Origin of the sequence: Halorubrum sp. CSM-61 (genome assembly GCF_003781945.1) — an archaeon.
In the GTDB taxonomy this organism is placed as follows: domain Archaea; phylum Halobacteriota; class Halobacteria; order Halobacteriales; family Haloferacaceae; genus Halorubrum.
Genome location: NZ_RJJW01000002.1, coordinates 226,554 through 283,130 on the forward strand (window position 1 = coordinate 226,554; position 56,577 = coordinate 283,130).

Below are 56,577 nucleotides of genomic sequence, written 5' to 3' on the forward strand. Positions count from 1 at the left end.
CGCACTCCGAGCACTCGTGTGCGGGAGTGGAGTGTCGCGCGTCGATGACCTCGTACTCCTCGTGGCCGTTCGGGCATTCGTAGACGACCACGTCGGACCGGAGGTCCTCGGAGATGAGCAGGCGGTCGACCGAGCCCATGATCAGGTTCCGGCGGGTCTGGTCGAAGCCGTACGTGGCCTCGTCGCCGGTGTTGAGGTTCTCGAAGAACGTCTCCATGTGCCGTTTGTCCTCGACGATCTCCTGGTCGGCGAGCGCCTCGCTGGCGTTGTCGACGAGGTCCTTCAGCCCGGACTCGTCGGTGTACGCCACGTCGAACTTGCCGAGCACCTTGTCCTGGAGCTCGTGGTGGAGGTAGTCGCCGTCGAGGAACTCGTCTTTCGTCGGTGAGGGACCGCCCACGAGGATGCCGTCGAGCTCGTGGCGCTTGTCGACGAACAGGTCGTTGGCCATCCCCGCGACCTCCTGGTAGAAGTTGTCGATAGCCTCGAGGCGGAGACGGGCGAACCGCTGTGCGGACTGACCCCCTTTCCGCTGTTTGCCGGGGACGAGCGAGGAGGCGGACTTGACGGCCTCGACCCGCTTGCCCTTCAGCCAGCCGACGTTCGCTTCCCGCCTGTCGAGGACGATGAGCCCGAACAGCCCGGAGTCCTCGAGCATGTGCTCGAGCGGCTCGGTGAGGAACTCGGAGTCGCAGTGGTACCGGAACGACTCGATTGGCTGTGGCGGCGACTCCAAGGTCCGGGTGACCATGTCGGTCTGGCCCCCGCCGGCGTCGATCGCTCCCGAGAAGATCACGATCCCGTTTTCGGGCGGGAAGGTGTCGTAGTAGCGGAGGCGGTCCTTGATCGACGTGAGCGCGTCCTGAACCGCGGTCCGGGTCTGCTTGGACTTGATGTTGGACGCCTCGCTGTGCTCCTGCGTGACGTGGGCGACCACGTCGGAGATCTGCCGATCCTCGGGGATGTAGATGGTGACGAGCTGCGTGCCGGAGCCCTCGAAGTCGCGGAGCTCCTCGATGACCTTGCGGAACTCGTACTTCCGCCGGTCCTCGCTCGCCTCTTGGGCGTCGCTACTCATTACCCTAAATACGGCAGGTGCGTGTAAGTAAGCTTTGACCTCCCCGTCAGCGCGGCGATACCGGTTCACACGGGCCGTCGATCGGGGAGTTGTTTATAAAGCGAACTGTGGTGGCGTCGCCGGCGCTGCGCGCCGGCTGCCAGAGGGACCTTCGGTCCCTCGCTGGAGTCGGTGGTCCGGAGCGAAGCGGAGGACCACCGAGAGGTTGGGGAGGCGTGAGGTGCGGGGCGGTGCTGTGCGGGGTGGGACTCAAAGGGGCAGCCGGTGAGGACGAAACACGACGACGAAAGCACCGCAGCGAGTCGCGCGAGTCCTCACCGGCTGGGGCTTTGAAGGAGTTCACCGTCGATCAGTCAGGTCCGCCAGTAACCGTTTGTGAATGACTCGTCGAAGACGGAGCGACGCTCATCACACCGCTGCCGCCAAAATCCCGATCGAAGAAACCCGAACCGTGGCCCCAATCGCCCCGTTCCTACATCGACTCGGGCGCTTCGACCCCGAGCACGTCCAGCGCGTTCGCCATCGTGTGCTTCGCGGCCGCGACGAGCGCGACGCGGGCGGCCCGGAGCGCCTCGTCCTCCGCGGTCACCACCGGACACTCCCGGTAGAAGGCGTTGTACGCGTCGGCGAACTCGCGGGTGAACGTGGCGATCGTGTGCGGCTCCAAGTCCTCGGCCGCCGCCTCGATCGCGGCCGGGAAACGGGCGATCTCGCGGAGGAGGTCGCGGGCTTCCTCGGTCTCGAAGACCGCGGCGTCGACGTCGAGCGCGTCGGCGTCGACGACTCCCTCTGCGTCCGCCGTCACGCCCGGCACCTCGATCCCGGCGTCGGCCGCCTCGTCGAGGATGCCACAGCAGCGCGCGTGGACGTACTGGACGAACGGGGCGGACTGCCCCTCGAAGTCGAGCGCGTCTTCCCACTCGAAGGTGATCGCCTTCGCGGGCTGCTTCGAGATGATGTCGTACCGGACCGCGCCGATGCCGACCTGATGGGCGATGCGCTCGACGTCTTCCTCGGTGAGGTCGTCGTCGCGGATGCGGTCGTCCATCCGGCTCTCGACCGCCTCGCGGGCGCGGTCGATCGCCTCGTCGAGCAGGTCGTCGAGCATCACGCCGGTCCCCTTTCGGGTGGACATCTTCCCCTCGGGGAGGTTCACGTACGAGTAGATGACGTGGCCGAGCCGATCGGTGTCGTTGCCGAGCAGCTCCAGGGTCGCGTCGAGCTGGTCGGCCTGCAGCTTGTGGTCCTCGCCGAGCACGGTGACGGCGCGGTCGTAGTTCGCGAACTTCCACTCGTGATGGGCCAGGTCGCGGGTGGTGTAGAGGCTGGTGTCGTCGGAGCGTAAGAAGACGAGGTTCTTGTCGATCCCCCAGTCGTCGAGCTCTAACTGCCAGGCGTCCTCCTCGTAGACGGCGTGGTCCGTCTCCTTGAGCCGCGCGGCGATCTCGTCGGTGGAACCGTCGCGCATGAACCGCGTCTCCTTGACGAACTCGTCGAACTCCGCGGGCAGGCGAGCGAGACACTCCTTCATCCCGCCGAGCACCGCGTCGACGACCTCGCCGACGCGCTCATACGTCTCCTCGTCGCCGGCTTCGAGCCCCTGTAAGATCGCGGCGATCTCCTCTTCGGCCGCCTCGGCATCCTCGGGCTCCGCCTCCTCCAAATAGGCGTTCCCCTTGCGGTAGTAACGCACGAGGTCGTACTCGGCGCGGTCGCGGGCGGGCTCTTCCTCCAAGTCGGACTCGTCGAACCGTTCGTACGCCCACGTGAACACCGCCATCTGGCGGCCGGCGTCGTTGACGTAGTAGTGGCGGTCGACGTCGTAGCCCGCGTACTCCATGAGGTTCGCGACCGCGTCGCCGACGATCGGGTTGCGCGCGCGGCCGACGTGGACCGGGCCGGTCGGGTTCGCGCTGGTGTGCTCGACGACGACCGAGGTGTCGCGGTCGGGGAGCGCGCCGTAGCCCGCGTCGGGGGCGGCCGCGTCGAGCGTGTCGGCGAGGTAGCGCTCGCCGGCGTGGAAGTTGACGTACGGGCCCGCGGTGTCGACCGCGGCGAGGTAGTCGTACCCGTCGACGTCGACCGCGTCGGCGACCGTCTCTGCCACGTTCGGGGGCGCGTCGCCGACCTCGCCCGCGAGGCGGAAGGCGACGCTGGAGGCGAGCGTCGCGTCCATGTCGTCGGGCGGGCGTTCGATGCCGAGGTCGTCGGTCGGGAGGTCCAACGCGTCGAGCGCGTCGCCGAGCGCGTCGGCCACCTCCGACCGGAACTGCCGGAACATACCGTCCGTTCGTGGGTCGGCCTAAAAGGCCCTTCCGAAGCGCTCGCGGGAAGAAGATTTGCACGATGTGCGTGAGACCTCGGTGGCGCGCGCCTCCGAGCGGTCGTCTCTGACGACCGCGAGGAGCGCGTGCGAGGGACGCGGTGAGCGCTCGAAGAGCGCGAACCGCGAGGCTGGGGAGGCGTGAGGCGGTGCGGTTGCGGGGCGGGGTGGGACTCAAAGGGGCAGCCGGGAGGACGGCGCAGACGACGTAAGCACTGCAGGGAGCGAGCAACGCGAGCGACCGAAGCGCGTGGTTCGAGAGAGCGAAGCTCTCTCGTCATCACGAAAGGCGCTCCGCGCCTTTCGAACGACAGCGAGTGTGCGCCGTCCTCACGGCTGCCCCTTTGGAGGTGTTCACCGCGAAGGTATCGATCACGCGGTATCGAGCAACTGAAAACACGGAGCAGTTCACTCCGCAGTCATCAATGTCAACGACGTATACCCGCGAGTCTCAGACGATCTCGTCGATCAGCTCCCGCGCGCTCCGCCGGACCGCCTCGTCGCTCTCGATCGAGGGCTCCCAGCCGAGGCCGACGAGCCGCTCGATCGACAGCCGCATCTTCGGCACGTCGCCGGTCCAGCCGCGGTCGCCGCCGGTGTAGGCGTACTCGGGATCGACGCCCAGCTCCTCGCTCACGATGTCGGCGATGTCGGTGACGGAGGTGGTCGTCTTCGTCCCGAGGTTGTACACGTTCAGATCGTCGTCCGCGTGTTCGACGACGTGCTGGATGGCGTCGACGCACTCCGAGACGTGCATGTACGACTTCTCCTGTCGGCCGTCGCCGAGGATCTCGAGCTCGCTCGGGTCCGCGTCCAGCTTCTGGATGAAGTCGGGGATCACGTTTCCGCGCTGGTGCGGCCCGACGATGTTCGCGAACCGGAACACCCACGACTGAACCCCGTACGAGTGGGCGTGCGTCGAGATCAGCGCCTCGTCGGCGAGCTTCGAGGAGCCGTAGATGGAGATGGGTTCGAGGGGGCCGTACTCTTCGGGCGTCGGGCGGGGCGCCTCGCCGTACACCGTCGAGGAGGAGGTGAACGCGAGCCGGTCGACGCCGACCTCGTGCATGCGCTCTACGACGTTGTACGTCATCGCCGTGTTCGCCTCGAACAGCTCCCGGTCGTCGTCGTAGTTCGTGTCGGTGTACGCGGCGAAGTGGAAGACGATATCGAGGTCGCCGGTGACCGCCTCGGCGACGTCGTCGGGGTCGGTGAGGTCGGCCCGGACGAACTCGGCGCCGTCCGGGACGCGCTCGCGGTCGCCCTTCGAGAGGTCGTCGGCCACGCGGACGGTCGCGCCTCGATCGAGGAGCCGCGCCGCGAGGTGGCTCCCGACGAGCCCCGCGCCGCCGGTGACGAGTGCGGTCGAATCGGTGAGATCCATACCGGTTCTCTGGGACGGAGCGGAGTAAGTAGGTGGGGGATATAGGCGCGAACGGAGTCGGATCGATAATTGTTCGCTTATAAACGGTTGGTTGCTGACGGCTCTGCAGTGAAGTCCTCAAAAGTCCCAGCCGCTCGCTCATAAGTCGTTGCTGACGACGGATCGGCAGTGAACTCCGCCAAATCCCCAGCCGCGACGACTCGCGCGACTCGCTGCGCTCCTCAACCGCTCACTTCGTTCGCGGTCTGCGGTGCTTGCGTCGTCGAGCGTCGTCCTCGCGACTGCCCCTTTGAGTCCCACCCCGACCGCACCGCCCCGCACCTCACGCCTCCCCAGCCTCGTCACCGGACTACGTCCGGTTGCTAGCGAGAGCTTCGCTCTCGCCCTGTCGCTGGCGGCTGTCGCCGCCAGCGACTCCCTCGCACGCGCTCCTCGCACCCTTATCAGGGCGCTCGGAGGCGCGCGCCACCGCGCCGAGGATCGGTAATCACACGCCTGACTGACCGGAAATTGAGCCACCCGTAATACCGGAACCGCTACCGCTTCACAACCCGTCCTCGCCGCCCTCCTGTCCGAGCATGACGACCATCGAGAGCCCGGAGATGAGCAGGAGGAGGAGGGTGGGGACGACCGCGTACTGGTAGAGCCCGGACTCCTGTGCGCGCCAGATCTGCGTGACGATCGTCTCGAAGTTGGAGGGGCGGAGGATGAGCGTGACCGGGAGCTCCTTCATCGTCGTGAGGAACACGAGGGCGGCGCCGGCGACGATCCCGGACCGCACCAGGGGGAAGGTTACGCGCCGGAACGACCCCATCGACGACTCGCCGAGCGCCCGGCTCGCCTCCACCAGCCGGGGGTCGACGCCCAGGATCGAGGTCCGCGTCGACCCGACGACCTGCGGCAGGAACCGGATGACGTACGCGAACACCAGCAGGGGGAGCGTCTGGTAGAGCCACGGGAGGTAGCTCGATCCGAAGTAGACCAACGCGAGCGCCAGCACGATCCCCGGGACCGCGAACCCGACGTACGTCGCCCGCTCGAACAGCGTCGACAGGGGGGAGTCGTGGTTCGCGGCGAAGTACGCGACCGGGAGCGCCGCCAGCGCGGCGACGACCGCGGCCGCCGCGGCGACCGACACCGAGTTGAGCGCCTGTACCCACTCGAACGCCATCGAGGGGCGCCGGCCGGCGTCGGTGCGAACGAGCCACAGGAGCAGGATCCAGAGGGGGACGAGGAGCGCGACCGCGGACACCGACGCGGGAAGGAGGGTCGCCGGCCAGCGCCACCGCCCCAGCCCGACGAGCCGGTCGGTGTTGCCCGCGTCGTCGCCGTGGGCGGTGCGGTCGGACCGGACGAACCACTCCAGTGCGAGCACGACGAGCACCACGGCGAGCAGCTGCAGCGAGAGGAGGGCGGCGTAGTCCCGGCCGAAGGAGTTGTACTCCACGTAGATCTGGCGCGTGAACACGGGCAACCGCATGATCGTCGGCGTTCCGAAGTCGGACACCGCGTACAGCGCCGCGAGCAGCGACCCGGCGGCGATCGCCGGGCGGATCACGGGGAGCGTCACGCGGCGGAACGCCTCGACCCGCCCGTGGTTCAGCGTCCGCGCCGCCTCGATCAGCGTCGTGTCGAGCGAGAGGAGCGCGGCGCGCGTGGTCAGGTAGACGTACGGGTACGTGTAGAGGGTGATGACGAGAATCGTCCCCGGGAGCCCGTAGATCTCGGGAAGCCGCTCGATCCCGAGCGGGGAGAGCAGGTCGTGGAACTCGCCGCGGGGGCCGAACGCGGAGACGAAGGAGAACGCGCCGACGTAGCTCGGGACGACGAGCGGGAGCGCGACCGCGATCGACCAGAACCGGCGGAACGGGAGGTCGGTTCGGGCCGTCAGGTACGCCAGCGGGACGCCGAGCAGGATCGAAAACGCGGTGACGCCCGCCATCAGCAGCAGGCTGTTCACCAGGACCTCGGCGGTCCGGGCGCTGAACAGCAGCTCCGCCGCCCGCGACCGCTCGACGGTGACCGCCTCGATCACCAGCCACGCGAGCGGGAACACCAGCGTGCCGGCGATGGCGGCCGAGAGCAGGGTCAGCCCCACCGGTAGCCGATCGTCGCCGTCTGTCAGGATGTCGCGGATCCGACGTGTCCAGTTCATGGTCCGGAAGGGACGAGTTACCGATAGAAGACCGCACCGACCGTTAGCAGTTGCGATCCGGTCGTCGATCGGGTCCGACGGATATAATAGTTTAGGGAAGCCTAAATCACGTATGGAACTGACGCGGCGCGACGCGACGGCCGCGCTGGCCGCCGTCGGAGCGACCGGCGGGATCGCGCTCGCCGCCCGGAGAGAGGCGGACGGTCCCGGAGCGGAGAGCGGGGAGGCCGATCGCGATGGGGCAGATCCCGGTACGGAAGCTGGCGGCGCGCTCTCCGACGACGACACGGTTCGCGCGGCGATGATCGCGGTCGCGACCGTGGTCTACCCGGAGGAAGTCGAGGGCGTAGAGGGATTCGTCGACGAATTCCTCGACGGACGCCTCGACGGGTCGGCCCACGCGTCGGGCGTGCGCGCGGCGGTCGGCGAGCTCGACGGCGCGGCCCGGTCGTGGCACGGGGCGCCGGTCGCCGAACTCCCCGAGAGCGACCGGGACCGGCTCCTCCGCGAGGTCGGCGCCGACACCGCCGACGAGAACCCCGACGGGACCCTCGCCGAACGGGTGCGGTACTACGTGGTCAACGAGCTGCTCCTGGCGCTGTACGCCTCGCCGACCGGCGGCGAGCTGGTGGGCCTAGAGAACCCGCAGGGTCACCCCGGCGGGACCGAGAGCTACCGGCGGGGACCGCGATGAGCGCGGGGGACGCCCGAGGGGGGGAGACGGAGCGAGCTGCAGTCCGCGACGTCGACCGCTCGGCGGTCGAGAACGCGGACGTCTGCGTGGTCGGCGCGGGGCCGGCGGGCGCCTTGGTCGCGGACCGGCTGGCCGCCGACCGCGAGGTGGTCGTCCTCGACGCCGGTCCCCGGTTCGATCCCGAGGACCGGCTCGCGCGACAGGAGCGGGCGATCCGCCCGAGCCGCGACCGGCCCGACGTGTGGGACGTGGGGGGCGATCGCGACGCCCACGCCAACTCCGGCGAGTGGTTCTACCCGCTGAACCACGCCCGCGTCAAGGGGATCGGCGGGTCGACGCTCCACTGGCAGGGGATGGTGATGCGGCTCCACGAGGACGACTTCGCCTCGGGGACCGAGCGCGGCGTCGGCCCGGACTGGCCGATCGACTACGCCGACCTCCGGCCGTACTACGCCGAGGCGGAACGCGAGCTAGGCGTCGCCGGCGCGTCGGACAACCCCTACGCGCCGCCGCGAGAGGAGCCGCACCCGATGCCCGCGTTCGAGCCCTCCCACAGCGACTCGCTGTTCGCCGAGGCCTGCGAGGAGCTCGGGCTCGACATGCACTCGGTGCCGAACGCGCGCAACTCCGAGCCGTACGACGGTCGCTCCCCCTGCGTCGGCTACGGCACCTGCCAGCCCGTCTGTCCGGCCGGCGCGAAGTACGACGCGACGGTCCACGTCGAGCGCGCGGAGGAGAAGGGCGCGACCGTCATCGACCGCGCCCCCGTACAGCGGCTCGAACACGACGCTGACCGCGTCACCGCGGCGGTGTACGCGACCCCGGACGGCGAGGAGCGCCGGCAGACCGCCGACGCCTTCGTCGTCGCCTGCGGCGGGGTGGAGACGCCGCGGCTCCTGCTGCTCTCCGAATCGGAGGCGTACCCCGACGGGCTCGCCAACTCCAGCGGGGCGGTCGGGAAGTTCTTCATGGACCACCTGTTCGCGGGCGTCGGCGGCACCCTCGACGAGCCCACCCGGCAGAACCACGTCGGCTTCTACACCAGCGCGTGCGACCAGTTCTACGACGAGGCCGACGAGGAGGTCGGTCCGTTCAAGCTGGAGTTCCTCAACTACGCCGGCCCCTCGCCGGTCGAGGAGGCGCTCACCGGCGACGACTGGGGCGACGACCTCTTGGAACGGCTCCGCGACGGCTACGGGACCCACGTCGCGATGGGCGGACTGGTCGAACAGCTGCCCCGGTCGGACAGCTACATCGGGCTCGATCCCGACCGCACCGACGACCGCGGCAACCCGGTCCCGGAGGTCCACTGGAACGTCGGCGACCGCGCGCTCCGGACGATCGAGCGCGCCAACGAGATCCAGCGGGCGGTCCTCGAGGAGCTCGGCGCCGAGATCGAGTGGGTCGCGGGCCCCGACGCGACCGGCCCCGCCTACCACCACATGGGGACGACCCGGATGAGCGCGGACCCCGACGCCGGCGTCGTCGACGCCGACTGCCGGACTCACGACCTCGACAACTGCTGGATCGCCTCCAGCAGCGTCTTCCCCACGGGCGGCGCGATGAACCCCACCCTGACGATCGCCGCGCTCGCGCTGCGCGTCGCCGACGACGTCCGTGAGCGCCTCTAACAAACGCTTTAGGTAAACCTAAAAATTCAAGTGCGTGGGGCGGCACCTCGGAGTAATGAGTTCGATCACGACGCCCGACGACGAGGCGACCGACGGGGCCGACTCCGTCGACGTCGACGCGACTACGGGAACTGACGGCGACGCCGCGACGAGGACCGACGACGCATACACCTTCGACGACCTGAGCGTCGTCATGGGGACGTACAACGAGGAGGAGGCGATCGGGACCGTCCTCGACGACATCGAGCGCGTCACGGACGGGCGCGCCGAGGTCGTCTGCGTCGACGGTTCCTCGGACCGGACCCCCGAGATCGCCCGCGAACATGGCGCGACCGTGATCGAGCAGGAGCCGCAGGGATACGGAGTCGCCGTCCGGGAGGCCGTCCTGACGCCCGACCGCCCGGTCGTCGTCACGACCGACTGCGACGACACCTACCCGATGGACCGGCTGCCCGACTTCCTCGACGCGATCAACGACGGCGCCGACGTGGTCAGCGGCGACCGGCTCTACCACGGCGCGGACGCGATGCCGGCGTTCAACCGGCTCGGGAACCAGGCGTTCGCGGCGCTCGCGTCCCTCCTGATGGGCGAGCGCGTGCACGACACCACGACCGGAATGCGGGCGTACCGTCGCGAGGTCGTGCAGGACATCGGCTGGACAGAGAACACCGGGCTCTCCGCCGAGCTCCTGATCCGCCCCCTGATGCGCGGCTACGACGTGCGCGAGGAGCCGATCGAGTACGCCGAGCGGCTGGGCGAGACGAAGCTCGACCCGATCGAGGGCGGCGCCGCCATCGCGAAGTCGATCGTGACCGTCTGTCTCGAAGAGCGACTGCGACGGTTCTGAGGGCTGAGCGGGCCTCAGAGGACGGAAAGTCTTTTTTAAGCCAACACGGACTGACGGCGTCGAATATTTATAAATAAACGAGGCGGTGGCGCGTGCCGCCGAGCGCCCGCAGGGCGCGAGGTGCACGCGCGAGGGAGTCGCTGGCGGCGACAGCCGCCAGCGACGAGGCTGGGGAGGTGTGAGGTGCTGTGCGGTGCTATAGAGGGTGGGACTCAAAGGGGCAGTCGCGAGGACGAAGTCCGACGACGTAAGCACCGCAACGAGGGAGCGGTAGCGACTGAGTGAGGAGCGCAGCGAGTCGCGCGAGTCCTCGCGACTGGGGCTTTGGAGGCCTTCACCGCAAAGTCACCGATCACGTACTACCGAGCGGCTGGGGCTTTGAAGGTTCCCACCGTCGATCCGCTGTCAGCCATTTATAAATAGTCGCCAGAAGATCGGCGCTATCCGTCAGCTTCGACACCGTCAGCGTCCGTCTCGAAGACCACCCACTCCGCGTGGGCGTCCGGGTTCTCGGGGAGGTACGTCCCCTCGGTGCCGCACTCGGTGACCAGCCGGCACACCGAGCGCTCCGGGGGCCAGACGACCTCGACGCCACCACCCGCGACCCGAGCCGTCGCCTCCTGCCGATACGTGAACGTCGCTCCCGTGGGGTCGACGAGCGTCACCGTCACGATGACCTCGTCGCCCTCGGGGTCGATCGGGACGGTCGCGTTCGGCGCGCCGGCCAGCCGCGCCCCCTCGGGACCGATCGACCAGTCGACCGAGAGCGAGCCCTCGGGGTCGTCCACGACGTGGCGCGCGAAGTCGTCGCCCTCGATCTCCTCGCCGCCACCGCGCGCGGTCTCGACCCGAATCCGCGCGCTCTCGACGCGCTCGGGGACGCCGACGGTCGTCGTCGCCTCGATCCGCGGCCCCTCCCGAACGTCGAGGGATTCGAGCTTCGGGGCGACGTGGAGGTTCGGGTCCGGCGTCCACTCCCCCTGATACGCGTACCGGTGGAGCTCGCGGTCGGGGTACGCGTCGATCACCGCGAAGTCCTCGACCGGGTCGCGGTCGAGCGCGTACACAACCTCGCCGTCGAGCCCGGGGTCGTTCCGGAGCGACTGGAACGGGTGGTGGAGCCACTCGCCGTACGGCGTCGGGACGAACGCGAGGTCGTCGTCGAACTCGGCCGCCTCGATCGGCTCGTAGGCCGTCTCGTACTTGTCGGCGTGCGCCGCGTGTCGGTCGAGCGGCGCCTCGACCGCGGCGGCGGCGCCGAGCGCTCCGCCGAGCAGCGCGAGGACTGCGACCGCGAAGACCGCGGCGCGCGCGGGCCGCGGCGCGAACCGCGAGGCGAGCCGCGCGCGAGCGCGAGAGAGCCCCCGGCCGCCGGCGACGACGGCGACGCCACCGAATATCGACAGCGGGACGAGGAGATCGAAGTGGTAGAACGGCCCGAACCCGGCGACGAGCCCGTCGGTGGGGTCCGAGAGCGTCGCGAGGAGGTTGTTCGTCCCCCAGAAGAAGAGGTTCCCGACGACGACGGAACCGACGACACCGACGAGGAGGAGCCCCGCGGTGCGCTCGAACCGGCGGCCGTCCGCGCCGCCCGCGCCGTCTGCGCCGTCCGCGCCGACACCGCCGAACGCGCGCCGCCCGAGCAGCCACCGCCGCGCGGCCAGCCCGCCTCCCGCGAGCGCGAGCAGGGTGCCGAACTGGCCGGCGACGAACCAGCGCGTGGCGAGGTACCACAGCGCGTACCCGTTCGACCGGAGCGCCAGTTCGGGCGTGTACTCCTCGGTGTGTCCGAGGATCCGCCGATCGCCGAATCCGGGCCCGTCCATGGGCGCGAACGCCTCGTACGGGAAGGTCAGGGGCGACCCGGTCATCCGCAGGTTGTACGCGAGGGTGACGCCGACGAACAGGACGCCCAAAAGCGCCGTGAGACCGTGGCGACGGATCGGACCGGGAAGGGGAACCGGCGGAACTCCCGCCTCCCGGACCGCGACGGTGACGCGACCGAGCGCGTGCAGGATGAACGGCGCCGCGAACAGCACCGCGGTGAACGGCCGGGCGAAGAAGGCGAGCCCGATCGCGACGCCCGCGATCCCGGCGAGCGCGATCGACCGATCGCGGACGCCCCGGAGGTACGCGACCGCGAAACAGAGGTTGAGAAACGTCGTCGGCGCGTACGGCAGGAACACGGAGGAGGTGACGAGCGCCAGCGGCGACGCCGCGAACAGGACGGCGGCCGCGAGGCCGACCCGGCGGTCGAACACGGTCGATCCAAGGAGGTACACGAGCGCCGCGTTGCCGGCGGCGACGACCGCGAGCGTCAGCCGCGGCTCCCCGAACAGCCACATCGAGACCGCGTACATCGCGGCGGGGACGGGGTTGTACTTCGGGTAGAGCCGGTCGCCGTCCTCGACGAAGAACCACGGGTGGACGGCGTCGGTCAGTTCGCCGGCGTGGATCTCCAGCTGGCCGGAGAGGAGCATCGCGGCCTGCATGAGGTACACGCCCTCGTCGTGGTTGACGGAGTGGCGCGCGAAGACGGTCGCGGCGATGACGAAGGTGAGGACGCCGGTCGCGACGGCGACGAGGACGGCCGCGAGCGTGAAGCGGTCCGCGCGGGCGATCCGGGCGCGGCCGCGGCTCGCGAGTCGGCGCGCGAGGGGACGGAGAGGACGGAAGCCGCGGGAGTCCGAACGGGATGACACGGGGATCGGTACGGAGGGGACCTACACCTCGACGCCGGCCTCGCGCATGAGGTCGATGGTCGCTTCGAGGTCGGACAGCCCGGTCAGGTCGATGTCGGGGACGTCGAGCTCGTCGATCGTCGGCAGGTCGCCGACCGGCTCGACGTCGGGGATGAGCGGGTACTCGAACGTCGACCGGGCGAAGTAGTCCTGCGCCTCGGCCGACAGCAGGTGGCGGACGAAGTTCCCGGCGAGCGTCGAGTCGCTCGACGTGTCCACGACCGCGGCGCCGGCGACGTTGAACACCGCGCCGGCGTCGCCGCTGGTGAACGCGGTGGCGATCGACGCGTCGGGGTTACCGTCGAGGACGCGCTGGATGTAGTAGTGGTTCGTGAACGCCGCGTCGATCTCCCCGTCGGCGATCCCCTGACAGGCGGCGAACTCGTCGTTGTACGGGGTGATACCCGACTCGACGACGGCCTCGAGCCACTCGCGGGTGGCCTCCTCGCCCTCGATGAGCCGCATCGCCGTGACGAACGCCTGACAGGACCCGTAGGAGGGCGCCCAGCCGAGGTCGCCGTCGAACTCCTCCGGGTACGACATGACGTCGTCGGGGACCTCGTCGGCGGAGAACGCCTCGGTGTTGTACGGGACGGTGCGCGCGCGGCCCGACGTGCCGATCCACTGCTCCGTCCGGAACTCCTCGCGGACCAGCTCGGCCACGTCCTCGGGGATCGCCTGCGTGCGCCCCGCGTCCGCCAAGGCCCCCAGCGCGCCCGCGTTGACGGAGTAGAACACGTCGGCCGGCGACCCGTCGCCCTCGTTGGCGATCTGGTTCACGAGGTCGGTGGCGCCGCCGTACCGGACCGTCAGGTCGAAGTCGTCGTACTGGTCCTCGATGTACCCGACGAGCTCGCCGACGAGGAACTCGCCGCGGCCGGAGTAGACCGTGAGCTCGCCCTCCAAGTCGGGCATCTCGGCCATCGAAGTGCCGCCGGGAGCGTCGCGGCCCTCGCGTCCGGAACCGATCTGTCCGACGGACGATCCGCCGTCCCCGGCTCCGCCGTCGCCGCCGTCGCCGCCGTCGCCGCCGTCTTCACTGTCGTCGCCCATACACCCGGCGAGACCGACGACGCCGACGCCCCCGGCCGCCGCGAGGAAGCGTCGACGTCGAACGTCGCGTCCGTTTCGTTCGTTGGATTCGTGGTTCGTCATGTGTTTTAGGCTTGCCTAAATGGTTTTAGTCGTGTCGGTTCAGTCGTCCGCGACCGCCGGCGTCCGACGGATCGCGTCGAGGCAGTCGAGCCAGTCGCGCATGTACTCGCCGCAGTGGTTGAGGAACGCGCCGTTGTTCCACTCAGAGAACTCCCCGTCCGCGAGCGCGTCGGCCATCTCGTCGAACACTGCCGCGAAGGCGTCGGCGTCGTCCCCCGCCTCGTCGACGACCTCCCAGACGTGTTCGTTCAGCTCTAAGCCCGCCACCTCGTTCGCGAGGTCGTCGAACGTCGAGCGGGCCGCCTTGTTGTGCTCGCACAGCGGGCCGCCGTTGTAGATCCGCTTGCCGAGCACGTCGCAGGCCCGCTTGAGGAACAGGCCCGACCAGATGTCGTCGAAGCGGCCGACGTCCCACTCGTTGTCGTCCATCGGGAGCTGGTAGAACGCCGGGATCACCTCGCGGCGGAACGCGAGGTTCATCGAGCAGACCGTGAGGTAGTTGCCGCGCGCGGCGACGAAGTCGTCCCCGAAGTCGTCGGCGGTCGTCCGCGTCTGCGCCTGCCCCTCCAGGTCGCCGTCCATCAGGATCCGGACCGCGTCGAGGTCGGGCACGTTCGTCCACAGGCCCTGCGAGGCGACGACCTCGCCGGGCTCGACGTCGACCGCGTCGGTCTCGACCGTCTCGTCCATCGCCGAGTACGGGTACCCGCGCGGGTAGAGCCCGTGCTCGTCGGCGTTCTGGTAGAGGACGTTGACCCAGCTCTCGTCCGAGCGAACGCGCTCGATCTCGCCCCCGAACGCGAGGTTCTCCATGTGACGGCCGAAGTAGTCCTCGTCGTCGTGCGGGAGCGTGTCGTCGTCGATGAAGATCCCGTACTCGAAGGCGTCGTCGGCCCACATGTAGAGGAGCCCGAAGCTCGTCTCGGCGTGGCTCGCGGCCGGAACGACGTGCCCGTACTCCGCGACGCCGTTGGCCTCGTACCACTCCTCGCGGCGGGTGCCGTCGAACACCTCTCCCGAGACGTCGAGGTCGTCGAGCATGGCGCGCATCTCCTCGACGTCACAGAAGTCCTCGGTGACCAAGACGAAGTGGAGCCGGGAGACGTCGAACCCGTGGTCGCGGGCGTTCGCGACGTACTCGCGCAGACACTCGTACTCTCGGATCGTGGGGACGATCACGCAGATGTCCCCGCTCGCGGTCGACGGATTGCCTGCTTCCATACTTCCCAATTTTTAGGGCAGCCTAAAAACTTGGCGGTCCGGATTCCGACGCGCCACGGCGTTCACCGCGAATCGTCGGCGACACTTCCCCCGTCGGTCTGTACCGAAGCGGTCGGCTCCCCGTCTCCCGCCGGACCGGCCGTCGGCGAGAGGCCGAGCGCGAGCGCCGCGGCCCCGCCGCCGGCGAGCGTGACGGCGTTCTTCAGCGCGTGGTCGAGGATCGCCGCCGCGAGCGCCGTCTCCACCGGAAGCCCCGTCGCGCTCACGACGAGGCCGGTGAACGCCGCCTCGTACAGTCCGATCCCGCCCTGCGAGAGCGGGAGGACCTTCGCGAGGTTGCCGACGCTGACCGCGAGCGTCCCGACGACGAGCAGCGTCGGCGTCGGCACGACTCCCCCGACCCCGCCCGTGAGCGCGGCGAGCACGAGGACGGCCGTGAGGACGTCGAGCGCCCAGACGAGGAGGCTCCAGAGGAACACCGCGCCGAGGCGTCGGGGGTCCGCGGCGACGACCCGAACCGACGAGCCGAACCGGACCGCGGCGTCGACGACCCCCGAGAGGCGCGACTCCGCAGTTCGAGCGCGGATCGCGGGACCGAACCGGCGGTCGCTCCGGGCGACGGCGACGGTCGCGGCAGAGAGGACCGCGGCGACGGCGGCGATGCCGGCGGCGACCGCGAGCGCGGTCGAGGGCGCGACGGCGCCGACCGACTCGCCCGACCCGGGCGACCGACCGGTCGGGAGCAGGAGCGCGAGCGCGACGCCGCCGAGGACGCCGACGGCCACGAGGTCGAACGCGCGCTCGACCGCCAGCGACGCGACGCCGGTCGGGTACGGAACGTCCCGACGGTCCTTGAGCAGGTACGCCCGGACCCCGTCGCCGGCCCGCGCCGGGATCGCGAGGTTCGCGGTCTGGCTCGCGAACACCGCCGCCGTGAGGAACCCGACCCGGCAGCGTCGACCCATCGCCGCGAGCACGTCGGCGTACCGACGCCCGCGGACCGGCCACGAGAGGAGGTAGGCGAGGAGGGCCGCACCGAGGAGCGCCGGATCCGCCGCCGACACCGCTCCGACGACGGCGTCGGCGTCGAGAGTACGCGTCAACACCGCGCCCCCGACTGCGAGCACGAGGACCGTTCCCGCGATCGTAAACGATCCCCGAGGGAGCCGCTCACGGAGCCGAGCGACGGCGACGCGTGGAGTCATCCATTCGTTTAGGTTGGCCTAAAGAGTATAACGCTGGCGGTTCGCAGAGACGGGTCGGCGCGGCGCTCTCACGGCCCGGAGGCCGGTCTGACCCGGACGTTCCCCTTTAATTCGCTTCGGGACGAACGTCAGTTCGATGCGCGCCACGCTCGAAACGCTCGCGGTCGCCCTCCTCGTCGGACTCGCACAGCTCGCGTTGGGCGTCGCGGGCCTCGCAGGGATCTTCGCGCTGTCGACGCCCCTGGCCGTCGCGCCGTGGACCGTCGTCACCAGCGTGTACGCGCACGGGTCGATCGGCCACCTGCTGGCGAACGGACTCGCGCTGCTGCTCGTCGGTCCGCTCGTCGAGCGCCGGACCACCCGGCTCCGATTCCACGCGTTCGTGGTCGGGACCGGCGCGCTCGCCGGGATCGTGCAGGTGATCCTGGGACGACTGTTCGCCCCCTCGGCGGCCGTGTTGGGGTTGAGCGGCGCCGTCTTCGCGCTCGGCGGCTACCTACTGACGGGAAACGTCGTGAGCGCGACGCTGTTCGACCGGCTGCGGCTCTCCTCGCGGACGCAGATCCTCCTGTTCGGACTCGCGGCCGTCGCCCTCACCGCGACGGCCGCGGCGCCGGGCGTCGCGCTGATCGCTCACGCGACCGGCGCGTTCTGCGGGCTCGTCGCCGGGCGCGCGCGGCTGCTCGACGTGCGGTGAGGGGTACCGGGAGAACCGATAGACGGCGCCTCCGCTGGGCGCGTCGAAAAACGAAAGGGGTGAAAGAGAAACGCCCTAGCGCTCAGTCTTCGAGAACGATCTCGATGCTGACGTCGTTCGGCACTTGGACGCGCATGAGCTGACGGAGCGCGCGTTCGTCGGCGTCGATGTCGATCAGACGCTTGTGGACGCGCATCTCCCAGTGCTCCCACGTCGCCGTCCCCTCACCGTCCGGGGACTTGCGCGACGGGATCTCGAGCGTCTTCGTCGGCAGCGGGATCGGGCCCGACAGGGCGACCCCCGTCGAGTCCGCGATCTCGCGGACGTCGTCGCAGATGTCGTCGAGGTCCTCGGGGCTCGTGCCGGCGAGGCGGACGCGTGCCTGCTGCATCGATTATCGCTCGTTGACTTCGAGCACCTTGCCGGCCGCGATGGTCTGACCCATGTCGCGGATGGCGAAGCTGCCGAGTTCCGGGATCTCGCCGGACGGCTCGATGCTGAGCGGCTTTTGCGGGCGCACGGTGACGACCGCGGCGTCGCCGGACTTGATGAAGTCCGGGTTCTCCTCGGCGACCTCGCCCGAGGACGGGTCGATCTTCTGATCGATGGACTCGATCGTACAGGCGACCTGCGCCGTGTGGGCGTGGAAGACGGGCGTGTACCCGGCCGTGATGACGCTGGGGTGCTGCATGACGACGACCTGCGCCTGGAACGTCTCGGCGACGCTCGGCGGGTCGTCCGCGGGGCCACAGACGTCGCCGCGGCGGATGTCGTCCTTGCCGATGCCGCGGACGTTGAATCCGACGTTGTCACCGGGCTCGGCCTTGGGGACTTCCTCGTGGTGCATCTCGACCGTCTTCACTTCGCCGCCCACGTCGGACGGCTGGAAGGAGACGTTGTCGCCGGTGTTGAGAATCCCGGTCTCGACGCGTCCCACGGGGACGGTCCCGATGCCGGAGATGGTGTAGACGTCCTGGATGGGGAGTCGGAGCGGCGCGTCCGTCGGCGGCTCGGACTCCGGCAGGTCGTTCAGCGACTCCAGCAGGGTGTCGCCGTCGTACCACGGCGTGTTCTCGGACTCCTCGGCGATGTTGTCGCCCTCGAACGCCGAGATCGGCACGAACGTCGTGTCGTCGGTCGCGAAGCGGACCTGGTTGAGCAGGTCCTCGACCTCGCCGATGACCTCCTTGTACGTGGACTCCTGGTAGTCGACCAGGTCCATCTTGTTGACGCCGATGATGAGCTCGTTGATGCCCAGCGTGCGGGCCAGGAACACGTGCTCTCGGGTCTGGGGCGCGACGCCGTCGTCGGCCGCGACGACGAGCACCGCGTTGTCGGCCTGCGAGGCGCCCGTGATCATGTTCTTCACGAAGTCACGGTGGCCCGGGCAGTCGACGATGGTGAAGTAGTAGTTGTCCGTGTCGAACTCCTGGTGGGCGATGTCGATGGTGACGCCGCGCTCGCGCTCCTCGGCGAGGTTGTCCATCACGTAGGCGAACTCGAAGCCGCCCTTGCCCTTCTCTTCGGCTTCCTCGCGGTGCTGCTCGATTACGTGCTCGGGGACGCTCCCCGTCTCGAAGAGGAGGCGACCCACGAGCGTACTCTTGCCGTGGTCGACGTGGCCGATGATGGCCAGATTCTGGTGCGGTTTGTCACTCATGGGGTAATCACGCGCTAAGGCGCTCTGTGAGTAAGTTTCGGTAGATTCCACTAAAACGGTTTCGATACGGCCTACAGACGATCGCGACGCCGTCGAGCGATTCTCGACAACGCGGGGCACGGCAGCGCGTCCCACGGCAGGGGCCCGCGTCTCGGAGGCCCGCGACGCGAGTCGGGACCGGGACCGCCTACTCCAACCGCCCGACGTCGCCGAGCACCGCGCTGGCGGTCTCCGGGCCGCCGGCGCCCCGCCCGGAGATGTTGAGCCGGCCGGCGTGGCTGGTCTCGATCTGGACGATGTTCTGGGTCCCGGAGACCGCGAGCGTCCCGTTTTCGGGGACGAGCCGCGGCGCGACCCGGACCGTCTCGCCCGTCGCCTCCCCGATGAGCCGGACGGTCCGGCCGTCTTCGGCCGCGAGTCGGAGCGCCGAGCCGGGCACGTCGCGGATCCCCTCGACGTCGGCGTCGTCGAGCGTGAACTCCCGGGCGTCGGCCGGGTCGTCGACCGCGCCGAAGGATAGCACGTTCGCGAGAATGACGCACTTCAGCGCCGCGTCGGTCCCGTCCACGTCGAACGAGGGATCGGCCTCGGCGACGCCGAGGTCCTGCGCCTCCGCGAGCACGTGGTCGTAGTCGAGACCCTCGGCGGCCATCCGGGTGAGGATGAAGTTCGCCGTCCCGTTGAGCACGCCCCGGACCGCCGTGACGTGGCCCGGCTCGATGTCCTCGACGGTCGAGACCGCGGGGATCGCGCCCCCCACCGTCGCCTCGAACCGGATATCGCCCTCGCTGTCGTTCACGAGCGCGCGCAGGTCCCCGAACCGCTCCGCGACCGGGCCCTTGTTCGCCAAGACGGCGTGGCGGTCGCGCTCCAGCGCGGTCCGGACGTGCGAGAAGCCGGGCTCGGCGTCGCCCAGCGTCGTCGGCGTCGCCTCCACCAGCGCGTCGTAGTCGGCCGCGAGCGCGTCCGCGGGGTCGTCGTCGCCGACGATCCCTCGGTCGGCCTTGCGGGCCACCACCGCGTCGGGGTCGACGCCGACGTTCCGGCCGTCCGTCCCGTCCGCGACGACTGCCGACGAGGAGTCCGCGACCGCGACGACCTCGTGGCCGTACTCGCCCGCGAGGTCGACGACCGAGCGCCCGACCGCGCCCGCGCCGACGACGGTGAGTCTCACGCCTCCACCCCCGTGAGCGGCTCCACGAGACGCAGGTCCTTCTCGTCGGCCAGCTCCCGGACCGCCGCGACCGCGGCCTCCGTCTCCCCGGCGCGGGCCTCCAGGCGGAGCCGCGCGCTCGACGCCTCCTCGGTCCCCTGCGGCGCCGCCAGCGACACGTCGGCGACGGAGGCCGACTCGCAGGCCTCGATCCGCGAGAGGGTGTCCGAGAGGTCCGTGTCGATGAGGTGGCCGAAGAGCAGGATGGTCACCTCCTCGGCGTACCGCTCAGTTCCCGCCTGCATCACGTTCACGCCCTCGGTCCGGAGCGCCTCGACGATCCCCTCGAACCGCTCCGGGGTCGCCTCGAAGTCGACCTCGACCGGGATCCGACCGCGGGGCGTCTTGTTCCCGCGCTCGTGGTAGATCGAGAGGAGGTTCCCGCCGTTGTCGGCGATCGGGTGGAGCGCGGCGAGCAGCTGCCCCGGCTCGTCGGCGAGTTCGAGCCGCACCGTGTGCGTCGACGGCGTCGCCGAGGCGCGGCCGCCGTCCGGCGTGGCGTCCTCGTCGTCCGCCGCCTCCTCGGGGACGCCGTCGCGGGCGTCGCTCACGCCGCCACCTCCGCGTCGGGGGCGGTCGGCGGCGCGGCGAGTGGCGTTCCGGCGGTCGCCGTCGCCGCTGTGGTCGCGATTCGGCACGGTCCTGTCGGCGGGGCGGAGCGGTCGCTTGCTGGCTCCGTCGCGGTGCGCCGAGCGGGAGTCGTGCCCGTCTGCATACCCGAAACGAGTCGGGGGATCGGGTATAAGCCTTCGGCGATGGCAGGCGTTGCCTCACTCCCGTCCGTGTGAACTCACGGCACGGAAGTCGGCGGAAAAGCGGAGCGGATCGTCGCCGGGGACCCCACCGACAACCGTCTCGATCGCTCTCCGAACGGGACCGTTCCGACGCCTGTGACTAGTCCGTTCGAACGGATAAAATGCGTTATAAACCATAAATGTGGTTCTTTTCAATATTCTTCCTAACGAGAACGCCATACGGACTACGATCGTCGAATTGTTCCGAGGCCTTTTGAGTACGCTTATCGTATGAGACACGATGTCACGAATTCCCGAGTCCGAAGCGGTCGAGGAGGGCGACGAGTACTACCACGTCCGGTATCGGGACCCGGACCGGTTCGACGAGATCCGAACACCGGACTGGGCGGACCGCGTCTCCGGCTCCGTCTCGGAGGGCAGCGAGGTGCGGATGGGAAAGCGGGAGGACGACGACGATTGGGTGGTTCAGTCCGTGTTGATCAAGAAGAACGCGGGCGAAACGAAGGCCCGCGAGCAAGCGGACGAGATCATCGAAAAGATCGAGACGTGACGGAGTCGAGACGTGAGAGGGATCGAGGTGTGAAAGGGATCGAGGCGTGACGGAGCCGAGAGACCGCGGAAAACCGCGGACCGCGTCGGCGACTTAGAAGTAGTCGATCGACTGCGGCAGTTCCAGCTTCATGCCCTTCCGCTCGCGGATCTCCATGATCTTCTCGCGCTGGAGGTTGTCGACGAGCACGCGGAAGCCCGCGTTCTCGGTGTTCCACGAGGCGCGGCCCTCGGTGGCCGAGCGGATGTCGGAGGAGAACCCGATCATCTCCTCGACGGGCGCGATGCCCTCGACGACCATGAGGTCGCCCTCCTGGTACATGTCGTCGACGCGGCCGCGGCGGCCCTGGATCTCGCCGGACGCCGCGCCCATGTGCTCCGAGGGCACGTCGATCCGGACGTCCTGAATCGGCTCCAGCAGGCGGACCTCGCCGTCGATCAGCGAGCGGTGGACCGCGTCGCGGACCGCGGGGATGACCTGCGCGGGACCGCGGTGGATGGTGTCCTCGTGGAGCTTCGCGTCGTGCAGGCGGAACAGCGACCCCTGGACCGGCTCGGCGGCGAGCGGCCCGTCGTCGAGCGCCTCCTGTAGCCCTTCTAAGACGAGCTCCATCGTCTCGTTGAGGTGCTGGATCCCCTTCGTGTCGTCGATGAGGATGTTCGTCCGGTGGATGTGCTCGACGTTCTGGGAGGTGTCCTTGTCCATGCCGGCCTCCTGGAGCGCCTCGCGGCGCTCCAGTTCGGGCATGTCCATCGAGACCTCGCCGAGCTGGATGGCGTCGACGATCTCCTGGGCCATCGGCTCGACGGTGAGGTAGAACTTGTTGTGGCGGTTCGGCGACTGCCCCTCGACCTCGCGGGAGGCCTCCTGGGGCTGCTCGCGGAACACGACGATCGGCTCCCCGGTGATGACCGGGATGCCCTGGTTGTCGCGGATCCGCTGGGTGATCACTTCGAGGTGGAGCTCGCCCTGCCCGCTGATGAGGTGCTCGCCCGTGTCCTCGTTGATCTCGATCTGGATCGTCGGGTCCTCCTTGGCGACCTGCTGGAGCGTCTCGATGAGCTTCGGCAGGTCGTCCATGTTCTGGGCCTCGACGGACTTCGTGATGACCGGCTCGGAGATGTGCTCGATCGACTCGAACGGCGTCATCTCCACGGAGGAGACGGTGGAGCCGGCGATGGCGTCACGCAGGCCGGTGACCGACGCGATGTTCCCGGCCGGGACGCGGTCCACCTCCTCGCGCTCGGACCCCATGAAGAGGCCGACGCTCTGGATGCGGTTCTTGCCCGCGGTCCCGGAGACGTACAGCTCCTGTCCCTTCTCCAGCGTGCCGGAGAAGACGCGACCGGTCGCGATCTCGCCCGCGTGCGGGTCCATGGAGATGTCGGTGACCATGAAGACGACGTCGCCGTCCTCGTCGACGAGCTGCATCCCCTCGGCCAGTTCGGAGTCCGCGTCGCCGCGCCAGATGCGCGGGACACGACGGGGCTGGGCGTCGACCGGGTTCGGGAAGTGCTCGCAGACCATGTCGAGCACGACGTCCGAAAGCGGCGTCCGCTCGTGGAGCTCGTCGCGCTTGTCGTTCCGTTCGAGCTCCATGATGTCGCCGAAGTCCATGCCGGTCCGCTGCATCGACGGCATCGAGACGCCCCACTTGTACAGCGCGGAGCCGAACCCGACCGTCCCGTCCTCGACGGAGACGGTCCAGTCCTCGGGGATGTCGTCCATGTTCTCGGCCATCCCGCGGATGAGCTCGTTGACGTCGGCGATGACCGACATCAGCCGCTCCTGCATCTCCTCGGGCCCCTCCTGGAGCTCGCTTATGAGGCGGTCGACCTTGTTGATGAACAGCGCCGGCTTCACGCCCTCGCGGAGCGCCTGCCGGAGCACCGTCTCGGTCTGGGGCATCGCGCCCTCGACGGCGTCGACGACCACTAAGGCGCCGTCGACCGCGCGCATCGCGCGGGTGACGTCGCCACCGAAGTCGACGTGGCCCGGGGTGTCGATGAGGTTGATGAGGTGGTTGGTGTCCTCGTACTCGTGGGTCATCGAAACGTTCGCCGCGTCGATGGTGATGCCGCGCTCCTGTTCGTCCTCCTTCGTGTCCATCGCGAGCTGCTCGCCCGCGGTGTCCTGGGAGATCATGCCGGCACCGGCCAGCAGGTTGTCGGAGAGCGTCGTCTTCCCGTGGTCGACGTGGGCGGCGATGGCGATGTTCCGGATGTGCTCCGGGTTGTCCATCAGCCGCTCGCACTCTTGAACGATCTTCTTGCGTCGGCCCATTATACCGTTCGTTACCGACAGCAGGGTCAAAAGGGTAGTGTTTCGTCTCGGCCGTTTCGACCGGATCGGCCCGCGATCCCCGCCGTTTTCGTGTCGATCGGTCGCACGATCTGGAGGGACCGGTCAGGCGATGTTTTCCCTTTCCGTGCGCATCCGCGTCTATTTACGTTTCGCTCGGAAACGGGGACGCATGAACGAGACGCTCTCGCGGATCGTCGACAGCGGCGTCGTCGCGGTGCTGCGCGGAGTCGAGGCCGACCAGCTGATCGGGATCACGGAGGCGCTGCGCGAGGGCGGCGTCACCGCCGTCGAGATCACGGCCGACACGCCGGACGTCGCAGAGAAGCTCGGCGAGGTCGCCGGTTCCTTCGACGACGAGGTCGTCGTGGGCACCGGCACGGTCCTCGACAGCGAGACGGCCCGAACGACCCTGATGGCCGGCGCGGAGTTCGTCGTCTCGCCGAGCCTCCACGAGGACGTGATCGAGACGTGCAACCGCTACGGCGCCGTCAGCGCGCCCGGCGTGATGACCCCGACCGAGGCGGTCCGCGGCTACGAGGCCGGCGCCGACTTCGTGAAGGTGTTCCCCGCGAAGACCGTCGGCCCGGCCCACCTCGGCGCCATGAAGGGCCCGCTCGGCCAGATCCCGATGATGCCGACCGGCGGCGTCGGCCCCGACAACGCCGCGGACTACATCGACGCCGGCGCGTTCGCGGTCGGCGCGGGCGGCGCCCTCGTCGACTACGACGCCGCCGAGCGCGGCGACTACGAGGCGATCACCGAGACCGCCCGCGAGTTCGTACAGGTGGTCGAGGACGCGCGCGCAGACGACTGAGGCGAGGCGGCAGCGGCGGTCTCTTTATAAACGGAATCGGACGGCAGCAGCGGTGGCGTGCGCCTGCGAGCGCCCGTCGGGCGCGAGCAGCCCGCACGAGGGAGTCGGCGCGGCGCTTGTAAGCGCCGCGCCGACGAGGCTGGGGAGGCGTGAGGCTGTGCGGTGCGTGCGGGTGGACTCAAAGGGGCAGTCGCGAGGCCGCCGTAGGCGACGTAAGCACCGTAGCGAAGGAGCGGTAGCGACTGAGCGAGGAGCGCAGCGAGCGTACGGCGGCCTCGCGACTGGGGCTTTGGAGGTGTTCACCGTCGATCCGCCGCCAACCGTTTATAGCCGAGCGACTGGGGCTTTGGAGGTGTTCACCGTCGATCCGCCGCCAACCGTTTATAGCCGAGCGACTGGGGCTTTGGAGGTGTTCACCGTCGATCCGCCGCCAACCGTTTATAGCCGAGCGACTGGGGCTTTGGAGGTGTTCACCGTCGATCCGCCGCCAACCGYTTATAGCCGAGCGACTGGGGCTTTGGAGGTGTTCACCGTCGATCCGCCGCCAACCGTTTATAGCCGAGCGACTGGGGCTTTGGAGGTGTTCACCGTCACTCTACGATCAACGATTTATAAGCGACCGGCGACGCCGACCACCGCTTAAAAGGCCCCAACAACCCCGGTCCAGCCCCGATCTTCTACATGAAGTCCGCGATCCCCGACTGCTTGTTGGTGTCGTCCTCGAAGATCGACTCAAGCGATTGGTCTAACACCTTCAGCCGCTGTTTCGTGTAGGGCCGGCAGCCGAACCGGTCGGCGACCTCGATCGCCGTGTCGACGTACTTGCTCACCGACCCCTCGTGGACGGTGAGGTTCACGCGACCGCCGCACTCGCGGCAGTCGCCCGACAGCGGCATCCGGCGGTACTTCTCGCCGCAGTCGAGACACCGCGTCTCCTGCCGCGAGAACGCCCGGAGGTTCCCGATGATGTCCGGCAGGAAGTGGTACTCGATCACGCGCTCGGCCACGTCGGTCTCGTCGACCGCACGGAGCTTCCGGGCCAGCTCCAGCTGGGCGTCCATCTTCTCCATCATGTCACCGAGGGTCTTGTACGCCGACAGATCCGGACCCATCGCGATGTCCGTCGTGTCGTGGGTGTGGCCGAACCCGTGGTACTCCTCGTCGGTCCCGAGCGTGTCCTCGCCGATCTGGATCAGGTCCTCGACCGACTCCGGATCGGCCATCTCCAGCGTCGCGTCGTAGAACTCGCGCGGGTACTCCCGCGCGATGTCGACGTTGTGCGCCTCGTCGTCGATCTCCGAGGGATCGATCCGCGAGGACATCACGAGCGGCGCGTCCATGCGACCGCCGCGCTGGTCGGGGAGAAAAGTTTTCGAGAAGTTGAGAAGACCGTCCATGAGGAGCATCACGCAATCCTCGTCACCGTCGCAATTCCGACGTTTCGCGGCGTGAAAGTACGGATGAGCGTACCCCACGGCGGCCGACGTGAAACCCACCACTCTCCCGACAGTCGCGGCGCTCGTGTGGGGCGCCATCCCGAAGACGAGCTCGCCGACGAGGTCGTCGCGCTCGTTCACCTCGTAGAAGCGGTCGAGCCCGTAGTACTGCTCCAAGAGGTCGTCGACGAAGTCCGCGGTCTTCAGCATGTGCTCGGCGGCGCCGTCGGAGAGGACGATGTCCTGCACTCGGAGCTCGACGAGCTGGTCGTCGTGGCGCAGCGGCTCGCCGTCGATGTCGGTCTCGTAGCCGATCTCCCGGAGGTGGTCCGCGGTGACGTCGAGCTCCTCCGGGCGGACCGACGTGACGGGGAGGTCGGTCATGTCGTACCTGACGGTGCCGTCCTTGAACGACGTGACGCCGTTCTTCGCGCGCAAGACCCCCTTCTCGATCGGCTCGGGGGTCTTGTTCCGCGAGGTGAGCCCCTGTACCCCTTTGAGGATCTCGAAGGACGCCTCGCGCTCGCCGACGTTCGCCAGCGCGGAGCGGTAGGCGTCGTTGAGGTCGACCTCCCGGTAGGTCGCCGCGGTCACCTCCCACTCGCAGCGCGGGCACTCGACGCGACCGGCCTCGTCGGGCTCGCAGACGGTGCCGCAGTCGCCGCACTCGTAGTGGAGGTCGGTGTGGACCTCGCAGTCCGGGCACTGCGCCCGGTACGTGTGCTCGCCGCACTCGGGACAGACGCGGTCGGAGACCTCCACCTCCAGCCGCCCCCGGTGGCCCGAGTCGTCCATGACGCTCGCGGCCTCCGCCACGTCGCGCTGGGGGCCGCCGGCCTCGTTGATCGGGAAGAGGGTGTGGACCGCGGGCGAGAGGTCGCGGCTCTCCGACTTCTCCGGGCGGCCCATCCGGTTACCGATCCGGGTCGGCGCCCGCTCGCGCACCTCGAAGGGCGCTACCTCGTTGACGGCCCGGATGGCGTTCTCGCCGTCGTCCCACTCGCGGGCCGCCGCCGAGAGATCGTCCGCGTCCCACGTCTTCCGGAGCCCGTCGTCGACCCCGAGCGACCGCGCGAGCGGGCGCCACGTGGGGATCCGGAGCGCGTCGGGCGTCGCGACGTGCTCGACTAACAGCGACTCTAACGCCGCCCGCGTCGTCTCCGTGCGCTCGACCGCGAGGACGCCCTCGACCACGTCGCCGGCGGCGACCGCGTCGGCGAGCGCCTCGAAGGCGTCGATCGACACGTCGTGCCAGAGGTAGGTGTACTCCGGGTGGAGCGGACAGTCGTACTCGCGCGCCCACGCGAGGGCCTCGTCGACGTCGGGGCGTTCGAGGTCGACGTGCGGGTCGTCCCGCATCGCCTGCACGTCGGCGCCGGCGGCCTCGAACTCCTGGACCCACCACTCGGAGACGTACGACGCGGGCGCGAGCGGGTGATTGTTCTCGACGAACTCGCCGTAGTTGACGAGGTACTCGCCCAGATCGAGCACCTTCTCGACGCCGTTCCGGATCTCCTTCGCCTCCTCGGGGTCGTCGATCCGCCGGACCTCGCCGTTCGCGAGCCGCACCGTCGGCCCCTCGATGGAGTCGACGGGGACGACCCCGTGGGCCTTCCCCGGGCGCTCCGTCTTGATCTGAGTGCCCGCCGCGAGGAAGTCGTCGACGAGGTGCATCGTCGCCGGGTGGACCCCGCCGGTCGCGAACCCGTGGTTGCGCGCGCGACCGTACCGGAGCCGGAACCCGCCCGCCTCGCTCGGGTGGGTGAACACGGGGCGGCCGGCGATCAGGTCCCGGAGGAACTTCTGGGAGGACTTCGCGCGAAGGGGGCCGTCGGGCTCGGCGGCTCCCGAGTCGTCGTCCGCACCGTCTCCGTCGCTCTCGCCCTCTGCGTCCGCCTCCGAGTCGCCGTCGTCGTCCGCCTCCGCGCCGGCTTCCTCGGCGGTCTCGTCGCTCGCACCGTCCTCGTCGCTCGCACCGCCGCCGTCCTTCCCGATCGTCCCGTCGATCAGGTCCTGGAGCCACGGCCAGTCGACCTCGTCCAGATCGCGGGTGTACCGCTGGATCTTCGGGGCCTTCAGCGCGATCCCCTCGGCCGCGACGAGACACATCCCGCCGCGCGCGGAGTTGGTGTCGACCCGTTCCAAGTCGCGGAAGCCGGAGACCTCCTCGTCGCCCGTCGCCTCCCCGTCGAGCATGACGGGCATGTGCTGGGCGATGAACTTCGACTCCTTGTCCTTGGGCGTGTACTGGAGCCCGGTCTCCTTGTCGTAGAGGGCGATCTCCTCGGCGTAGCGCTCGACCTCCACGTCTCGGGGCTTGTACTCGTCGATATCGAGCAGCGACCGGGCGTAGTCGGCGACGAGCACGGACAGCGCCTGCGCGGTCCCGCCCGCGGACCGGATCGGCCCGGCGTAGTAGACGTTGACGAACTCGGTGCCGTCGTCGTTCTCCAACAGCTCGACGCGGTCGATCCCCTCGATCGGCGCGGCGACGACCCCCTCGGTGAGCAGCGCGACCGCGGTCCGGACCGCGCCCTCGACCTTGCCGGCGCGGGAGTCGTAGTCGCCGACGGTCCCCTCGACGAAGTCGGTGACGAGCTCCAGCGCCGCCTCCTCGCGGGACATCTCGCCCTCCAGCTCGCGGACGCGCTCCGCGACCCCGTCGATCCCGAGGATGTTCTCGACGCGGTCCGCCATGTCGCGGGCGATCGGGATCTCGATCTCCGGTTTCGGGTCGTGGCCCTGCTCCTTGGCGGCCTCGGCCACGTCCCACGCCTCGTCGAGCCGGTCTTCGATCCGGGCGAAGTAGCGCTCGTCGTCCGGCCTCATCGCCGCGCGCCCGTTCTCAAAGCCATAGGTCGAGGTCGGTGGCCTCGTCGTGGGAGCGCTCCAGCGGCTCCGCGAACGCCCGCAGGTGACACTCGCCGGCCCAGACGGTCGCGGAGTCGAGGTGCCCCGCGAGCGCCTGCCCGCTCGGCCGCGACAGCACGACGTGCGTGTGCGCGAACACGTCGCCGTCGAGCAGCGAGACGTTGCCGACGCAGGCCGCGACCTCTAGCGGCTCGTCGAAGGACACCGAGCGGTACTCGGTGTCGTCTTGGTCGTAGAACCACACTTCCGCGTCCTGTACGGCCCCGAGCGCCGTGAACCAGCCCGCCTCGACGTCCTCCGCGCGGGCCAGGTCCTCGATCTCCTCCCGCCAGTCGGCGCCCGTCTCGAACCGCGCGACGTACTCCGCCGTCGGCTCGACTTCCCGATGGTGCATAGGAGTCGTCCACGACCGCCGAGGGCAAAAAGCCTTCAGTCGCGCCGTGAGAGTGAATTGATATAGCGATATTTGATTTAGCAGCTCGCGGCGTAGATCAACCCCGTCTACACAGAATCAGCGAGAAGCGAGCCAGACACCGGAGTATCGAGCAAATAGCTCTCGGAGATCGAAAACAGAGAGAACGGAACCGCGAGATCGGGGAAAAACCGAACGACCCGCTCAGAAGGGGGCCTGGGGGCCTTCGTCGTCACCGCCGTCGTCGGTGGTCTCGCCGGGGAAGGAGGGAGACATGCCGCCACTGCTGGTGCCGCCGAGGTCGCCGTCCGCGCCGGAGTCCATACCGGTGTCGGCGTGGACCGTCTCGATCTCGGGGATCTCTTTGACCATCCGGGACTTGATCGCCTGGATCGTCATCGGGGAGATACCGCAGCCGGAGCAGGCCCCGCCGAGTTGGATCGTGACCTCGCCGTTCTCGCGGTCGAGGTGGCTGATGGCGGCACTCCCGCCGTGCATCTGGATCTGCGGGAAGTTGCGCCGCAGGAAGTTCGTGATCCGCTCGCGGAGGTCGTTGTCCGCGTCAGTCGTGTCCGTGCTCATGCCCGCGAATTGGCGTCCGGGCGGCTTATGCCTTTGGTTCGACGGGGCGCGTGCCGGGAAAACGGGCGTGTCGGAGGGGCGAACGGGCCAAACGCGATCGGTTCACTCCGGGCGGTCGACGCCCAGCGTCCGGTACAGCTCCGTCTCGATCCGGTCGACGTACTCGTCGAGCGTCTCCTCGAACGTCTCGTCGTCGACGGGGACCGCCCCCCGAATTCGCTCGCGGGGGTTCTCGGGGAGTTCGACGCGGAACTCGCCGTCCTCGTAGAACGGCTCGGACTCGTTGAGCACCGTCTGGTCGATCCCGTGGATCAGCTCCGAGTCGTACCGGTCGTTCATCTGGTTGAACGCGTTCTTGTACGCCCGCTGGAGCTCGTTGAAGTAGTTCGCGTACTTGTCCTCGAACTTCTCGGGGTCGAACTCGTCGGCCATACCCGATCCGACGGCGCGGTGGGGAAAAAGCCGGTCGATCGTCGCTCAGGGGACCGGAACCGACGTGCGAGGCCGTCGTCGCCGTCGATCGGGAATTAGGGCCCGATCGATGGTTTGAATCATATATCGCTATATCAAATTTGTTCTCGCGGGCCAGCTGTGCCCTATCGAGAGACTCCCCAGAAGACCCTTCACACGCTGGCGAACAGGGAAGGTATGCGCCGACGCTCCCTCCTCGCTGGCCTGTCGGCCGCCCTCGGGGCGTTCGGCGGCTGCAACACGACAGGAGACGAATCGACTGATCCAGCAAACGAATCAACGACTGAAAACGAGTCGACCGATCCGGCAGACACACCGGGACCGACAACCGACTCGGAGTTTGCCGGGGTGTCGATGCCAGACCTTCCAGGCGAGAACGAGGTCACTTGGTACCACGAGTCCGACGAAACGACTCAGGGATTCGTCCGTCCGAGCACCGAAAGGACGGAACTGCCTGCTCAGATCGACTTCACGTACTACAACCGATCGGAGGAATCGACCGGCTGCGGCCACTGGAAACTCTACAAACTGCGGGGCGACCGATGGTTCCACATCGGACCGTATGCTCACGACGGCATCTGCTTCAACCTCGCGGCGGGTGAAAGCGAGACGTGGACGATGGCGGCGGCGACCGGTGAGATGGACGACGAAGTGGACGACGAGAGTGCGGATCGCTACCCGTACCTCGGCGGCGGCCGCTACGCCGCCGTGGTGGGATACGGGCACGCGACGCCGAGGAGCGCCGCCCTCGTCGAGGTCGACGCGCCGCCGGTCTCCGTCGTTCCGACGGACGACGCGACGAGCGAGTCGGACGGGGACACAGTGACCGTCACCGAAGACCGGTGGCGGACTGCGGCCGACTCCGACGACGGAGATCGGGCCACCCTCACGCTGGAGCGAGCGCAGACCGCCGACCGCACGATCATCGCCGAGCAGGTGATGCGTCGGCGGAACCGCTGCTACCGGAATCTGCTCGGGTTCACGGACGAAGCGATCGAACGGGTGGTCCTGCGGACGGACGGGCGAACCGCCGACCGAGTCGTCGTCGACGGCGAGACGGTCCGACTCCGGTACGGCGATCAGGCGTACCGCGTGACGAGGGGCGAGCCGTGATCGGGTCCGGCGGCCTCGCTCACCGCAGCCGACCGAGCAGCCGGTAGTCGCGGTCCGGCTCGTACCGGCGGAAGAGCAGGCTGTTGGCGAGCACGCTCACGCTCGAGAGCGCCATCGCACCCGCGGCCAGCGCGGGCTGGAGCAGGCCGAGCGAGGCGAGCGGGATCATCAGCGTGTTGTAGCCGAGCGCCCACACGAGGTTCTGTTTGATCTTCTGAAGCGTCGCGTTCGAGATCCGGATCGCCTTCGCCACGTCGAGCGGGTCGTCGCGCATCAGCGTCACGTCCGCGGCCTCGATGGCCACGTCCGTCCCCGAGCCGATGGCGGTGCCGACGTACGCGACCGCGAGCGCGGGCGCGTCGTTGACCCCGTCGCCGACCATCATCGCCTGCCGGCCGTCGGCCTGTATCGATTCGATCGCCTCCGACTTGTCCTCGGGGAGGACCTCGGCCCGGACGTTCTCGGGGTCGATCCCGACCCGCTCTGCGACCGCGCGGGCGGTGCGCTCGTTGTCGCCCGTGATCATCATCACGTCGATACCGCGGTCCCTGAGGGCCGCCACGGCGTCCGCCGCGCTCGGCTTCACCGTGTCGGCGTCGGCGACGATCCCCACGAGCCGGCCGTCGTTCGTGCCGGCGGGCACGCGGGCGACGAGCATCGCCGTCTTCCCCTCGCTTTCGAGACGTTCCATCTCCGCCGCGGCGGGCGAGGGGTCGATCCCGTTGTCGCGCAGCAGTTTCCGGTTGCCGACCAGCACCTCGCTGCCAGCGTCGGACCCGTTCGACGCGACCGTCGCGCGGACCCCGTGTCCGGGGACGTTCTCGAAGTCGTCCGGCTCGGGGACCTCCAGTCCGCGCTCGCGCGCTCCCTCGACGATGGCGCGGGCGAGCGGGTGTTCGCTGCCGCGTTCGGCGATCGCGGCGAGCCGGAGCACCTCGTCTTCCGGGTCGCGGGCGGGGTCGGTGGTAGCGGTATCGTCGTCGCTCTCCACTCGCTGCGCCGCACCCCCGTCGGAGAGCAGGTCGCCGTCGCGGTCGAAGGCGACCACGTCCGTCAGCTCCATCTCGCCTTCGGTGAGGGTCCCGGTCTTGTCGAAGACGACGGTGTCGACGTCCTTGGCGCGTTCGAGCACGTCGCCGCCCTTGAACAGGACGCCGTGTCGGGCGCCGATCGTCGTGCCGACCATCGTCGCGGCGGGCGTCGCCAGCCCGAGCGCGCAGGGGCAGGCGATGAGCACCGAGGAGGCGAACACGACGACCGCGAACTCCGAGACCGAGATCCCGCCGCCCGCGGGCGCGGGGCCGCCGGCGACGAGGTCCCACAGCGGCAGGGCGTCGACGAACCCGGAGAGCGCCTCCGGGAAGAGGAACCAGACGAGGCCCCACATGAGGGCGTTGGCGATGACCGCGGGGACGAAGTACGCCGAGATGCGGTCGGCGAGGTTCTGGATGTCGGGCTGGCGCGACTGCGCCTCCTTCACGGTGCGGACGATCTGCTGGAGCGCGGTGTCGGCGCCGACCTTCGTCGCCTCGACGACGAGCACCCCGTTCTCGTTCACCGTCGAGCCGACGACCTCGTCGCCCGCCTCCTTCTCGACGGGAACCGACTCCCCGGTCACCATCGACTCGTCGACCGCGCTCTGACCGTCGACGACGACCCCGTCGGTCGGGATCTTCTCGCCCGGACGGACCTTCATCCGGTCGCCGACCGCCACCTCGTCGAGGGGGACCTCCCGCTCGGTCCCGTCCTCGGAGACGAGCGTGGCCCGATCGGCCTCCATCTCCAACAGCGTCCGGAGCGCCTCGCCGGCGCGCCCCTTCGAGCGGGCCTCCAGGTAGTTGCCGAGCGTGATGAAGAGGAGGATGAACGCGGCGGTGTCGAAGTAGAGGCTCCCGGCGATCGCGCCCGAGAGCGCCGCGACCGAGTAGAGGTACGCGGTCGTGGAGCCGAGCGCGATCAGCACGTCCATGTTGGCGCGCCCGTTCGTCACGAGCGCCTTGTAGGAGTTCCTGTAGAACGGGCGCCCTAAGACGACCTGCACGGGCGTCGCGAGCAGGAACTGGACCCACCCGATCGAGACCCCGAAGACGGTCTCCGGGAATATCTCGCCGCCGAACAGCAGGTGATCGGTCATAAAGGCCAGCAGGGGAAGCGAGAGGACCGCCCCGAAGAGGGTCAGGCGGAGCTGCTTGCGGATCTCCTCCTCGCGGGCGGCGTCGCGGGCGTCCCGTCCGGCGTCGCCCGTCTCGCTCACGCTATCCTCAGCGTCTCCGTCCCCACCGCTCTCCCCCCGGACCGGCGAGTAGCCCGCCGACTCGATCGCGTCGTAGAGGTCGCCGAGCGAGGCGTCCGCGGGGTTGTACCGGACTTGCGCCTCGTCGGTCGCGTAGTTCACCGTCGCCTCGATCACGCCGGGCGTGGACTCGAGGGCGTCCGCGTTGGCGTCCGCGCAGGACATGTCGGTGATCGCGACCGTGACCGTCTCGCTGACCGCGCCGTAGCCGGCGGCCTCGATCGCCGCGTAGATCTCGGCGAGCGACACCTCCTCGGGGTCGTACTCGACGGACCCCTCGTCGGTGGCGTAGTTGGCGTTCGCCGACGCCACCCCGTCGAGATCGCCGAGGGCGTCCTCGATCGTCGCCGAGCAGTTGGCACAGGACATGCCCGTGACGTTCAGGTGGGCTGTTCTCGTTGGCATACCTACTCCTACGTGTCCCACCCTTAGGCGGTTTTCTGCTTCGAGACCGCGGCTCTAGCTCTGCCGAAACCTTCGATTCCAAAGTGACGTGCGTACCCGAGAGACCGGAGACGAGAAACCGAATCGATCGACGACCTCATTTAAAACGAGAGCGGTGGCGCGCGCCTCCGAGCGCCCGCAGGGCGCGAGGAGCGCGTGCGAGGGAGTCAGTCGTCCGGAGCGACGCGGAGGGCGACTGACGAGGTTGGGGAGGTGAGAGGTGCGGTTGCGGTGCGGGGCGGGGTGGGACTCAAAGGGGCAGTCGCGAGGGCGAAGCACGGCGCAGTAAGCACTGCAAGGAGCGAGCAACGCGAGCGACTGAAGCGCGCAACAAGTCGCGCGAGCCGTCGCGGCTGGGGATTTGGAGGTGTTTACCGTCGATCCGCTGTCAACCACTTATAAACGAGCAGCTGGGGCTTTGGAGGTGTTTACCGACAAAATGGCTTATAAATACCCACCCACCGAATTATACCCCCTCCTCCAGTCGCTGGTACCGATCCCGAAACCGCGACAGGCAGGACGGACAGCAGAAGTGGTACACCTCGCCGTCGATCCGGGCCGTCTCGCCTTCGCTATCGACAGAGTTCGAGCACTCCGCGCAGGTCAGCGCGAACTCCACCCCCTCGATCGAGGGCGTCCACTCGAACTCGTCGACCAACGTGATCGCGTAGTCCTCGACGGCGATCCCCTCGAACAACCCCTGCACCCACTCCCGCGCGGTCCGGCCCTCGACGCGGGCGTACACGCGGAGGTCGCCCTCAGCTGTAACGAAAACGTGCTCGACGGCGTCGGCGTCCCGGAGCCGCTCCCGCGCCGCGTCGAGCGCCTCGGGACGGTTCGGCGGCAGATCCGCATCCACCAGCACCGGAACGCCGGCCCGGAGTTTCGTGCGGTCGACGTCGACCGTGAACCCCTCGATGACGCCGGTCTCCTGCAGCCGGGTGACCCGATCCGACACCGCCGGCCCGGACAGCCCCACGCGCTCGCCGATCTCGCTGAACGCCCGGCGGCCGTCCTCGGCCAGCAGCGACAGGATCTCCAAGTCCGTCTCGTCGAGGTCGCGCATGCGTTCCGGTACGGCTCCGATACATAAGACGGTTGGGCGGTGCGGTTCAGATTCCAAAGCGAAACCGGCTATCGAACCCCAGTTTCAAAGCAGAAAACGACAAACGTCGGCCCGCCCTATCGCCACGCGTCATGAGCCAGACGATCACGGTCGAGGGGATGTCGTGCGGGCACTGCGAACAGAGCGTCACGGAGGCGCTCGAAGGCGTCGACGGCGTCGAGAGCGCGACCGCGGACCGCGAGAGCGACTCGGCGACAGTCGAGGGCGACGCCGACCCGGACGCCTTGGTGAGCGCGGTGAACGAGGCGGGCTACGACGCGTCGGCTTAAAAGACGCAGCAGTCGACTCGACTCTCGACTACCGGTTCAGCGTGTGAATCGCCTGTCCGCGGGCGTTCTCCGCGGCCTCCATCACCGCCTCCGCGAGCGTCGGGTGGGTGTGGACCGTCGCCGCCACGTCCTCCAGCGTCGCGCCCATCTCGATCGCGAGCGCGACCTCGGCGACCAGCTCGGAGGCCTCCGGGCCGACGATCTGCCCGCCGAGCACGAAGCCGGTCTCCCCGTCGGCGACGAGCCGGACGAACCCCTCGGTGTGTCCGGTCGTCATCGCGCGGCCGGAGGCGTTGAAGGGCATCTCGCCGACGACCGGGTCGAACCCCTCGTCCTCGGCCTCCACTTCGGTCAGTCCCACCGTCCCGATCTCGGGGTCGGTGAAGACGGCCGCGGGGATCGCCTGCTGGTCCATCGCGGCCGGCTCGCCCGCGATCACCTCGGCGGCGACGATCCCCTCCTTCGAGGCCGCGTGCGCGAGCATCGGCTCGCCCGAAACGTCGCCGACCGCGTGGATGTGCTCGACCGCGGTGCGGGTGCGGTCGTCGGTCTCGATGAACCCGCGGTCGTCCGTCTCGATCCCGGCCTTCTCCAGATCGAGCCCGTCCGTGACCGGCTGGCGGCCGACCGCGACGAGGATCTTGTCGACGCCGTACGTCGATTCGTCCCCGTCTTCCGTCTCCGTGTGGAGGAGGTAGCCGCCGTCCGCCCCCTCCGACCACTCGCTCGCGCCCTCGCCGAAGTGGAACTCGACGCCGAGCTCCTCGGCGCGCTTGCGCACGATCCGCTTTACGTCGTCCTCGTAGGGGTCGAGGATGTCGTCGAGCATCTCGACGACGGTTACCTCTGCCCCGAGCTTGGCGTACGTCGTCGCCAGCTCCATGCCGATGTAGCCGCCGCCGACGATCCCCAGCCGGTCCGGGACCGTGTCGGCGTCGAGCGCCTCGGCGGAGCTCCAGACGTGGTCCTCGGCGAAGTCGAAGCCGGGGATCTGGATCGGGCGCGAGCCGGTCGCGACGATCGCGTGCTCGAACTCGATCGACTCGGAGCCCTGTCCCTCCCCGCCGTGGGCGACGCGGGCGGTGTGCTCGTCGACGAACGAGGCGGTCCCAGACACGAGGTTGACGCCGTTCGCCTTACAGAGCTTCTCGACCCCGCTCGTGAGCCGGTCGACGACCCCGTCCTTCCACTCGACCATCTTCCCCATGTCGACGGCGGGGTCGGCGTGGATCCCCATCGACTCGGCGTTGCCGGCCTCGTGGGCCAGCCCCGAGCCCGTGATCAGCGCCTTCGAGGGAATGCAGCCGCGGTTGAGGCAGGCGCCGCCGTAGGCGTCCTTCTCGACGAGCGTCGTGTCGAGCCCCTCCTGTGCGGCGCGGATGGCGGCGACGTAGCCGCCCGGTCCCGCGCCGATCACCAGTACCTCCGTTCCGGTTGCGATGTCTCCGACGACCATTAGTGTGACAACAGTAGCAGCGGGTGTTCAAGGTGTTCCATCACGGTGTTCGCGAACTCGGCCGCGACCGCGCCGTCGATCACGCGGTGGTCGATCGACAGCGACAGGGGGAGGGTCGGCGCCGCGACAACCTCGCTCGTTCCGTCTCGCTCCCGCACGACCGGGCGCTCCTCGATGGCGCCCAGCCCGAGGATCGCGGTCTCGGGGTAGTTGACGATCGGCGTGGCGTACTCGCCGCCGATGGCGCCGAAGTTGGTGATCGAGAACGTGCCGCCCTTCATCTCCGTCGGCTTGAGCTTGCGCTCGCGGGCGCGCGACGCGAGGTCCCTGACCTCCGCGGCCAGCTCGAAGAGCCCCTTCTCGTCGACGTCCTCGACGACCGGCACCATCAGCCCGGCGTCGGTCGCGACGGCGATCCCGAGGTTGTACTCGCCCTTCAACACGATCTCCTCGTCCTCTTCGCGGAGCTCGCTGTTGAGGTACGGGTACTCCTTGAGCCCCGCGACGATCGCCTTCATCACGAACGGCATGTAGGTGAGCGTCACGCCCTCCTCTTCCGCCTTCGGCTTCAGCTCCTCCCGGGCCTCCACGAGGGCGTCGACCTCGGCGGTGTCGTGGTGGGTGACGTGCGGGGCGGTGAACTTCGAGCGCTCCATCTGCTTCCCGATGGTGCGCCGTACGCCGCGGTAGGGGACGGTCTCGTCGGCCGATCCCGTCGCCGCGCTGGCGCCGGTCGTCGCGGAGCCTACGGCGGCACCGCCGGCATCGACGTCGACCGGCTCGGGTTCGGGCGCCGGGGCGTCTGCGCCGGCTTCCGCCCCCGACTCCAGCGCCTCCGCGTACGCCCGGACGTCCTCGCCGGTGACGAACGCCTCGCCGTCTCGGGTCTCGTCGGTCGGCACGTCGTCGACGTCGACGCCGAGATCGCGGGCGACCTTCCGGGTCGCGGGCGTCGCGAGCGTCGTCTCGCGGCCGGCGGGTTCGGGGGCGTCGGGCGCGGCCGCGGTCGTCGCCGAATCCCCGCCGGAGCCGTCGTCGCCCCGCTTTCGCACCGCGGATTTCCGGTCACCGGAGCCCACATCGGTCGGGGCCGGGGTCGGCGCCCCGTCGGACCCGGAATCGCTCGCGTCGTCGCCGCCCTCGGCGTGCGCCCGCACGTCGGCCTCGCTTATCCGGTCCCCGGGACCGCTCCCGTCGACCGCCGCGATGTCGACGCCCAGTTCGCGGGCGAGCCGCCGGGCCGACGGCGGCGCGAAGGTCCGACCGGACGGGGTGGTCGGCTCCGCCTCGGCGTCGGACTCCGACTCGGCGTCGGTGCCGGGCTCGGCATCGGGCTCGACACCGGTATCCACCTCGGGCTCGGCGGCCTCGCCTTCCGCGCTCGTCTCGCCGCCCGCTTCGGCGTCTCCGCTCTCCTCGCCGTCTTCGCCGACGCGGAACGAGATGATCACGTCGCCGACGGGGACGACGTCCCCCTCCTCGGCGAACAGCTCCTCGACGGTCCCGTCGTACCGCGACGGCACCTCGACGAGCGCCTTGTCGGTCTCGACCTCCGCGACCGGCTGGTCCTCCTCGACGCGGTCGCCGGGCGCGACCAGCCACGTGACCAGCTCGCCTTCGGCGACGCCTTCGCCGACGTCGGGCAGTTTGAACTCCTCGATCGTCATGCCTCGACCTCCTCGGGGATCGTCGGACCGCTCTCCGGTGTTGTCATGGGGTGGAGTTCCTGGGGAGCCATCTTAAAACTCGACCGCCTCCCTGATACCCTCCTCGATGCGCGCCGCGGTCGGGAGGTAGTAGTCCTCCAGCGCGTACAGCGGGTACGGCACGTCGAACCCGGTGACGCGTCCGACCGGCGCCTCCTGGTACAGCAGCGCCTCCTCCTGAATGATCGCCGTGATCTCGGCCGCGAGCCCGCCGGTCTTCGGCGCCTCGTGGACGACGACGGCGCGGCCGGTCTTCTCGAACGCCTCGATTATCGCCTCGCGGTCGAGCGGGGAGACGGTTCGGAGGTCGACGACCTCGCAGTCGATCCCCTCCTCGGCGAGGCTCTCCGCGGCCTCCAGCGTCGGGCGCGTCATGGCGCCGTAGGTGAACAGCGCCACGTCGCCGCCCTCACGGCGGGTGGCCGCCTCGCCGATGGGGACGGTGTACGGCTCCTCGGGCACCTCGTCGCGGAACGCCCGGTAGATGAGCTTCGGTTCGAGGAAGATCACCGGGTCGGGGTCGCGGATCGACGCCGCCAACAGCCCCTTCGCGTCGTAGGGGGTCGAGGGGATGACGACCTTCAGCCCGGCCTCGTGGGCGTAAAAGGCCTCCTTCGACTCGGAGTGGTGCTCTGGCGCCCGGATCCCGCCGCCGTAGGGGGCACGGAGGGTCATCGGCAGGTTGAATCGCCCCCGGCTTCGGGTGCGGAACCGGGCCATGTGAGAGACGATCTGGTCGAATCCGGGGTACATGAACCCGGAGAACTGGATCTCGGGGACCGGCCGCAGCCCCATCGCGGCCATGCCGACCGCGCACCCGACGATCCCCGACTCCGCGAGCGGGGTGTCGACGACGCGGTCGCCGCCGAACTCGTCGAACAGGCCCTCGGTCGCGCGGAAGACGCCGCCGTTCTTCCCCACGTCCTGACCCAACACGAGGACGTCGTCGTCCTCGCGCATCTCGGTGTACAATCCGTCTCGGACCGCCTGTACCACGGTGAGGTTCTGTGTCTCGCTCATTCACTCCTCCAGGAACGCCGCATCGCCGTGCGTCTCGCGGAACGCCGCGAACTCCTCGTACTGCCGCTCCAGCTCGGGCGGGAGCTCCGCGTACGCGTGCTCGAACATCTCCTCCGGCTTCGGCCGCGCCTCGGACTCGGCCGCCTCGATGGCCTCGGCCACCCGCGTCTCGACTTCGGTCTCGATCTCGGCGACGCGCTCGTCGTCGAGCACGCCCTCGGACCGGAGGTACGCTTCCAGCCGCGGGATCGGGTCCTTGCGCTTCCAGCGCTCGACCTCGTCGTTATCGCGGTAGACCGTCGGGTCGTCGGCGGTCGTGTGCGCGCCGAACCGGTACTGGACCGCCTCGATCAGCGTCGGGCGCGGGCGGTCGGTCTCGGGGTCGCGCGCCTTCTCGACGGCCGCCTCCGTGACGCTGTACACCGCGAGCGGGTCCATCCCGTCGACCTGTACCCCGTCGATCCCGTACGCCTCCGCCTTCTGGGCCAGCGTGGCGCTCCGCGTCTGCCGCTCGCGGGGCACGGAGATGGCCCACTGGTTGTTGTTACAGAAGAAGACGGTCGGCGTGTCGAACACGCCCGCGAAGTTGACCCCCTCGTGGAAGTCGCCCTCGCTGGTCGCGCCGTCCCCGAAGTAACAGAGGAACACCTCGTCGGTCCCGCGGAGCTCCGAGGCCCACGACGCGCCGGTGGCGTGCGGGACCTGCGAGGCGATGGGGACCGCGACCGGGAACACGTTCACGTCCTTCGGCGTCGCGTTGCCCGCCTCGTGGCCCATCCAGTAGAGCAGGGTCTGTTTCAGCGGGAGCCCGCGGACGAGGGCGGCGCCGTGCTCGCGGTAGGAGGGGACGATCCAGTCGTCCTCGGCGAGCGCGGTCGCGGAGCCGACCTGTGCGCCCTCCTGACCCGACAGCGGCGGATACGTCCCCATCCGCCCCTGCCGCTGGAGGCTCACGGCGCGAGCGTCGAAGTGCCGCGCCAGCCGCATGTGCCGGTATATCCCGACGAGCTCCTCGTCGTCGAGGTCGGGCACGTCGCCGACGACCTCGCCGTCCTCGTCGAGCACGCGGACCGGATCGTCGTACGCCCTGTCGAACACGCTCACGGACGAAGCCACCTCTTCATACACGAACGGTTCGCCGCCCGGGTATTATGGTTTTCGTAGATAGTTTATTATAGTCAGAAATCGGTGGGAGGGGTGAGAGACTGTCCATCAGATTCGAGAAGAATCGGACGTTTTTGAACAATTCAGGCCGTCCCCGGCAATATTTTCGCCAATATCGTCGTTTCGCGGAATAGTACCAAACGATCGGGTAAGTTTATCTGCGGATCGGAGGCGCGGCTAGCCGCGGGAGCGATCGACAACAGAAGTCGCGGCGAACGGCCGGCGGCTATCCGAGTCGGAAGGAGGGTTCGTCGGGCTCGCCGTCGAGGTCTTCGAGCTGGATCACCTCTTCGTCGCCGTCCTCCAGCTGCTCGCGGAGGTAGTTGACGTAGCGTTTGTGCTCCTCCAGCTGCTCGCGGAGGTGGTCCGCCTCGAGCTCCAGCCGCTCGTGCTCGCGCACGAAGCTCTTCGGGACCTCGATCTTCGGGGGGAACGACTCCCCGCTCTCGCCCATGCTGTCGAGCTCCGCCTCCGGGACGACCCGGACCTGTCCGTCGTGGGCAACGAGCGTATCCACGTAGTCCCGGAAGACGGCCGACAGCGAGATGTCTCGCTCCTCGGCGATGTCGCGAAGGGTCTCGAACGCGTCCTCGTTGACGCGGAACGAGATCGTCTTGTTCTTGTTGCCCATTATCGAACCGTTCGTCACGCAACCTACTTAAGCGTTTGTCAGACAGTCGCAAGAGTGAAATTTCGGACCCGGACGGGTCCGGATCGCGCCGGCCGGGTTCAGGTCTCGGATCGCGCCGGCCGCGTCGGATCGGATCGCACCGTTCGCGTCAGGGCTCCGGCGTGCCGGCCGAATCCGACCCGTCGGGGGCGGTCTCGTCGCTCGCGGCATCGTCGCTCGCGGACCCGTCGCCCGCGGACCCGTCGCCCGCGAGCTCGTCGCCGTCGCCCTCGTCGAGGTCTTCCAGCGCCGACAGCGCGGCGGCCTTGTACGTCTCGGGGTCGAGGTCGTACTCCTCGCGGGCCATCCGCGCGTACTCGTTCCCTTCGTCGTCGAACGCGGCGACGCGCTCGATCGTTCGCTTGGCCGTCTCGGCGACCCAGCGGTCGCGGGTGGCGGCGTCGACCTCGGTGATCGATTCGGGGCGGACCGAGACCCGGACGGTGCCGTCGTCGGTCTCGTACGTCCGGGGCTTCCCCACGACTGCGACGTAGGCGGGCGGTTCCAAGTCCCGGAGTTTGGAAGCGGCTTCCGGCTGGTACTGGCCGGCGTACACGAAGAACGTGCCCGTCGGGTCGACGATGCGGCCGCGCCAGTACTCGCTGTCCTCGCCGACGTCCTCCTTCTCCGTGAGCGTCCCCACGAAGAACACGCGGTTCGAGGACTCGCCCGTCGGCAGCAGCGCGTAGACGGGGGCGCGCTCGTCGTCGGACTCGGTGAACGTGTAGCCGGCGTCGTTGAACTCGCTCGCGAACACGCGCCGGGCGACCTCTCGGGTGGGTGCGGATTGGCTCATTTCAGATCGACCTCGCTTCGATCAGCGCGGCTTCAACGTCGACGCTTCCGGGCTCTTCCATCTCGTCGACCAAGACGTACCGGCCGAAGGTGGGGCCGGTGACGCGGTAGTACCGCCCGAGCACGTCGTCGCCCATCTCCTCGGCGACGACCGTGGTGTCGAGCGCGTCCATCGCCATGTCCTTGGCCTCCTCCAAGCCCATTCCGGTGAGCTCCTCGGTGGCCTCGCGGTCGAAGATGACCTCGGTGACGGTCTCGCCGTCGTCGAGGACGCCCTTGATCCGGAGGTCGAACTCGCCCTCGACCTGGCCGTGCTCGGAGCACCGCCCGTTCTGGAGGACGCGCGTGCAGTCGTCCTCGGGGCACCGCTTGATCAGCCCGGAGCCGGACTGGATGTCCACGAGGGCTCCCTCGACGGTGTCGGCGTTGTCGCCGACCTCGATCTCCTCGTCGATCTCGGTGATCTGGGTGGTCCGGTTGAGCTTCACCGAGTAGCTCCCCTCGTACTCGTCGGTGACGACGTTGGAGAGCTCGTACGCCTGTCCCTCCGTCAGTTCGGGGAGATCGGAGGTCTCGAAGGCGACGAACTTGATCGTGCCCGACTCGTCACCTAAGAGCCCGACCTGCGAGATCGAGTCGCTGCGGGGCTCCCAGAGGTCGACCAGCTTCACGCGCAGGTCGACCCACTGTTCGTCCTCCTCGATCTCGTCGACCAAGACGGACTCGCTGCCGCCGCGGCCGAGCTCGTCGCGCTCCATGCCGGCGTCTTCGAGGTAGCTGTTGGTGACGCTCCGGCGCGCCTCGTCGAGGGGGACGCGGTACTCGTTGACGAGGTTCTCCAGTCGCTCCTCGACCTCGTCGGCGCCGACGTCTAGGTGGTCCGAGAACTGTTCCGCTATCGCTTCCGCTTCCTGTCGCAGTTCGCTCATGGGGTGTCTCCGCCTCCGGTCGTGTTTCAATGGGAGGCGTACGACGGTTGGTTCCTCACGGTATTAAAACGTACGTGACCGCGGTGAAAGTGAACGTATCCAGGCGTCTCACGCCCCGTACCGCGGGTTCATCCGATCGAGGCGACGGGTTCCGACGCGGCCCGTCGCGCCGACGTCTGACGCCCGTCAGCCACGCGCGGGCGCCGTTTCGAGTGGAACGGTACCATGCAAAACGTCCGCAGGCAACGATCCTTTATAAACAGACACGCGGTGGCGTGCGCCTGCGAGCGCCCGGAGGGCGGGAGCAGACCGCGCGAGGGAGTCGGTGGTCCGGAGCAACGCGGAGGACCACCGACGAGGCTGGGGAGGCCTGAGGCTGCGGTCCCGCGAGCGACCGACGGAAGCGAGCGGGAGCACGGAAGCCGCAGCGCCGAGCGCAGCGAGGCGACCGTCTTCCGGCGGTCGCTGTGCGGGTGGGACTCAAAGGGGCAGTCGCGAGGGCGAAGCACGACGACGTAAGTACCGCAAGGAGCGAGCGGAGCGAGCGACTGAGGAACGTGGTTCGAAACGGCGGAGCCGTTTCGTCATCGCCAGAAATCGGAGATTTCTGGCTAGCAGTCAGAACGCTTCGCGTTCTGACGACATCACGAAAGGCGCTCCGCGCCTTTCGAACGACAACGAGTCGCGCGAGTCCTCGCGGCTGGGGATTTGGAGGTCTTCGCCGCCGATCCGCTACTGGTTATTTGACTGTGTTGAAACTCTCTTCATCAGACATAACATCGTCTGGAACAGCTGGTCGCTGAAGAATGCTTAGTTACCGCGTCGTTCTTCCTCGACTTTTTCTGCTTGTTTATTTATTTTGGCGAGTTCGCGGACTTGCTGGCTGTCCGACCCGCCGTGACCGATTCGGACGGACAAGTCCAACGGTGACGGAACAAAGCGATCTTCGTCTTCCTCCTCACCTCGTTGATTACCGGATTCCTCGTTGGATTTCTCACCTCCTCTGAATAAGTCGAGGAACACCTCCCAAACACTGAGGGCCATATGTGCCACCTATGAGTTATTGGAAAATAAGTGTTCACACGGTTCCATCAGTAGCGCCAAATAATCGATGTCTCACCTGTCTTGACCGCAACCGGGTCAGATTGAGTCACCAGTTGAGGATTTCAACAAGCCGGTTATTTATAAGCGAGCGGCTGGGGCTTTGGAGGTCTTCACCACAGCGTCACCGATTTATAAACATTCAACGCCGGCTCCACCCACGGATCGATCAACCGCCTCTCGCCAACGGACCTATATCCGACGCGCCGGTACGACCTCCATGGACGACCGACTCGAACGCGTCATCCGCCAGCAGCTCCGCAAGGCGGGCAAGCAGTTCGAGGAGGCCAAGCGGGCGTACTCCGAGGCGAAGGATGACCCCGCGGGCGACGCCGCGGGAGCGAAGCGGTACGGCCTCCCGACCGACGACGAGGGACGCGCCCGGATCGTCTGTCGCCGGCACGCGGAGCGCCGGTCCGTCCCCGTCGACGAAGAGGGCCGACCGTCGTGTTTCGAGGGCGGGCACCCCGACTGCGAGGGGTGCGCGGAGGACGTGCGGGAGGGGTTCGTAGAGACTTGGTGAGCGCGGGGAGGGGCGGTGAGTAGAGAGTCCGGAAGCCCTCGCGAGAGACCACCCAAAGGCGTTTCTCTCCCGGCGTCTTCACACGACTCATGAAACGGACGACCGTCGTCGCGGTGCTCCTCGTCGGGGTCGGCGTCGGGCTCGCGGCCTCCGGCTTCTTCGCCGGGACGGGCGGCGAGGGGCCGCCGCCGACCGCCGAGGAGCCGGCGCCGCCGGATATCGACGAGGCGTCGCTCATCGAGGTCGCCGGTGACTACCGCCTCTGGCCGTACACGAGCCGGAGCACCTCCGCCGAGGGACGGACCCTCGCGATCAACGTCCTCTTCCACGCCGACGCGGAGACGACCCGGGCGGCGATCGAGGGCCAGGCGGAGACCGACTGGGAGGAGACCGACGAGAACGAGTCGGCGGCGACCGGCGGCGAGCAGGTGCGGGCGATCGCCGAGCGCGACTGGGCTGACGCGCACAGCTCCGACCGCTACAGCTACGTGTCGGGGCCGAGCGGCGGCGTCTGGCTGGCGGAGACGTTCGAGCTCCACGACGGGGCGTACCTCGGCGTGCGCGACCACCTCCGGGCGTACGAGTCGCCGGACGGCGCCTACACCGCGGTGCAGGCCCACGAAGAGTACTACGACTGGTTCCGGCTCCGCCACACGGTGCCAGGGATCGACGACCCGGCGGTCCGGCTCGAAGACGAGTTCATTTACGGCGCGGTCGACGCCGAGGTCAGCCGCGAGTACCGCGGCATCGAGGGCGGCTGGAGCGACGGCTGGGTCTCGGTGATCGAGCTCGCGGCGCTGGCGACGCTGTCCGGCGCGCTGCTTCGACGCCGAACGCCGGCCGCGGCGATCGAGTTCGCGAACCGAGCCCGACGAGAGGCGGTTCGGCACGCGGACGCCGCGGTGCTCGGCGCGGCGCTCGCGGCCCTCGTCGTCGGCGTCCGGGTCGCGGGGGTCGCGTTGGAGACCGCCTACCCCGCCCTCGGACCGAAGGTCATCGCCGCCCCGCTGTACCTCGTTATCGCGGTCGGGATCCCGGCGCTCGTCGTCGCTCGAGCGCCCGAGACGGAGCCGAGCGCGGCGCTTCTCGGCGTCGTCGGCGGACTGGGCGCGGGGTTCGTGATCGACTTCGCCGCGCTCGGCGTGGCGGTGCCGCCCGACCTCCTCGTCCACCGGGTCGCCCTCCTCGCCGCGCTCGGCGTCGTCGCGATGGGACGCGCCGCCGCCGATCGCCCGGTACTCGCCGCGGGGCTGGCGGCGTGGGCGGTCGGGCTGGCGCTCCCGCTCGCCGACGTGATCTGAGGGGTCGATTCGGCGGACCCGTCGGATCTATCGGGGGTTCGATCCGACGGCGACACCGCAGAAGAGATATACGCCGGGAGCGAAACAGCGACGAACGCATGGCGCGACAGGTCGGTCGGCGAGAGCTGCTCGCCGGAACGGGAATCGCGGCCCTGAGCGCCGGCTGTCTCGGGCGTACGCGGAACATCGCGGGACGCGAGCGGTCCTCGCAGCTGACCCTCGAGATCAACGCCCCGCCGGCCGACAGGGACCCCAACGCGATCCGGATCGCGCGGCACCTCGCGCAGAACCTAGACGCGGTTGGCGTCGACGCCCGGATCAACACTCTCGGATTCACCGACCTCCGGCGGAAGGTGCTCATCAACCACAACTTCGACGTGTACGTCGGACAGTTCCGGGAGGCGGAGCCGTTCGACCCGGACGCGATGTACGCGTTCGCTCACTCGCAGTTCGTCGCGGAGTCCGGCTGGCAGAACCCCTTCGGATTCACCGACATCAACGGCACCGACGAGCTGCTCGGGAGCCAGCGTCGGGTCGAGGGCGACGAGCGACGCGAGGCCGTCACGGACCTCCAGCGGGCCCTCGGCGAGCTGCAGCCGTTCACGGTCGTCGCGTTTCCCGACCCGCTCACGGCGGTCCGCGAGGACCGCTTCGAGAACTGGACGAACCGGCAGCCGCTGTCGGTCGGGGGACTGCTCGGCTTAGAGCGCGTCGGCGCGGCGGACGTGGGCGAGGGCGGGACCGCCGACGGAAACGAGACCGACGACGGCGCCAACGAGACCGCCGACCGCAACGAGACCGACGGCGATCTGATCGACGACAATCCCCTCACGGACGGCGACGACGGCGAAAACGACGCCGCGACCCTCCGGCTCGTGACGACCGACGAACGCATCACGCAGAACTGGAACCCGATCGCCGCGGAGTACCGGCGATACGGCACGTTCACTTCCCTGCTGTACGACCGGCTCGCGCTGGTCGACGGCGGGGAGGTGATCCCGTGGCTCGCCGCCGACTGGAAGCGGGTCGGCGGTTCGGGCATCGAGGTCTCGCTGCGGGACGCCGACTGGCACGACGGGGAGCCGGTGACGGCCGACGACGTCGCGTTCACCTACGAGTTCCTCCGGGACACCGCGATGGGAGGCACCGAGTCGCCGGTGCCGACGCCGACGTTCCGCGGCCGCGTCTCGGCCGTCGACGAGGCGACCGCCGTCGACGAGGCGACGGTTCGGCTGACGCTCGACGGCGTCAACGAGCCGGTCGGCGTGCGCGCGCTCCAGGTCCCGATCCTCCCGAAGCACGTCTGGGACGAGCGAACCGGCGTGGCGACGATCGCCGGCCTCGAGTTCGACGCGGAGACGACCGAAGCCGTGGTGACGAACAACGAGAACCCGATCGGGAGCGGCCCGCTGCGCTTCGTCGAGGCCGCCCCGGAGGAGTCGGTCGCCTTCGAGCGCAACCCGGACCACTTCCTCGTGCGCGAGGTGGGCGGCGACGGGTCGACCGGTGGCACCGACGACGGCGGCTCGACCGGTGACGAGACGGACCGGCTCGCGGGGATCCCCGAGCGGTTCCGCGGAAAGCCGGCGTTCGACCGGCTGGAGATCCAGGTGATGGGGTCGGACGTCGCCGCGGTGCAGGCGGTCGGCGACGGGTTCGCGGACGCGACCGTCTCGAACCTCGGGCCGGACTCCGTTCCGCGGATCGGACGAGAGGCCGACGCGCGACTCGTCACGGGACGGTCAGGCGGGTTCTATCACGTCGGGTACAACACCCGGCGCGCGCCGCTGTCGAACCCCCGGTTCCGCGGGGTGCTCGCGTCGCTGATCGACAAGCAGACCCTCGTCGACAGCGCGTTCGACGGGTACGCCGATCCCGCCGCCTCGCCGCTCGCCGCCACCCCGGAGTGGGTGCCCTCGGACCTGCGGTGGGAGGACCGGGAGAGGGACCCGTTCTACCCGTTCGTCGGCGAGTCCGGATCGCTCGACGCCGAGACGGCCCGCGACCGGCTCCGCGAGGCCGGGTACCGGTTCGACGAGGAGGGACGACTGCTCGCGCCGGGGACATGAGCCCGCTGCTGTCGGTCGTGAGTTCGCTCGCGCTGTGGGTGGGATCCGCCCTGCTCGTCGCGAGCGTCGCCATCGTCGGCCCGCGGCGACTGTACGCGCTCTGGGACGACCTCCGCGACCGCCTGTGGGAGATTCGGAAACCGCTCGCCGGGCTCGTGGTGGTGCTGATAGCGAGCGCGATCGGTCGGAGCTCCCTGCAGACGGTCTCCGAGCTGTTCGGGCTCCAATTGACGTGGGCCATCTACGCGCTGGAGGGGGACTTCGTCGCGTGGATACAGGCGACGTTCGCCTCGCCGCGGCTGACGATGTACTTCTCGTCGGTGTACGTGTACGGGTACGTGTTCCTGCTGTCGTTCCCGTTTCTCGCGTACCTCGCCCTGCCGCGGACGGCGACCGTGAAGCGGCTCGTCGTCGCGTACGCGCTCAACTACGCGATCGGCCTCGTGGTCTACACGATCGTCTTCGCGCACGGGCCCCGAAACGTCATGCCCGACATGGTGACGTCGCTGCTTTTCACCCACAATCCGGAGTTCATGGCGCTGACGGGCGAGGTGAACGAGCCCGCGAACGTCTTCCCCTCGCTTCACACGTCGCTGTCGGTGACCGTGGGGACGTTCGCGGTCCTGACCCGGCGGGAGTACCCGCTGTGGACCCCGATCGCCGCGTGGCTCGCGACGAGCGTGGTGATCGCGACGATGTACCTCGGAATCCACTGGCTCACCGACGTGTTCGGCGGGATCGCGCTCGCGCTCGGAGCCGTGTACCTGTCGTACCGGATCGTCGACGAAGCGGAGGAGGAAGGCGAGCGCGAGACCGACGGCGACGGCGAGAGTGAGGACGGAGAGTGATCCGGATGGGTCGAACGCGGCGGTGATTACCCCTCGACGAGCCGTTCGAGCTGTTCCGGCGGCACCGCGCCGCGGGCGGCGTGGCCGTCGTAGGCGAACGTCGGGACGCCGGTGACCCCGCGCTCCCGCGCCGCCGTGAACAGGTCGGTGACGCGGTCGCGGAGGTCGTCGTCTCCGAGGGCCTCGTCGACGATCGCGGGGTCGAGCCCGTCCACGCTCTCCGCGACGTCGACGAGCACCTCGCGGTCGCCGATGTCGCGGCCGTCCTCCCACAGCGCCGCGAAGACGGCCTCGTCGAACGCGAGCCACGAGTCGGGCGCGGTCTCTCGGACGTGCACCGAGACGATCTGCGCCGGGAGCGAGTCCACGTCGGTCCGGAGCTCCTGTGCCATCTCGGCGTCGTACTCCTCCTGGAGCCGCCGGACGTTCTCGCGGGCCTGCTCGTAGTACGCCTCGTCTTTCCCGTCGTCCGCGGAGTCGTCGATCTCGCCGTCCGGGCCGCGCTTGCCCGCCCGGAGGTCGAAGGGGTGCCAGTCGATTTCGAGCGGCTCCTCGCGCGTCTCCTGATACCGCGCGAGCGACTGTCGCCCGAGGTAACAGAACGGGCAGACGTAGTCGGAGTAGATCGTGATCGACTCGGTCGCGTCGGGATCGCGCGCGTCCGCGGCGTCCGCCGCGTCGGTGTTCGACATACCTCCGATTCGGCCGCGAGGGGCAAAGGCCGTTCGGCGGCGGCGATCGCCACGGTTTAAGATAACCGGGTTGTACAACCAGCATATGACAACCGCGCGCGACCCCGTTTCGCCGCCCGTCGCGCTCTCGATCGCCGGCAGCGACAGCGGCGGCGGGGCGGGGATACAGGCCGACCTGAAGGCGATGACCGCACACGGCGTCTTCGGGACCGCCGTCGTGACGGCGACGACGGCCCAGAACACCCGCGGCGTCCGCGACGTGCACGCGGTGCCGGCGGCGCACGTCGCGAGCCAGTGCGACGCCGTCTTCGACGACTTCGACGTGGGCGCGGTCAAGACCGGGATGCTCGCGGCGGCCGAGACGGTCGAGACGGTGACCGGGCTGGTCGCGGGCGTCGAGGCCCCGGTCGTCGTCGACCCGGTGATGGTCGCGACGAGCGGCGACCGCCTGCTGTCGCCCGAGGCGGAGGCCGCCTACGAGGGGCTGATCGAGGCGGCGACGCTCGTCACCCCCAACGCCGACGAGGCCGAGGTGCTGGTGGGCGACCCGGTCGACACGCCGGCCGAGGCCGAGCGCGCGGGGCGGGAGCTGGTCGCCGCGGGCGCCGACGCCGCGCTCGTGAAGGGCGGCCATATCGACGACGGAGACTCTGTGACCGACACGCTCGTTGTCGGGGGCGAAAAAGAAGACGCGACCGCGCTCCGCTTCGAGAACCCCCGCATCGCGACCGACGCGACCCACGGGTCCGGCTGCGCGCTGTCGAGCGCGATCGCGGCCCGACTGGCCCGCGGCGAGCGACTCCGCGAGGCGGTCGCCGCCACAGTCGACGAGATGGGGGCCGCGATCCGCCGCGGCTACGACGTGGGCGAGGGGCCCGGCGCGGTGAATCCGACAGTTCTGGGCGAGAAGTGAGCGGTCGGCTCCCGATCGTCCGGCCCCGTCGAATCCGTTTCTTCGGAGATACTCTCGTCCGAAACAGCCGGTCGCCAAAGCGTACTTTTGACCGATAGCGGGAGTAGGTATTGCACGTTAGTTGATCGAGGTTTTATACGTGATCGGGTGACGTTGCTAGCGGCTGTTTATAAGCGAACTGCGATGCTACGGTGGAGGCTTCCAAAGCCCCAGCCGTGAGGGCGGCGCACGCTTGCTGCGCTCCTCAGTCGCTCGTTTCACTCGCTCCCTGTGGTGCTTACGTCGCCTGCGCCGCCCTCACGGCTGCCCCTTTGAGTCCCGCCCCGCACAGCAACGCGCCTCACACCTCCCCAGCCTCGTCGCTGGCGGCTGTCGCCGCCAGCGACTCCCTCGCGCGTGCTGCTCGGCCGCGAGGCGGCCTCGCAGGCACGCGCCACTGCGTTGTAGCTTTAAAAGCGATCATCGGCGTCACTCACGGTTGCTTTTAAATATTGAAGCGCGGACGCCGATCTGCAATACTCACTCCCGCTATCACTCATCGGCTGACGGTTTCAGCGGGACCGCTCACCGAGTCCGAACTCACTCCCCGTCGGCGCTCGCGAAGAACTCCACGTCGCCGGCGATGACCGCGCTCGCGATCACCGCCGCGCCGACGAGCACGGCGACGACGAGCGTCGTCAGGGTCACGCCGAGCGTGTCGCCGCCGACCGCGACGCCGACGAACGCGCCGACGGCTCCGCCCACGCCGCCCGCGATGATCGCGAGCGTCTTCGCCTCGCTCATAGGTGTCGGTTCGTCAACACGGCAGATAAACGTTCGCGTCGGGTTCTCTCGGGTGATAACGCCTCGTCGCGGTCGCCGCGTCGCGTCCGATCCGCGACCGCCTCAGCGAGGGTACCGTCGGCCGAGGTCGACGTTCGGTCCGTCGGCGTCGGTTCCCTCGTCGCCTTCCCCCTCTCCCTCGCTCTCACCCTCATTGCCGCCCGGACTCACGCTCCCGGTGCGATAGCCGGCCATGTCGAGGGTGACGTACTCGAACCCCGCGTCGGTGAGGTGCTCGTGGACCGCGTCGGCGAAGGCGGGATCGAGCGCGCGCTCCAGCTCGTCGGGCGCGATCTCGACGCGCGCGAGCCCGTCGTGGTCGCGGACGCGGAACCCCTCGAACCCCCACTCGCGGAGCACCCGCTCGGCCTTCTCGACGCGAGTCAACCGCTCCTCCGTCACCTCCAGCCCGGTCGGGATCCGCGAGGAGAGACACGCCATGGAGGGCTTGTCGGCGACCGACAGGTCGTACGCCGCGGCGATCTCGCGGACCTCGTCTTTCGTGATCTCGGCGTCCAAAAGCGGCGAGAACACGTCGAGCTCCTCGACCGCGCGCAGGCCGGGGCGGTGGCCCTCGCCGGGGTCGTCGGCGTTGGTCCCGTCGCAGACGGTGCCGATACCGAGCTCTTGAGCCGTCTCGTACATCCGGCCGAGCCGCATCGTCCGGCAGTGGTAACACCGGTCGCCGTCGTTGGCGACGAAGTTCGGGTCGTCGAGCTCCGAGAAGGTGACCGTCTCGTGGCGGATTCCGATCTCGTCGGCGACCCGCGTCGCGTCGTCGAGCTCCGCGGCCGGCAGCGTCTCGCTGCGCGCCGTACAGGCGACCGCGTCGTCGCCGAGCGCGTCGCGCGCGAGCGCCGCGACGACCGCGGAGTCGACCCCGCCGGAGAAGGCGACGAGGACCCCGTCGCGCTCGGCGAGCGCGTCGCGGGCGGCCGCCGCTTTCGCCGCCGTCTCGGGGGCGAGGTCGCTCCCGTCGGCGGCGAGGGTGTGCTGGCTCATGAACCCGGATTCGCGGTCGGCGGGAAAAAGCGCGTCGGCCGCGGACGATCGGGATCAAGTGGGGTCGACGTGGCCGCCCTGGCGGCTCGGGACCCCCTATCCTTTTGCGCGTTGCCGCGATACCCGCGGACAGATGGAGTTGGAGGCGATCCCCGGCGTCGGCGCGAAGACGGCCGCGGCGTTACGCGAGCTCGACGATCCGGTCGCGACCGTCGAGTCCGGCGACGTGGCCGCGATCGCCCGCGCTCCCGGCGTCAACGAGGCCCGAGCGGCCCGCATCGCCCGCGGCGCGATCCGACGGCGACACGGCGACGACGGGCGCGTGCTGGCGACCGACCGCGCCCGCGAGGTGTACCGGGAGGCGATCGACCTGCTGCGCGAGCGCACCGTCACCGACTACGCCGCGAAGCGGCTGGAGACGTTCTACCCGAGCGCCTCGGCCTCGCGGATCGACGAGGCGCAGGCGTTCGTCGAGGACGCGGTCGAACGCGACCCCGACCCCGCGATCCGCGAGGCGCTGGCCGGGGTCGAACCGCTGGCGGACCCGCCGACCGTCCGGGTGCGCGACCGCTGTCTCGCGACGGCCGACGCCGAGACCCTCGCCCGCGCCGAGTCGGCGGTCCCGGAGCTGTCGGTCGAGACGGTCGAGGACACTCGCGATATCTCCGAACTCGCGCGGTCGTACGCGACCGTGATCGTCTTGGACGAGGAGTTCGCCGGGCTCGACGTCGAGGGCGACGTTCACGTCCGCCCGAACGCCCTCGACGAGCCCGCCGAGACCGTCCCCGAGCGCCTGCTCGCCTTCTTCGCCGCGAACCGCGAGCGGCTGGAGGCCGCCGCGGCGGTCCACGAGGCGGCCGCGGCGGCGGGCGATCCCGTCGCCGACGGCGACCCCGCGGCCGACCTCGACCGCCTCCGCGACGCGCTCGCGCGGCTCGACGACGACGGGACGGTCGTCGGCGACGGAGAGCTCGAACGGCTGACCGCCGCCGTCGACGATCTCGACGCCGCGGTGTCGACCGCGGAGTCGGTCGCCGACGACCGGCTCCGTGAGGCGATCCGCGAGCGCGACGTGACCATCGAGGGGACCGACTTCCTCTCCCTGGTCGAGCAGGGCGCCCGCGTCGACTCGCTTCTGGACCGCGAGCTGGCCGACGAGTACGACGAGGCCATCGAGCGCGCCCGCGAGCACCTCGCGGACGCGCTCCGCTTGGAGCCCGAGGAGGCGGAGCTCGCCGACCGCGTCTTCGGCGGCGACCCCTCCTTTCCGGTCGAGCACGACGAGAGCGCGGTGTCGCGGCTCCGCACCGAGCTCTCGGCGGCGCGCGACCGACGGGCCGCCCGGCTGAAGGCGGAGCTCGCGAGCGACCTCGGCGACCTGCGGGAGCCCGTGGAGGAGCTGGTGCGCGACGCCCTCGAACTCGACGTGGAGCTGGCGATCGCGCGGTTCGCGCGCGACTTCGACTGCGTCATGCCCGAGGTGGTCGACCCGGACGGGGGCCGCGAGGAGGGAGCCGGCGAAACGGCGGGCTTCCGCATCGAGGGCGGTCGCTCCCCGCTCCTCGACGTCGACTTCGAGGACGCCGAGCCGGTCGACTACGCGGTCTCGGGCGCGACGCTCCTCTCGGGGGTCAACTCCGGCGGGAAGACCTCCACGCTCGATTTGGTGGCGCTCGTGGTGGTGTTGGCGCAGATGGGGATGCCGGTCCCCGCCGAGTCGGCAAGGGTCGAACGGTTCGAGGAGGTCCACTACTACGCCAAGTCGCAGGGGACCCTCGACGCGGGCGCGTTCGAGGCGACGCTCCGGGACTTCGGCGATCTCGTCGAGGGCGCGGACGGCCGGCTCGTGTTGGTCGACGAGCTGGAGTCGATCACGGAGCCGGGCGCCTCCGCGAAGATCATCGCCGGCATCCTCGAGGCGCTCGACGAGCAGGACGCCACCGCCGTCTTCGTCTCCCACCTGGCTCGCGAGATCCGCGACGCCGCCGACTTCGACGTGGCGGTCGACGGGATCGAGGCCGCCGGGCTCGTCGACGGCGAGCTCCGGGTGAACCGCTCGCCGCGCAAGGGACACCTCGCGCGGTCGACGCCGGAGCTCATCGTCGAGAAGCTCGCCGGCGACCGCGGCGGCGACTTCTACGGGGACCTACTGGAGAAGTTCTGAGACGGGGAGGAATCGGCCGCGCGGCGCTACCGCTTCGGGTTGGACGATCGGTAGTTCTCGATCTCGACCACTTTTCGCGTCTCTTCGTGTGTGAGGTCGCTGTCGGCGGATACCACCGGCGAATCGAGTTCGCGTCCGACGGCCGCGACGGTCGCGTCGACGCCGTCGAGGAACGGTCCCTGGGCGCCGACCTCGTCGGCGACGTATCCCGCCTCCTCGGACACCGCTTCGTCGACCGCGTAGACCTCCGTCCAAGCGAGCGCGCCGATCGCGTCGTCGACCGACGCGTCGGGGAGGTTTCCGACGCCGACCAGCGTCTCGGCGTAGGCCGGTGCGGGTGCGATCCACGCCTCTCGGTCGCCGTCGTTCGCCTCGTAATACCGCTCGACGGCCGGTTCTCCGTTCAGGTAGTCGATGAGAAAGTTCGCGTCGAGGACCTTCATAAACGCTCGCTGAGTCGACGCATCCGTTCTCTCTGCTCGGCTTTTGCCTCCTCACGTCTCTCGCGAAGCCGGTCGGCCTGCTCGTCCGACAGTAGTCCGAACCCGTCGTGGAAATCGCTCTCGTTCCCCTCCGACAGCAACCGTTCGAGCACGTCGTTGTAACTCTCTCCGCTCTGCCGACGGCGATCGAGGTGTCGTTTCACCCGGTCGCTCACCCGGATCTGCTCGTCCGCCGTTGCCATTTCGCGTCAACGTTGGCGTTGACACGGCTTGAATATTGGGCCGTGAGGGGGTCCCGTCGTGAGGGCTACAACAGCACCGCGCCGGCGAGCCCGAGGAAGACGAAGAAACCGAGCACGTCGGTCGCGGTCGTGATGAAGATGGTCGCCGACGTGGCGGGGTCGTAGCCCAGCTTGTCGAGGACGAGCGGCGTGAGCGCGCCGAAGAAGCCGGCGATGACGAGGTTCGCGACCATCGACACGCCGATCACGGCGCCGAGCAGGACTCCGAACTCACCGTACGAGAAGGCGGTCGCGATGACCGCCACCAAGGCCCCGGTGATGACCCCGTTCGCCGCGCCGGCGATCGCCTCGTTCGCGATGACGCGCTTCCCGGTCGAAAGCGACACCTGGCCGAGCGAGATGCCGCGGACGGTGACCGCCATCGACTGCGTGCCGGCGTTGCCACCCATCCCCGCGACCACCGGCATGTACGCGGCGAGGATCGCGACGGCGGCGATCGTCGACTCGAAGAGCCCGACCACCGCCGCGGCCATGAACGCGGTCGCGAGGTTGAGGACGAGCCACTTGTACCGCCGCCGGACCTTCTCGACCGGCCCGTCGAGCACGCTCTCCTCCTCCGCGACGCCGGTGAACTCGTAGAGCGTCTCGCCGGCGGCCTCGTCGATCAGCCGGAGGAGGTCGCTCGCGTAGATCACGCCCAAGACGTCGCCGTCCTCGTCGAGCACCGCCACGGTCCGCTCGCTGTTCTGCCGGAACACCGCGAGCACCTCCTCGTCGTCGCGGTCGTACCGAACCGAGGGCGTCTCCTGGAGGTGGTCCGTGATCCGCTCGGTCTCCGGGTCCGCCACCGAGATCGCCGCGCCGGGAAGCTCGCCGAGGAGCTCGTCCCCGTCGGTGACGAGGATCGTCGGTACTCGTCCCGTGCGCTCCTCGAAGCGGCGGACGCGCTCGGCCACCGCGTCGAACCCCCGGCTCCGATCGACGGTGACGTAGTCGAGGTTCATCAGCCCGGCCGCGCTCTCGGGGTCGAACGACAGCAGGAAGTCGATCTTCTCGCGGCGCTCGGCGTCGAGGGTCGCGAGCACCGCCTCGCGGGTCTCCGGGTCCGCGTATCCGAGCACGTCGGTCACCTCGTCCGGATCGAGCCGGTCGGTGAACGCCTCCAGTTGCGACCGGCTCATGTCCGCGACGAGCGCCTCCCGAGCGCTTTCCGGGAGCGAGAAGAACACGTCGCGCCGCTCGTCTCGCGGGAGGTCCGCGAACGGCACCGACG

At 69.2% G+C, this 56,577-nt stretch carries 48 protein-coding genes (2 of these 48 running past the window's edge); 14 read left to right on the forward strand and 34 right to left on the reverse strand.

The genetic code is table 11. The annotated features are described in order from the left end of the window. From prf1 to EDM04_RS04225, 4 genes are all read right to left on the reverse strand, one after another. A protein-coding gene (gene prf1, locus EDM04_RS04210) for a peptide chain release factor aRF-1 (protein ID WP_123619906.1) crosses the window boundary here: on the reverse strand, positions 1-1,078 show its 5' portion. Its footprint begins 173 nt before the window's first position; 1,078 of the gene's 1,251 nt are visible here — the first part of the coding sequence; the start codon lies at positions 1,076-1,078; the stop codon falls past the left edge of the window. Positions 1,079-1,550: 472 nt separating this feature from the next. After that, on the reverse strand, positions 1,551-3,359 hold the full coding sequence (argS, locus tag EDM04_RS04215) for an arginine--tRNA ligase (protein WP_123619907.1): 1,809 nt from the start codon (positions 3,357-3,359) through the stop codon (positions 1,551-1,553). 493 nt (positions 3,360-3,852) lie between these two features. Further along, positions 3,853-4,785 carry an NAD-dependent epimerase/dehydratase family protein gene (locus EDM04_RS04220; protein WP_123619908.1) on the reverse strand — a complete coding sequence of 311 codons (933 nt, stop codon included), beginning with the start codon at positions 4,783-4,785 and terminating at the stop codon, positions 3,853-3,855. 544 nt (positions 4,786-5,329) lie between these two features. Then, entirely contained in the window at positions 5,330-6,940 is a 1,611-nt protein-coding gene (locus tag EDM04_RS04225; RefSeq protein ID WP_123619909.1) for an iron ABC transporter permease, read from the reverse strand. Positions 6,941-7,052: 112 nt separating this feature from the next. Between EDM04_RS04225 and EDM04_RS04230 the strand changes: the two genes are divergently transcribed. The 3 genes from EDM04_RS04230 to EDM04_RS04240 all read left to right on the forward strand — a co-directional run bounded on the left by EDM04_RS04230 (position 7,053) and on the right by EDM04_RS04240 (position 10,112). Beyond that, positions 7,053-7,634, forward strand: coding sequence for a gluconate 2-dehydrogenase subunit 3 family protein (locus EDM04_RS04230; protein ID WP_123619910.1), 582 nt, complete (start codon positions 7,053-7,055; stop codon positions 7,632-7,634). After that, positions 7,631-9,265 (forward strand): GMC family oxidoreductase, encoded by a 1,635-nt coding sequence (locus EDM04_RS04235; protein WP_123619911.1) that lies wholly within the window; start codon positions 7,631-7,633, stop codon positions 9,263-9,265. The genes EDM04_RS04230 and EDM04_RS04235 overlap by 4 nt, the downstream gene beginning before the upstream one ends. A gap of 193 nt (positions 9,266-9,458) precedes the next feature. Further along, positions 9,459-10,112, forward strand: a complete 654-nt coding sequence (locus EDM04_RS04240; protein WP_241154856.1) for a dolichyl-phosphate hexose transferase — start codon at positions 9,459-9,461, stop codon at positions 10,110-10,112. Between the two features lie 440 nt (positions 10,113-10,552). On the opposite strand, the gene EDM04_RS04245 is transcribed toward EDM04_RS04240, so the two are convergent. The 4 genes from EDM04_RS04245 to EDM04_RS04260 all read right to left on the reverse strand — a co-directional run bounded on the left by EDM04_RS04245 (position 10,553) and on the right by EDM04_RS04260 (position 16,434). After that, entirely contained in the window at positions 10,553-12,814 is a 2,262-nt protein-coding gene (locus EDM04_RS04245) for a glycosyltransferase family 39 protein (protein WP_123619913.1), read from the reverse strand. A gap of 21 nt (positions 12,815-12,835) precedes the next feature. After that, the gene (locus EDM04_RS04250) at positions 12,836-14,008 is read right to left on the reverse strand and encodes an extracellular solute-binding protein (RefSeq protein WP_123619914.1); all 1,173 of its coding nucleotides are present in this window, start codon (positions 14,006-14,008) and stop codon (positions 12,836-12,838) included. A 39-nt stretch (positions 14,009-14,047) separates the two neighbouring features. Further along, positions 14,048-15,229, reverse strand: coding sequence for an alpha-1 4-glucan-protein synthase (locus EDM04_RS04255; protein WP_123619915.1), 1,182 nt, complete (start codon positions 15,227-15,229; stop codon positions 14,048-14,050). A 62-nt stretch (positions 15,230-15,291) separates the two neighbouring features. After that, complete coding sequence (locus EDM04_RS04260) at positions 15,292-16,434, reverse strand: lysylphosphatidylglycerol synthase transmembrane domain-containing protein (protein WP_123619916.1); 1,143 nt, start codon at positions 16,432-16,434, stop codon at positions 15,292-15,294. A gap of 136 nt (positions 16,435-16,570) precedes the next feature. Between EDM04_RS04260 and EDM04_RS04265 the strand changes: the two genes are divergently transcribed. Continuing rightward, a complete protein-coding gene (locus tag EDM04_RS04265) occupies positions 16,571-17,131 on the forward strand; it encodes a rhomboid family intramembrane serine protease (protein WP_123619917.1) in 561 nt (186 codons plus the stop codon). A gap of 82 nt (positions 17,132-17,213) precedes the next feature. On the opposite strand, the gene rpsJ is transcribed toward EDM04_RS04265, so the two are convergent. From rpsJ to EDM04_RS18430, 5 genes are all read right to left on the reverse strand, one after another. Continuing rightward, positions 17,214-17,522, reverse strand: coding sequence for a 30S ribosomal protein S10 (gene rpsJ / locus EDM04_RS04270; protein WP_004048854.1), 309 nt, complete (start codon positions 17,520-17,522; stop codon positions 17,214-17,216). Between the two features lie 3 nt (positions 17,523-17,525). Next, a complete protein-coding gene (gene tuf, locus EDM04_RS04275; RefSeq protein WP_123619918.1) occupies positions 17,526-18,791 on the reverse strand; it encodes a translation elongation factor EF-1 subunit alpha in 1,266 nt (421 codons plus the stop codon). A gap of 187 nt (positions 18,792-18,978) precedes the next feature. Continuing rightward, a complete protein-coding gene (locus EDM04_RS04280) occupies positions 18,979-19,965 on the reverse strand; it encodes a homoserine dehydrogenase (RefSeq protein ID WP_123619919.1) in 987 nt (328 codons plus the stop codon). Further along, entirely contained in the window at positions 19,962-20,555 is a 594-nt protein-coding gene (locus EDM04_RS04285; protein WP_123619920.1) for an amino acid-binding protein, read from the reverse strand. Before EDM04_RS04285 ends, EDM04_RS04280 begins: the two co-directional genes overlap by 4 nt. Then, positions 20,552-20,719, reverse strand: a complete 168-nt coding sequence (locus EDM04_RS18430) for a hypothetical protein (protein WP_164471081.1) — start codon at positions 20,717-20,719, stop codon at positions 20,552-20,554. The genes EDM04_RS04285 and EDM04_RS18430 overlap by 4 nt, the downstream gene beginning before the upstream one ends. 320 nt (positions 20,720-21,039) lie before the next feature. Between EDM04_RS18430 and EDM04_RS04290 the strand changes: the two genes are divergently transcribed. Then, positions 21,040-21,309, forward strand: a complete 270-nt coding sequence (locus tag EDM04_RS04290; RefSeq protein WP_123619921.1) for a hypothetical protein — start codon at positions 21,040-21,042, stop codon at positions 21,307-21,309. 93 nt (positions 21,310-21,402) lie between these two features. Here EDM04_RS04290 and EDM04_RS04295 read toward each other — a convergent pair whose 3' ends face one another. Continuing rightward, positions 21,403-23,592, reverse strand: coding sequence for an elongation factor EF-2 (locus EDM04_RS04295; protein WP_123619922.1), 2,190 nt, complete (start codon positions 23,590-23,592; stop codon positions 21,403-21,405). A gap of 190 nt (positions 23,593-23,782) precedes the next feature. Between EDM04_RS04295 and EDM04_RS04300 the strand changes: the two genes are divergently transcribed. Beyond that, on the forward strand, positions 23,783-24,427 hold the full coding sequence (locus tag EDM04_RS04300) for a bifunctional 4-hydroxy-2-oxoglutarate aldolase/2-dehydro-3-deoxy-phosphogluconate aldolase (protein WP_123619923.1): 645 nt from the start codon (positions 23,783-23,785) through the stop codon (positions 24,425-24,427). 677 nt (positions 24,428-25,104) lie between these two features. Here the strand turns inward: EDM04_RS04300 and EDM04_RS04310 are convergent. The 4 genes from EDM04_RS04310 to EDM04_RS04325 all read right to left on the reverse strand — a co-directional run bounded on the left by EDM04_RS04310 (position 25,105) and on the right by EDM04_RS04325 (position 30,160). Next, positions 25,105-28,692, reverse strand: a complete 3,588-nt coding sequence (locus tag EDM04_RS04310) for a DNA polymerase II large subunit (protein WP_123619925.1) — start codon at positions 28,690-28,692, stop codon at positions 25,105-25,107. 16 nt (positions 28,693-28,708) lie between these two features. Further along, positions 28,709-29,128 carry a PPC domain-containing DNA-binding protein gene (locus EDM04_RS04315; RefSeq protein ID WP_123619926.1) on the reverse strand — a complete coding sequence of 140 codons (420 nt, stop codon included), beginning with the start codon at positions 29,126-29,128 and terminating at the stop codon, positions 28,709-28,711. A gap of 222 nt (positions 29,129-29,350) precedes the next feature. Next, positions 29,351-29,728 (reverse strand): NifU family protein, encoded by a 378-nt coding sequence (locus EDM04_RS04320; protein WP_099254317.1) that lies wholly within the window; start codon positions 29,726-29,728, stop codon positions 29,351-29,353. 102 nt (positions 29,729-29,830) lie between these two features. Beyond that, a complete protein-coding gene (locus tag EDM04_RS04325; protein WP_123619927.1) occupies positions 29,831-30,160 on the reverse strand; it encodes a DUF5783 family protein in 330 nt (109 codons plus the stop codon). A 393-nt stretch (positions 30,161-30,553) separates the two neighbouring features. Between EDM04_RS04325 and EDM04_RS04330 the strand changes: the two genes are divergently transcribed. Continuing rightward, the gene (locus tag EDM04_RS04330; protein WP_123619928.1) at positions 30,554-31,312 is read left to right on the forward strand and encodes a hypothetical protein; all 759 of its coding nucleotides are present in this window, start codon (positions 30,554-30,556) and stop codon (positions 31,310-31,312) included. Positions 31,313-31,331: 19 nt separating this feature from the next. Here EDM04_RS04330 and EDM04_RS04335 read toward each other — a convergent pair whose 3' ends face one another. Together EDM04_RS04335 and EDM04_RS04340 are read right to left on the reverse strand one after the other, a co-directional pair. After that, positions 31,332-34,010 (reverse strand): heavy metal translocating P-type ATPase, encoded by a 2,679-nt coding sequence (locus EDM04_RS04335; protein WP_123619929.1) that lies wholly within the window; start codon positions 34,008-34,010, stop codon positions 31,332-31,334. A 505-nt stretch (positions 34,011-34,515) separates the two neighbouring features. Next, entirely contained in the window at positions 34,516-35,115 is a 600-nt protein-coding gene (locus EDM04_RS04340) for an AsnC family transcriptional regulator (protein ID WP_123619930.1), read from the reverse strand. Positions 35,116-35,246: 131 nt separating this feature from the next. Between EDM04_RS04340 and EDM04_RS04345 the strand changes: the two genes are divergently transcribed. Further along, entirely contained in the window at positions 35,247-35,444 is a 198-nt protein-coding gene (locus EDM04_RS04345) for a heavy-metal-associated domain-containing protein (RefSeq protein WP_123619931.1), read from the forward strand. A 28-nt stretch (positions 35,445-35,472) separates the two neighbouring features. Here the strand turns inward: EDM04_RS04345 and lpdA are convergent, their stop codons facing one another. From lpdA to EDM04_RS04385, 8 genes are all read right to left on the reverse strand, one after another. After that, a complete protein-coding gene (gene lpdA, locus EDM04_RS04350; RefSeq protein ID WP_123619932.1) occupies positions 35,473-36,900 on the reverse strand; it encodes a dihydrolipoyl dehydrogenase in 1,428 nt (475 codons plus the stop codon). Continuing rightward, the gene (locus EDM04_RS04355) at positions 36,900-38,567 is read right to left on the reverse strand and encodes a dihydrolipoamide acetyltransferase family protein (protein ID WP_123619933.1); all 1,668 of its coding nucleotides are present in this window, start codon (positions 38,565-38,567) and stop codon (positions 36,900-36,902) included. The genes lpdA and EDM04_RS04355 overlap by 1 nt, the downstream gene beginning before the upstream one ends. A 72-nt stretch (positions 38,568-38,639) precedes the next feature. Further along, on the reverse strand, positions 38,640-39,626 hold the full coding sequence (locus EDM04_RS04360) for an alpha-ketoacid dehydrogenase subunit beta (protein WP_123619934.1): 987 nt from the start codon (positions 39,624-39,626) through the stop codon (positions 38,640-38,642). Beyond that, positions 39,627-40,730, reverse strand: coding sequence for a pyruvate dehydrogenase (acetyl-transferring) E1 component subunit alpha (gene pdhA / locus EDM04_RS04365; protein WP_123619935.1), 1,104 nt, complete (start codon positions 40,728-40,730; stop codon positions 39,627-39,629). A gap of 286 nt (positions 40,731-41,016) precedes the next feature. Then, positions 41,017-41,421, reverse strand: coding sequence for a hypothetical protein (locus EDM04_RS04370; RefSeq protein WP_004048800.1), 405 nt, complete (start codon positions 41,419-41,421; stop codon positions 41,017-41,019). A 148-nt stretch (positions 41,422-41,569) separates the two neighbouring features. Beyond that, complete coding sequence (locus tag EDM04_RS04375; RefSeq protein WP_123619936.1) at positions 41,570-42,256, reverse strand: RPA family protein; 687 nt, start codon at positions 42,254-42,256, stop codon at positions 41,570-41,572. A 1-nt stretch (position 42,257) separates the two neighbouring features. Next, positions 42,258-43,184, reverse strand: coding sequence for a replication factor A (locus tag EDM04_RS04380; protein ID WP_123619937.1), 927 nt, complete (start codon positions 43,182-43,184; stop codon positions 42,258-42,260). A gap of 810 nt (positions 43,185-43,994) precedes the next feature. Then, entirely contained in the window at positions 43,995-44,228 is a 234-nt protein-coding gene (locus EDM04_RS04385) for a hypothetical protein (RefSeq protein WP_123619938.1), read from the reverse strand. Between the two features lie 277 nt (positions 44,229-44,505). Between EDM04_RS04385 and EDM04_RS04390 the strand changes: the two genes are divergently transcribed. The 4 genes from EDM04_RS04390 (at position 44,506) to EDM04_RS04405 (ending at position 49,026) form a co-directional block, all read left to right on the forward strand. Then, the gene (locus tag EDM04_RS04390; protein ID WP_123619939.1) at positions 44,506-44,808 is read left to right on the forward strand and encodes a hypothetical protein; all 303 of its coding nucleotides are present in this window, start codon (positions 44,506-44,508) and stop codon (positions 44,806-44,808) included. Between the two features lie 89 nt (positions 44,809-44,897). Next, positions 44,898-46,109, forward strand: coding sequence for a hypothetical protein (locus EDM04_RS04395; RefSeq protein WP_123619940.1), 1,212 nt, complete (start codon positions 44,898-44,900; stop codon positions 46,107-46,109). 98 nt (positions 46,110-46,207) lie between these two features. Next, a complete protein-coding gene (locus EDM04_RS04400; RefSeq protein WP_123619941.1) occupies positions 46,208-48,178 on the forward strand; it encodes an ABC transporter substrate-binding protein in 1,971 nt (656 codons plus the stop codon). After that, a complete protein-coding gene (locus EDM04_RS04405) occupies positions 48,175-49,026 on the forward strand; it encodes a phosphatase PAP2 family protein (RefSeq protein WP_123619942.1) in 852 nt (283 codons plus the stop codon). The genes EDM04_RS04400 and EDM04_RS04405 overlap by 4 nt, the downstream gene beginning before the upstream one ends. 26 nt (positions 49,027-49,052) lie before the next feature. Here EDM04_RS04405 and EDM04_RS04410 read toward each other — a convergent pair whose 3' ends face one another. Then, a complete protein-coding gene (locus EDM04_RS04410) occupies positions 49,053-49,718 on the reverse strand; it encodes a DsbA family protein (protein ID WP_123619943.1) in 666 nt (221 codons plus the stop codon). Positions 49,719-49,803: 85 nt separating this feature from the next. Between EDM04_RS04410 and thiD the strand changes: the two genes are divergently transcribed. Further along, the gene (gene thiD / locus EDM04_RS04415) at positions 49,804-50,631 is read left to right on the forward strand and encodes a bifunctional hydroxymethylpyrimidine kinase/phosphomethylpyrimidine kinase (protein ID WP_123619944.1); all 828 of its coding nucleotides are present in this window, start codon (positions 49,804-49,806) and stop codon (positions 50,629-50,631) included. 579 nt (positions 50,632-51,210) lie between these two features. On the opposite strand, the gene EDM04_RS04420 is transcribed toward thiD, so the two are convergent. Together EDM04_RS04420 and larE are read right to left on the reverse strand one after the other, a co-directional pair. After that, the gene (locus EDM04_RS04420; protein WP_123619945.1) at positions 51,211-51,414 is read right to left on the reverse strand and encodes a hypothetical protein; all 204 of its coding nucleotides are present in this window, start codon (positions 51,412-51,414) and stop codon (positions 51,211-51,213) included. Between the two features lie 102 nt (positions 51,415-51,516). Beyond that, entirely contained in the window at positions 51,517-52,455 is a 939-nt protein-coding gene (gene larE, locus EDM04_RS04425) for an ATP-dependent sacrificial sulfur transferase LarE (protein ID WP_123619946.1), read from the reverse strand. 133 nt (positions 52,456-52,588) lie between these two features. On the opposite strand from larE, the gene EDM04_RS04430 reads away from it, so the two are divergent. Then, positions 52,589-54,619, forward strand: coding sequence for a helix-hairpin-helix domain-containing protein (locus EDM04_RS04430; RefSeq protein WP_123619947.1), 2,031 nt, complete (start codon positions 52,589-52,591; stop codon positions 54,617-54,619). A 26-nt stretch (positions 54,620-54,645) separates the two neighbouring features. Here the strand turns inward: EDM04_RS04430 and EDM04_RS04435 are convergent, their stop codons facing one another. The 3 genes from EDM04_RS04435 to EDM04_RS04445 all read right to left on the reverse strand — a co-directional run. After that, positions 54,646-55,062, reverse strand: a complete 417-nt coding sequence (locus tag EDM04_RS04435) for a PIN domain-containing protein (RefSeq protein WP_123619948.1) — start codon at positions 55,060-55,062, stop codon at positions 54,646-54,648. After that, the gene (locus EDM04_RS04440) at positions 55,059-55,304 is read right to left on the reverse strand and encodes an antitoxin VapB family protein (protein ID WP_123619949.1); all 246 of its coding nucleotides are present in this window, start codon (positions 55,302-55,304) and stop codon (positions 55,059-55,061) included. The genes EDM04_RS04435 and EDM04_RS04440 overlap by 4 nt, the downstream gene beginning before the upstream one ends. A 65-nt stretch (positions 55,305-55,369) precedes the next feature. After that, a protein-coding gene (locus EDM04_RS04445) for a magnesium transporter (protein ID WP_123619950.1) crosses the window boundary here: on the reverse strand, positions 55,370-56,577 show its 3' portion. The gene runs 52 nt beyond the window's last position; only the last 1,208 of its 1,260 coding nucleotides appear in the window; its start codon lies off the right edge, out of view; its stop codon occupies positions 55,370-55,372.

What these genes read in the sequence shown, in the direction of transcription:
- rpsJ (WP_004048854.1), bottom strand. Translation starts at nt 17,522, where the DNA reads ATGCAGCAGGCACGCGTCCGCCTCGCCGGCACGAGCCCCGAGGACCTC.
- EDM04_RS04295 (WP_123619922.1), bottom strand. Translation starts at nt 23,592, where the DNA reads ATGGGCCGACGCAAGAAGATCGTTCAAGAGTGCGAGCGGCTGATGGAC.
- EDM04_RS04380 (WP_123619937.1), bottom strand. Translation starts at nt 43,184, where the DNA reads ATGAGCGAACTGCGACAGGAAGCGGAAGCGATAGCGGAACAGTTCTCG.
- EDM04_RS04310 (WP_123619925.1), bottom strand. Translation starts at nt 28,692, where the DNA reads ATGAGGCCGGACGACGAGCGCTACTTCGCCCGGATCGAAGACCGGCTC.
- EDM04_RS04390 (WP_123619939.1), top strand. Translation starts at nt 44,506, where the DNA reads ATGGACGACCGACTCGAACGCGTCATCCGCCAGCAGCTCCGCAAGGCG.
- EDM04_RS04255 (WP_123619915.1), bottom strand. Translation starts at nt 15,229, where the DNA reads ATGGAAGCAGGCAATCCGTCGACCGCGAGCGGGGACATCTGCGTGATC.
- EDM04_RS04355 (WP_123619933.1), bottom strand. Translation starts at nt 38,567, where the DNA reads ATGACGATCGAGGAGTTCAAACTGCCCGACGTCGGCGAAGGCGTCGCC.
- EDM04_RS04220 (WP_123619908.1), bottom strand. Translation starts at nt 4,785, where the DNA reads ATGGATCTCACCGATTCGACCGCACTCGTCACCGGCGGCGCGGGGCTC.
- EDM04_RS04420 (WP_123619945.1), bottom strand. Translation starts at nt 51,414, where the DNA reads ATGAGCGAGGCGAAGACGCTCGCGATCATCGCGGGCGGCGTGGGCGGA.
- EDM04_RS04405 (WP_123619942.1), top strand. Translation starts at nt 48,175, where the DNA reads ATGAGCCCGCTGCTGTCGGTCGTGAGTTCGCTCGCGCTGTGGGTGGGA.
- EDM04_RS04230 (WP_123619910.1), top strand. Translation starts at nt 7,053, where the DNA reads ATGGAACTGACGCGGCGCGACGCGACGGCCGCGCTGGCCGCCGTCGGA.
- EDM04_RS18430 (WP_164471081.1), bottom strand. Translation starts at nt 20,719, where the DNA reads ATGCAGACGGGCACGACTCCCGCTCGGCGCACCGCGACGGAGCCAGCA.
- EDM04_RS04225 (WP_123619909.1), bottom strand. Translation starts at nt 6,940, where the DNA reads ATGAACTGGACACGTCGGATCCGCGACATCCTGACAGACGGCGACGAT.
- EDM04_RS04330 (WP_123619928.1), top strand. Translation starts at nt 30,554, where the DNA reads ATGCCAGACCTTCCAGGCGAGAACGAGGTCACTTGGTACCACGAGTCC.
- EDM04_RS04395 (WP_123619940.1), top strand. Translation starts at nt 44,898, where the DNA reads ATGAAACGGACGACCGTCGTCGCGGTGCTCCTCGTCGGGGTCGGCGTC.
- tuf (WP_123619918.1), bottom strand. Translation starts at nt 18,791, where the DNA reads ATGAGTGACAAACCGCACCAGAATCTGGCCATCATCGGCCACGTCGAC.
- EDM04_RS04375 (WP_123619936.1), bottom strand. Translation starts at nt 42,256, where the DNA reads ATGAGCCAATCCGCACCCACCCGAGAGGTCGCCCGGCGCGTGTTCGCG.
- argS (WP_123619907.1), bottom strand. Translation starts at nt 3,359, where the DNA reads ATGTTCCGGCAGTTCCGGTCGGAGGTGGCCGACGCGCTCGGCGACGCG.
- EDM04_RS04290 (WP_123619921.1), top strand. Translation starts at nt 21,040, where the DNA reads ATGTCACGAATTCCCGAGTCCGAAGCGGTCGAGGAGGGCGACGAGTAC.
- EDM04_RS04300 (WP_123619923.1), top strand. Translation starts at nt 23,783, where the DNA reads ATGAACGAGACGCTCTCGCGGATCGTCGACAGCGGCGTCGTCGCGGTG.
- EDM04_RS04265 (WP_123619917.1), top strand. Translation starts at nt 16,571, where the DNA reads ATGCGCGCCACGCTCGAAACGCTCGCGGTCGCCCTCCTCGTCGGACTC.
- EDM04_RS04345 (WP_123619931.1), top strand. Translation starts at nt 35,247, where the DNA reads ATGAGCCAGACGATCACGGTCGAGGGGATGTCGTGCGGGCACTGCGAA.
- EDM04_RS04385 (WP_123619938.1), bottom strand. Translation starts at nt 44,228, where the DNA reads ATGGCCCTCAGTGTTTGGGAGGTGTTCCTCGACTTATTCAGAGGAGGT.
- EDM04_RS04410 (WP_123619943.1), bottom strand. Translation starts at nt 49,718, where the DNA reads ATGTCGAACACCGACGCGGCGGACGCCGCGGACGCGCGCGATCCCGAC.
- EDM04_RS04430 (WP_123619947.1), top strand. Translation starts at nt 52,589, where the DNA reads ATGGAGTTGGAGGCGATCCCCGGCGTCGGCGCGAAGACGGCCGCGGCG.
- EDM04_RS04260 (WP_123619916.1), bottom strand. Translation starts at nt 16,434, where the DNA reads ATGACTCCACGCGTCGCCGTCGCTCGGCTCCGTGAGCGGCTCCCTCGG.
- EDM04_RS04435 (WP_123619948.1), bottom strand. Translation starts at nt 55,062, where the DNA reads ATGAAGGTCCTCGACGCGAACTTTCTCATCGACTACCTGAACGGAGAA.
- EDM04_RS04400 (WP_123619941.1), top strand. Translation starts at nt 46,208, where the DNA reads ATGGCGCGACAGGTCGGTCGGCGAGAGCTGCTCGCCGGAACGGGAATC.
- EDM04_RS04315 (WP_123619926.1), bottom strand. Translation starts at nt 29,128, where the DNA reads ATGCACCATCGGGAAGTCGAGCCGACGGCGGAGTACGTCGCGCGGTTC.
- EDM04_RS04440 (WP_123619949.1), bottom strand. Translation starts at nt 55,304, where the DNA reads ATGGCAACGGCGGACGAGCAGATCCGGGTGAGCGACCGGGTGAAACGA.
- EDM04_RS04340 (WP_123619930.1), bottom strand. Translation starts at nt 35,115, where the DNA reads ATGCGCGACCTCGACGAGACGGACTTGGAGATCCTGTCGCTGCTGGCC.
- lpdA (WP_123619932.1), bottom strand. Translation starts at nt 36,900, where the DNA reads ATGGTCGTCGGAGACATCGCAACCGGAACGGAGGTACTGGTGATCGGC.
- EDM04_RS04325 (WP_123619927.1), bottom strand. Translation starts at nt 30,160, where the DNA reads ATGGCCGACGAGTTCGACCCCGAGAAGTTCGAGGACAAGTACGCGAAC.
- EDM04_RS04250 (WP_123619914.1), bottom strand. Translation starts at nt 14,008, where the DNA reads ATGACGAACCACGAATCCAACGAACGAAACGGACGCGACGTTCGACGT.
- EDM04_RS04320 (WP_099254317.1), bottom strand. Translation starts at nt 29,728, where the DNA reads ATGAGCACGGACACGACTGACGCGGACAACGACCTCCGCGAGCGGATC.
- EDM04_RS04360 (WP_123619934.1), bottom strand. Translation starts at nt 39,626, where the DNA reads ATGAGCGAGACACAGAACCTCACCGTGGTACAGGCGGTCCGAGACGGA.
- EDM04_RS04335 (WP_123619929.1), bottom strand. Translation starts at nt 34,010, where the DNA reads ATGCCAACGAGAACAGCCCACCTGAACGTCACGGGCATGTCCTGTGCC.
- larE (WP_123619946.1), bottom strand. Translation starts at nt 52,455, where the DNA reads ATGAGCCAGCACACCCTCGCCGCCGACGGGAGCGACCTCGCCCCCGAG.
- thiD (WP_123619944.1), top strand. Translation starts at nt 49,804, where the DNA reads ATGACAACCGCGCGCGACCCCGTTTCGCCGCCCGTCGCGCTCTCGATC.
- EDM04_RS04370 (WP_004048800.1), bottom strand. Translation starts at nt 41,421, where the DNA reads ATGGGCAACAAGAACAAGACGATCTCGTTCCGCGTCAACGAGGACGCG.
- EDM04_RS04240 (WP_241154856.1), top strand. Translation starts at nt 9,459, where the DNA reads ATGGGGACGTACAACGAGGAGGAGGCGATCGGGACCGTCCTCGACGAC.
- EDM04_RS04235 (WP_123619911.1), top strand. Translation starts at nt 7,631, where the DNA reads ATGAGCGCGGGGGACGCCCGAGGGGGGGAGACGGAGCGAGCTGCAGTC.